Source organism: Bacteroidetes bacterium GWF2_43_63 (genome assembly GCA_001769275.1).
Lineage (GTDB): Bacteria > Bacteroidota > Bacteroidia > Bacteroidales > DTU049 > GWF2-43-63.
The window spans coordinates 1-57,671 of record MEOQ01000020.1 but is presented as its reverse complement, the minus strand read 5'-3'; the positions used below and the strand labels follow the sequence as shown (position 1 = coordinate 57,671).

The window sequence follows — 57,671 nt, the reverse complement described above, 5'->3', positions numbered from 1 at the left end:
AAAAAAACAACAGGAATTTTGTGTTCATATCAGGACTTACAAATATTGACAATCTGCGAGGCAACCCGCTCTGATGCGCCAGATCCGCCAAGTTTCGCGTATAGCAAATCGTATTCCGAAAGCATTTTTTCTCGCGCCGAATTTGGTGGAATGAGCTTTTTCATTTCTTCGACCATATTGTCTTTTGTCAGATCTCCCTGTATAAGCTCCCTGCAGACTTCTTTTCCTGCAATCAGATTTACCAGCGAAATAAAAAGTATGTTTTTCCCGACAAGTCTTTTCGCTATCATGTATGATATTGCATTGGCCTTATAGCAGACCACAAGCGGGACGCGGAACAATGCTGTTTCGAGTGTAGCGGTGCCGCTTGTCACAAATGCGCACTGTGCCTTCGATAGCAACGCATAGGTCTGATCGGTTACTATTTCAATGTCGCGACCACCGGTGTTGTATAGTTCTTTGGGAAGCAGACTGACAGCACCGATTATAATTTTATGCGAATCAGCAAAAGCATCCGATGCTTCGAGCATGACCGGAAACATTTTTTTCAATTCCTGCTTTCGGCTGCCCGGAAGTATCGCCAGTATTGGTTTTTCGTGATTCTGAAAATCGGATTGAGCGCCATTATTTTTAAAACCTTCGATGGCGTCAATGAGTGGATGTCCTTCGTATTTCACGGTCATTCCATGATTGGCGTAGAATTCTTTTTCGAAAGGAAGTATGGTAAACATCTCATCTACGTTGCGCCGGATTGTTTTCACACGCGATTTTTTCCAGGCCCAGACCTGCGGCGAAATGTAATAAACAACTCTGATATTTCTTTCATGCGCCCACCTGGCCATTCGCAGGTTGAATCCGGGATAATCGATTAATATTAGTACGTCGGGATTAAAATCTTCAACCTGCAATTTGCAAAGTTTAAAATTTCGCATGATTGTACGCAAATTCATCAGCACTTCTACAAAGCCCATGAACGCTAGCTCCCGGATGTGCTTTTTTACATAAGCGCCTTGTCGAATCATCCGATCGCCGCCCCAGGCCTGAATTTCAGCGGCTTCATCCTTTAGTTTGAGATGCCTGACCAGATTGGAGCCATGCAGATCGCCGGATGCTTCGCCGGCTATAATGAAATACTTCATGCAGCCCAGTTGAAATAAAAATACAACATCGCGAAAAGAAAAGTGACAAGCATGATTCCTTTTCCGGTTTTATCTGCTTTTAATTTTACGAGATAATATCTGAACGGTATCAGGTTGGAACAGATAGCCAGCAATTGTTCTGTACTTTGCTGAAACATATTACCATTACTTCCTGCAAAAATTTCAGTCAGTCCCTTAATGAGCAACCACGTGAGTACGGGCAAAATGATGGCTATGCCCATCCCAAGCCAGAAATTATCTCTTCTGAAAAATTCTTTCATAAACCCTGAAATTGATTTCTGGTGATATCGAGTACGGTATGAGCTGTGAGATCTATGGTGACAGGAACGATGCTTATAAAACCTTGCTGCAGCGCATTTTCATCGGTGTCTTCCTGCACTTCAGGAATAATGAAATCTCCTTTAAGCCAGTAATAGGGCTGGTGGTGCACATCGAGACGTGAATCAAATTCTTCATTCCAATAGCCAATGCTCTGGCGGCAGACTTTCACTCCAGCGGGTTTGTCGGTATTCGGAAAATTCACATTGATGCAGGTTCCCGCTGTAAGTCCGGTTTTCAGCAGTCGTGTACATATATTCTGGACGTACGATTCCATGAAGCTGAAATCAACTTTTGTACTTGGATTACACATCGAAAACCCAACTGACGGAATATTTTGCATGGCTCCTTCAATCGCCGCAGCCATGGTTCCGCTGTACAGCACATTGATGGAATGGTTGCTGCCGTGATTGATGCCGCTGACGATAAGATCAGGCTTGCATTTTAAAACCTGGTTGAGTCCAAGTTTTACGCAATCAGCCGGCGTGCCGCTGGTGGTGTATCTTTCTACATCGCCATCGTTTGGCAGATGTTGGATGCGCAGCGGGTTTTTAATGGTTACGGCATGCCCCATGCCCGACATTCCTGTTTCGGGAGCTACGACTACCAGCTTTCCCAGCGGTTTTAGAAATGAAATGAGAAATTTGATGCCAGGCGCATCAATACCATCGTCGTTTGTAATAAGAATTGTTTTTTCCATACGTATTAATCCACCTCACTGAGTTTCTTTTCAAGCTCCTTCAGAGCTTTGTTTTGATCTTCGAGATTCTGGTTGCCGGTAATAATGCTTGATTTATTGTCTTCAATATTTTTCTCGGCATCTTCAATTCTTTTTTTGTAATCTTCAATGTCTTTTGCGAGTTTTTCGTTGTCTTTAGTCAGACCTTCAACGGTTTTTGTTGTTTTACCAATCACATCTTTTTGCTCGTCAATTTTTTTCTGTACCGCAAGCTTGGCCTGTTCAACAGCGAAATCATAAATCATTTTTTCGGCTACTTTATAACCAGTAGCGTGTTCTTTTGAATTCAGATAGGCGCCGCCCAGATTGAATCCGACCATAAAGCGAACATCTCCGCCTTTCTCATCAATAACAGAGTAAATATCAATTGCGTTTGAAGAAATGGAGGGCAACGATGCATCATCAACAAACATTTCCTTCTTTCCGGAAACTTTTCCGCCGGTGTCTTTCATTTTATCTTTCCATGCCTTGGCAACATCATCTTCGCTGGCGCCGGTAATGGTCACTACCAGACAATTATTTTTTCCGTCACCGATTTTTTCGATGCTTTCTGACACTTTCGTTTTCTGTGCCTGTGCGGGCAACATGATAGCTGCCGCTGCTAATATCAATAGGAATCTTTTCATGATGATTATATTTTCCGTAAAAGTACAAATTTTGCCTGATTTGGTAAAATGCCCTGTGTGCTTTTATCATTATCCCTTTATCTTTTTAACTTTTTTCGTTACACGTTACAGTCGTTACGCGTTACAGTAACTGGCGCGGATTTGCAATCCGTGCCCAATGCCCCTCACTGGCGCGGATATGTTATCCGTGACAGTGAAGTTCATGAGCTCAGCGCCTTCTGTCGAAAGCCGCCATGCCCTTTGCTTCATGCCGCAAGCTTTGCGCCCCATGCCCCAAGCATTGCGCGTTGTGAGTTGAGCTCCGCATGCCCTATGCCGCATGCTTTTATATCTTTGCAAAAAACTACACCGATGGCACTGATCAAAAAAGTGAAAGGAATTTTGCCCGAATTTGGCTCTGAATGTGTGATTGCTGAAAATGCCACCATTACAGGCGATGTGGTCATGGGCAACAATTGCAGCGTGTGGTTCAATGCGGTTATTCGTGGCGATGTGCATTCCATCCGGATCGGAAATAATGTAAACATCCAGGATAATGTGGTCGTTCACTGCACTTATCAGAAAAGTCCGGTTACGATCGGAAACAACGTCTCCATCGCACATGGCGCTATTGTTCATGGATGTACGATTCACGATAATGTCTTGATTGGAATGGGCGCAATCGTAATGGATGATGTGGTGGTGGAAAGCAACTGTATCATTGCGGCCGGAGCGGTTGTCACCAAGGGAACCCGCATTGAAAGCGGTTCTGTGTATGGTGGCATGCCTGCAAAAAAGATTAAATCAATTGACCAATCGCTCCTCGAAGGAGAAGTGATGCGCATTTCGGAAAACTATATGATGTATGCCAGCTGGTACGACGAAGGGCTGTAGATTTTAGAAATTAGATTTGTGATTTTTGAATTGCGATTTGATTTGAGATTGTAATTTGCATCTTCTCCAGCCTCTCTGCGTCGCCATAGGCGACCTGAGTGCGCTGGAGAAGAAATGAACTAAGCATTGAAAAACCCTGTCCGGTAAATGCAAAAGGCAGTTTTTGCGCCTCCATGCTCTGAACTTGAAATCTCAAATTGTGATTTCAAGATTTACTTGAGTCCTTTATTAAGTTGAAATATCAGACCGAGATATCGAAACTAACAACAAAGATTTTGCAATGCACCCAACAGCTTGTCCGCCTGCCGGCGGAATTCCGTGTCCGTTCCCTTTCGCAAATTAATGTCATCCGGACGACAGAATGTTGTGTGTTTCCCGACATTCTACCGTCAGCAGCTGTGGCTTGAGTCGCTTTATCGCTGACGTGGAATCGTCGGGGATGTTTTTCAATATCTCCGTGGTCTTTGAAAATATCGGCATTCAGTTTATTTCGTGGAGTTGACCTGTAAGTATTGTTCTGTAAGTCTTCATACTGATGTCGTCGGGTATTGCTCTGGATTCTAAAATTCAAAGACAGCAAGTTTTGAGCAATCACTCCACCAACACTCTCATTCCACCTCTCAAATCCTCAATTTGCAAAGAATTTCCCCGGAGGTCATTTCCATTTTCGAAAACGCAAACCATTTTTTGCCAAGGTCTTTGAGCGAAGCACCGAAATGATAAACCACCTCATCAATAATCAGAAAGCGGTCGTGCGATTTTGAAAATTCCAGCAATTCAATGGGCGCATATTGTTGGTTGTGTTTCTGCAAATCGAGTTTCAGTTGTTTTGTAATTTGCGAAGAATAAATAATAGCGAAAACACTCTTTTTTCGCTTGGAAAGTAATGTCAGAACAGTTTCATCAACATAATTATCAATCAGAACAATACTCTGTTTTGCCGATTTTATCAGTTCAGACACAAAAGTGTATGCATCGAAAATTTGTCCGTCGAAAAAAAGACCTTGGCTTGGAGGCAATGCTGCTTTAATTTGCAAATCGATGCCTTTCACTTTTTTCGCCAGCGAATCAACATTTTCTTCGATGCGGTTCATTCGGTTATTGAGGGCATAACCTTTAAGCAGATAATCTTTCAGTATTTTATTTGCCCACATACGAAATTGAGTTCCCTGTTTTGAATTTACCCGATAACCCACCGAAAGAATGGCATCAAGATTATAAAATTCTATTTCTCTTTTCACTTCCCTTCCTGCTTCAATTTGAACTGTTGCATTTTTTGCAACAGTTGCTTCCATGGAAAGTTCTCCTTCTTTGTAAACATTTCGTAAGTGCCTTGATATGACTGATTTATCCCTTTCAAAAAGTTGCGCAATTTGATTAAGAGACAACCATACCGTATCCTCATCAACCCTCACTTCAATATGTGAAGCAAGCTCATTGGGCTGGTATATAATGATTTCGTTTTTCATGACTGAAAATTATTCTCTTTTCCTACTTTAAAGGCGTCAAAAAGAGAAATTAAAATTACTATTATTTTTGATAAGTACTTTTATTTCACCTTCCCCAAACACCGCAGCACCTCTGTCCGCTCGCCGTGCCACCAGTGCAGTCCGCTGCCTTCGCAGATTGAATAGTCTTTGCAATTGGCGCAGGTGCCGGTTTTTGTCCAGCTGCGGTTTCGCATGATGTCAAACTTGTTATTCCACACATCAAGAAACTCATCTTTATAAATGTTGCCTTGCGCAAGGCTTCGATCAACATTGGGGCAGGCTGATATGCTGCCATCGGCCAGAATAGAGGCGATGTGTATGCCCGCGCGGCAAAAGAAAAATCCGTCACGCACTTTTTCTTCGTATACACCAGTCCAGGCCTCGCAGCTGAAGGAGGTTTTCATGCGTTTGTCCTTTCGCTTTTCCACAATAAATTCCATCAGAAATTTCAATTGTTCATCGGTGAGCGAAAGGTCTCTGTCAGTGGCTGCACGCCCGATCGGTGTGATTGTGAACAGACGCCAGGATTTAATGCCTGTTTGTAAAAGCGTCTGATGTATTTCATCAAGTTCGCCGATATTTTTCTGATTCACACAAGTGACCACATCGGCGTTGAGTCGTGGATTGGAAGAAATCAGCTTAATGGCATTCAGCGCGGCATCGAAGCTGTGTTGTGAATTCCGCATCCATTCGTGGGTTTTGGCCATCCCGTCTAAACTGATTGTTACGGATCCCATGCCGGCATTCAGCAGTTTGTGGTGCATGTCTTTGTTATACAAAACACCGTTCGAAACAATTCCCCATCGGAATCCGTTTTGTCTGAGCTGCATGCCGCATTCAGCCAGGTCGCTTCGCAGCAGTGGTTCCCCGCCGGTCATTATTACAATGATGGAGTCCTTTTTATATTGTTTTTGCAGCGGTTTGATTGCATTCAGAAAATCGGCAAAAGGCATATCGGGCAACTGACTGCTGACCGAACAATCGCTTCCGCAATGACGGCAATTGAGATTGCAGCGCAGGGTGCATTCCCAGAACAGATACGAAAGTTCATGAATTGCCGCTTCGTTGTGCCGAAAGCGAACGTGATTTTTTTGTCTGAAGCGCTTGAACAATGGAATTATAGTTTACTTGGGATCAATTCTGATCGTAATTCCAGAGGTTGAAATATCGCTCAGCACGGTGTCCTTGTCAAGATAATGTCCGTCCGTCAATGTGTCTGCGTCAGTCAGAATCAAATGATATTGCGAAGCCGCAGGAACATAAAAACTGAAGGTTCCGGTTGAGTCTGTCAAAGCGTATTGGTCGCTGTTTACGTTGACTTTTATTCCGGGAACCGGAAAATCGGTTGAATCAGAAACAATGGTTCCATGAAACAGCACATCGGTGCTTTCATCCTGTGGCGCTCCATAACAGGCCTGGAACACAAATAATGCAGTTGAAAAACTTAGAAATCCGAATAATTTTCGACGCAGATTTTTTATTTGAAATTTCATAGCAAGCGGGGTTTAAAAGCGGAACGTTCCAATAGCAAATATAATATTTTGTTCCAACAATTGAAAGATTTGTAAATGCCTTTTTGAGTTTTGACAATTTTCAGCTCTCGTTTATCCGAATATTTACCGCATTCATAAAGGATTGACAGATGAGTAATATTTTTTTCAACAGATAATGCTGCTATGAAAATTTGTGTAAATTTGCCCTCTACATACATTGGATTATGGCTGAAACAACGACAGGAAAAATTGCCCAGATCATCGGACCGGTGATTGATGTGGTTTTTGAACGCGAAGAAGATCTTCCGAATATTTATAATGCACTTACAGTTGTTCGCGAAAATGGCGAAACACTCGTATTGGAATGTCAGCAGGACATTGGTGAAAACACTGTTCGTACCATTGCTATGGATGCCACCGACGGGTTATCGCGCGGTATGGATGTGGTAAACACCGGAAAGCCAATTGCTATGCCGGTTGGCGATCAGATCAACGGTCGTCTCTTCAACGTAATTGGCGATCCGATAGATGGCCTGCCGCCCGTGAACAGAGACAAAACCTATGAGATTCATCGCGAACCGCCGAAATTCGAAAATCTGAGTACAGCTTCCGAAGTTTTATATACCGGTATTAAAGTAATTGACCTTATTGAGCCCTATTCAAAAGGTGGAAAAATCGGACTTTTCGGCGGTGCCGGAGTAGGAAAGACGGTAATTATTCAGGAACTCATCAACAATATTGCAAAGCAATACAGCGGCTTTTCGATATTTGCCGGCGTGGGTGAACGCACCCGTGAAGGCAATGACCTGCTGCGCGAAATGATCGAAGCCGGTCTTGTAAATTACGGCGACGATTTCAAACACAGCATGGAACAAGGCGGTTGGGACCTCTCGAAAGTTGATATGGAAAAACTCAAAAGCAGTCTTCTCTCTATGGTGTTCGGGCAGATGAACGAGCCGCCTGGAGCACGTGCCCGTGTGGCTTTGAGCGGTCTGACCGTTGCTGAATATTTCCGCGATGGTGATGAAAAATCAGGGGGACGCGACATTCTGTTCTTTATTGATAATATTTTCCGTTTCACGCAAGCCGGTTCTGAAGTATCTGCGCTGTTGGGCCGTATGCCTTCTGCTGTAGGATATCAACCGACTCTGGCTTCTGAAATGGGGATTATGCAGGAACGCATCACTTCTACCAAACGTGGCTCTATTACTTCGGTTCAAGCCGTTTATGTGCCAGCTGATGACCTTACTGATCCGGCTCCCGCAACCACCTTTGCTCACCTTGATGCCACCACAGTATTAAACCGTAAAATTTCTGAGCTTGGAATTTATCCGGCTGTGGATCCACTCGATTCAACTTCACGTATTCTTGACCCGAACATTGTTGGCGAAGACCATTACAATACTGCTCAGCGTGTGAAGTTTATTTTGCAGCGCCTTAAGGAATTGCAGGACATCATTGCTATTTTGGGTATGGATGAACTTTCGGAAGAAGACAAACTCGTGGTACACCGCGCACGTCGTGTACAGCGCTTCCTGTCACAACCGTTCTATGTTGCCACGCAGTTCACCGGTATCCCGGGCGTTTTTGTAAGCATTGAAGACACCATCAAGGGATTCAAAATGATTCTCGACGGCGAAGTGGACGAATATCCCGAAGCTGCTTTCAACCTGGTAGGAACCATTGAAGAAGCCATTGAAAAAGGTCGCAAACTGCTTGAACAATCGAAATAATCTGCCCTATGCGCATCGAAATTGTCAGTCCTGAAAAACAGCTCTATGCGGGCGAAGTCAGTATGGCTCAGTTCCCCGGTACCGAGGGCTCGTTTCAGGTTTTGAACAACCATGCTCCTATGATTGCCACTATTGGCGCTGGTATAATCCGCGTAAGAACTGAAAGCGGAGCTGAAGAGTCAATTGAAGTAAAAGGCGGGATTGTCGAAGTTCAGAAAAACAGAATTCTGGTTCTTGCTGAGTAGTTCTTTTTTGCGCGATGATGAAATTTGCTGCATTATCCTATTGTGCAATTTTTGTATATTTGCCTGTGAAAAACACTGAAATATGATACGAAATTTCGTTTTTATCGTAATGCTTTTTGCTTCCTGTGCTGCATTTTCTCAGGAGCAAGTGGTCGATGACATTCAAATCAATTCTGATGGAAAGACACTGACCATTAAAATTGATGATCCTAAGGCCGTGAAGTATGATTTGCTGATTTACAAAACGTACGAGGATATCAAAATTAATGAATACGGAGTAACCAAAAATCCGTTCACAATTGATATTAGTACCTGGGAGCCTGCTATCTATCACATAAAAGTCGACTACGCGCTGATTACTCAATTCCGCCACTACGAAGTGCTGAAAGAGGAATAGTCACATTAAAAAATGATGAATATTTAAGCTCCGGAAACGGAGCTTTTTTGTTGGTGATACGATTTTTTGAGTGGTAAATTTTTCAATTTTAATAATGAAGTAGTTTGTATCATTATCAATCGCAAAATGATACACGAATTTGTTTTCACATCAGCAATCCCAGCCAAGACAACCACGTCCCCGGACTTCAGTTCCGGGGTCTCCTGAAATATTGATTCAGCAAGGGCTCCAATGGTTTTCGAGGAGATCCCGGCACCGAAGTAGATGCTTTATCTCATACTTTGACCGGGAACTTACTGCGCCTTTGTTTTAGTAGTTTTCCTGCAAACATTGCGAAGTATTCCACACAAAAACTCGTAGAACCTTTTTAATATCTGGAAATCACGAATTGAACCGTAACGGGTTGTCCGTCCAGACTGGTTTGCAGGAAGTACATACCGGCACTTAGTTGTCTTACGTCAACAACTCCATCTGTGGCTGATGTCGTCATTACTTCTTTTCCTTCAACCGATGTAATATGAATTTCTCCTTCCGGTGCGGGAGTTAGTTGCAGATAATCTGCGGCGGGATTGGGGTAAATTGCGAAATTCACTTTGGCTGACTCATCAATTTGCGTAATGGTATTCAACGAAATGTAGGCAGAAGGGTTGGACATAGAAAGTAGAACCGTTTCGGACATAGATGCGACTCCAAATTTTTCTGTAAAAACCCGATAAGTACCATAAGGTATACCGTTGAAATGAAAATTCCCGTTAGGGTCGCAATGACGAAATGAAACAGGAATCATATTTTCATTGTACAACAAAATATCAAATTCAGCCGGGTTGGCGTCATTGATATATCCGCTTATTTCGCAAATGCCTGCACCGAACTGCTGTTGAGCCAGTGTAATATTGGCATTAAAATTATCATCCGTCAGGTTTGCGAAAACTGCCGATTCCCAGCTGAGTTCTGAACCCAGATATGTTGGAATGGCCGTGCTCTGCATAATATTATCAGCTTCGATTATGCGAACCGAATAGTTGCAGCGGGGTACAGATGAAAAATAGAAATATCCGTATTGTGAGTAATAACAGGTATCAATGGCGAAATAGCTGGTGTTGCTGTGCCCTAAAAGCACTGCCTTTCCGGTGGTTGTTGGGACTGAGCCCGAGAAAACAGTACCTCCTAAAATATGGAAATCAGTCGCTGGAGTCGTTATAGATTTTGTGAATTGAATGGAGTCGAAAACAAAGCCGGTTAAAGAATCTGTAAATGTTTGAGTGACTTTGATGTTGCTGACAGATTCTGTAAGCAATGTTGAAATTGATTGATCTTGTCCCGCAAACTGGTTGTTGATTGTCCACTTGTAATCCTCAATCAGATATTTCCGCTTAAGACTGTCATTGACTTCAGCTCCGAAAAAAGCAGGGCAGGTGTTATCTGATGGAGAAATCTGCAATGGTTCTGAAGGCATATCAATCACCCCCATACAAATTGAAATATCCACATCGCTGGCCCACACATCATTCTGATTGAAAGTAATCAGATAACCCTTTCGTTGAAAATCGCAATCATACGTATACACCATTACTTTAAGGGGAATGATCGAAGTCGGGATACTGGGTGCGTGTAATGAAAAGGATCCGTCGGAAGCAGTTGTAATTAAATTATTCAGATTCTGAACATAAGGCTGAGCCGACGATTCGAAGACTACAAAGACTTTCTGATCGACCACCGGCATGTTATTGTCCGAAGCAAAGATGCGGCCTTCCAGCCCGATTCCTTTCTGCCCGCAAACTGCAAAAACAATGACAGTTGAAAATATGAGTGATAGAAATAATTTCATCAGTATGACAACTTATAAACGAGTCTGAGTTTTACTCCATAGCTCACCGGGGCTTTCCCAAGACGTTCATCGCCTGCATAGAACGGGCTCAGACAATAACGGTATGTTGGTTCAACGCCGAATGAAAGACGTGAATTTGTATTGTAAATCACTCCGGCTGCAAGTGTGAATGACCAGAAGTCTTTGTTGCGCGACAACGATTGTGTCTGCCACGATAATGGCTGATTTCCGGTTTCTTCGTAGAAGTCAGCTTGTGTTTTTTCGGATGCATTCAGCAAAAATGTATAGGTAAATCCACCCTGAGCGTAAACTGAAAAACGACGAATATCTTTCTGGAATCCCAGAGCCATTGGAATTTCAAGATAATGATAACGGTCTGAAGCTTTGGTTGAATGTGCTACAGCAACAGAATCATAAACAGGATGCGCACTGGTATAATACTGAGGAATAACCACCGGATTTCCGGCAGTATCAACGCCTTGAGTGAATGACATGCTATCTACCATTGTATATACGCCAACCTGCTGATATTCATTCATTGCATAATTGTACTGATTATGCTGGAAGAGGTTCAATGAATTAATACCGGTGCGAAGATAAAAATCGGAGAAATGAAACGAAAGATCTACTCCGTTGTTGATTGCAAGTGAAGTTATTCTGTTTTCATCCTGCGTGCCGAAATCAAAAATATCAGGACCAGTCTGATAACTCAGATCGAACCATGCCGGAATTATACTTTTGTCTGGCTGGAGCAAATCGGGCGAATTGAGCTTTTCAGGATTCCAGGTCAGTTGCGGAACGTTTAGTTGTGCTGCGTTCAGCGATGTCAGATAGTCCATGCTGTCGAAAACTACGGGCTTAATTTCATTTGAAATCGGCAGTAGTTCATTCTCAGCCAGGTCTGTTGAGGTTTCTTCAGCAGCAGGCAGAATGTTGACAGGCATTAAATCCGGAGTTTCTTGTCTGTAGATTGCCGGAATTTCTTCAGCGGCACTCAGCGGAGAAATTCTTTCAATTTCAATATCCAGAGCTGGTTCGTTGCCCGAGGCAATCGGAGATGCTGTAAACTCATTGTTTGAAGATGGATTGGTCACCGTCACTAAAACAATAGTTGCAATAGTAGATAGCGACCAAACAACGGGACGAATAAGATTCGATAAAACAGTGGTCGAAACAGTGGTTGTTATAGCAACTCCCGCGGCCACTTTTTTCCACGACCTTTCGGGTGGTTCAACCCGCAGATCATCAAGCTTTTCAGCGAAAAGCCGGTCCAGATCATTGTCATGCAATCTGTTCATAGCACACGGCGTTTATCGTTTTAAGCTTTTCCTGCAGAACTTTGCGGGCTCTTGATAATTGCGATTTGGAAGTGTTTTCGCTGATCCCGAGAGAGTTTGCAATTTCTTTGTGGCTGTACCCCTCAATAACATAAAGGTTAAAGACCATTCTATATCCTTCGGGCAATTTCTGAATGAGCGTCAGCAAAGTTTTCAGACTTATATTGTCAGTTGCTTCAACCGAAACATTTTCTCTGTTGGAGCAATCATCGATATCGAGTGTCTGAAGATATTTGAGATTGGATTTGTAATAGTTTATGGCAGTATTCACCATAATGCGGCGCACCCAGCCCTCGAGCGAGCCGTCGCATCTGAAATTTTTCAGATTTTGGAATACTTTAATAAAACCCTCCTGCATAATGTCTTCTGCCTCCATTTTATTCTTGGCATATCTCAAACAAACGCCAAACATCTTCGAGGCATAGCGCCTGTAAAGCAACTCCTGAGATTCGGCTCTGCCGGCAAGACAATTCTTTACCAGCTGGGCCTCCGCAAGGGAGCGTTCTTTGTTTGTTTGTTGAATATCAGACATTATTTGCAATCGATGGGTTGCATGAAACGATTTTAATCCCGTAATGTAAAGGTAAAGTAAAAATGAATATAAATACCTGCATATGTCAATACTGAATAAGTTAAAGGTTGAAATATATTTGTTAACGGATGAAAGAAAAAACTTGAAAATTACCTAATAACGGATGTAATAATCTGTTATTCAAATACTTCAATGGTATATCTGTACCCAATATCGTACTGCTTCCCTTTTCCGCCCAGTTTATTAATCCCCTGAATGATGAAATGAATACCAAAATAATCGAGCACAAGGCCTCCTGGTACATAATATAATGATTCGACTGACGGAGGCAACAATCCGGCTGCCAGACATGCAAAACCTCCAACGGTGAGAGCAGCTCCACCAAGGACCATTCCTGCACCAGCAAGCTTGAACATGGCCGATTTTGGTTTCCTGTCAACAATAATCTGCACCTTGCTGATTGGGATCGTTACTGAATCAACCACCAGATTTAATTTATCAATGGATTTGATATTGCCGCAAACTTCACTTGTATCGCCAAAATATACGATAATCCGGTCTCCGGTTCTGAACTCGGCCATTTTTTCGGGCTTGTCTATGTTGGTCAGTTTCAGAACACTTGATTGCTGGGCAAACAGCTGGAAACAAAATAGGGTAAAAACGACAGCAGCAATGTATCTCATCAGTAAGGTTTTTGCAAAGCTAATAAAATTCCGAAATCCGGGAAATGGTATTTAACCGCAAGTTTGAGAATACGATTTTGTAAATATTTTGCCTGATAAATATCAGCTTGGCGGTATGCGTGGATATATTTATCTTTGCTGAAAACTTCAACAATTGATTAAATTCAGAAGAAGCAGTGCTGAACGCTATGCAAATCCAACTCAATGGACGGATTTCAATAGCTTTATCCGACGCAACAGAAGCCGGTTCTTAAACCGACAGCGACCTTTGGTAATCTGGTTTACAGGTCTCTCCGGATCCGGTAAAACAACACTTTCGGATAGTCTTAACACTGCAATCCTGCAAAAGGGATATTTCACCAAGGTTTTTGATGGCGATGTGATCCGTACCGGACTTTGCTCCGACCTGGGTTTCACCGATGCTGACCGACACGAAAACATCCGCCGGACTGCGGAAGTGGCTAAAATGTTCAGCGATTCAGGTCTTATTGTCTTATGTAGCTTTATTAGCCCTACTCATGAAATCCGGGATCTGGCCCGAAAGATCATTGGTGAAGACCGCTTTGTTGAGGTCTTTGTCAATTGCCCGATTGAAATCTGCGAACTTCGCGATGTGAAGGGCTTGTACAAAAAATACCGGCTGGGTCTGGTAAAGAACATGACCGGATTTGATTCCCCTTATGAACCACCGACTCATCCAACCGTTGAGATCAGAACCGATCTCTGGGATATAAATAAAAGCACCCGATACCTGATTCGTCAGGTTTTAAAACAGGTTAAATACAGAAAGGAAAAATGAACTACAGTTTGAATCACCTTCAGGAACTGGAGGCAGAATCCATTTTTATCATGCGGGAAGTAGCAGCTCAGTTTGAAAATCCGGGCTTACTTTTCTCCGGTGGAAAAGATTCCATAGTCATGGTACATCTTGCCAGAAAAGCTTTTTGGCCTTCGAAAATTCCTTTTCCACTGGTCCACATCGACACCGGACATAATTTTGATGAAACGATTACTTTCCGCGACGATCTTGCGCAGGAACTTGGCGCCAGACTTATTGTCGGCAGTGTTCAGGAGTCAATTGACAAAGGTAAATCTGTGGAAGAAAAAGGGATTGGATCGAGTCGAAACATCTTGCAAACGATAACCCTGCTCGATACCATCGAGAAAAATAAATTTGACGCCATGCTTGGCGGAGGAAGACGTGACGAGGAAAAGGCACGTGCAAAGGAGCGATTCTTCAGCCACAGAGATGAATTCGGGCAGTGGGATCCAAAAAATCAGCGGCCAGAACTCTGGAATCTTTTTAATGGTAAAAAGAAAATGGGGGAACACTTTCGTGTTTTTCCGCTTTCGAACTGGACCGAACTCGATGTGTGGATGTATATCCGCCGCGATAATATCAAGATTCCGTCGTTGTATTACAGTCACGATCGAAAAGTGTTCAAACGCGATGGAATGTGGCTTGCATGGGCTCCTTTTATGGCCATGAAAGACGAAGAAATTCTTGAAACAAGGACCGTGCGCTGCCGTACCATTGGCGACATGACCTGCACAGGAGTGGTGCTTTCTGAAGCCCACAATCTGAACGAAATTGTGGCCGAAGTGGCCGCATCGCGCGAGACAGAACGCGGAAACAGGGCCGATGACAAACGCTCTGAAAGCGCAATGGAAGACAGGAAAAAAGAAGGCTATTTTTAATCAAATATCATGAACGAAGAATTTAATAGCGACGAATATTTCAACATGGAATTGCTGCGGTTTACAACCGCGGGTAGTGTCGATGATGGAAAAAGTACACTCATTGGACGTTTACTGTACGATTCGAAGGCGATTTTCGAAGATCAGTACGAAGCAGTGAAATCCGCCTCCGAAAAAAGAGGAGAGGAGTATGTCAATCTGGCCCTTCTCACCGACGGGCTGAGAGCTGAGCGCGAGCAGGGCATTACCATCGATGTAGCATATCGCTATTTCAGCACTCCGAAGCGTAAGTTTATTATTGCGGACACTCCGGGTCATATTCAGTACACACGCAACATGGTCACTGGCGCTTCTACGGCAAACCTGGCGCTTATTCTGGTTGACGCCCGCAAAGGCATTCTTGAGCAGACACGACGTCATGCTTTCATTGCTTCATTGTTGCGTATTCCGCACGTTATTTTTTGTATTAATAAAATGGATCTGGTTGATTATAGCAAGGACGTATACGACAAGATTCTTGAAGATTTCAAACACTTCAGTTCCAAACTCGAAATAAACGATATTCGTTTTGTTCCAATCTCTGCCTTAAAAGGAGACAACATTGTCGATCGGTCAGAAAACATGAACTGGTATCAGGGCCCTACGTTGTTGTATATGCTTGAAACTATTCATATTGCATCGGACTATGATCTCATTAATTGTCGTTTTCCGGTTCAGTATGTTATCCGTCCTTTTTCAGATGAATACCATGATTATCGTGGCTATGCCGGTCGGATTTCCGGTGGAGTTTTCAAGCCCGGTGACAAAATTATGGCACTACCATCAGGCTTTACAACTACAATAAAAAGAATTGATACGTTTGAAGGCCCGGTTGAAGAAGCTTTTCCTCCACAATCGGTTACGCTGATACTGGAAGATGAAATTGATATTAGCCGCGGCGATATGATTGTTCGCGAAAACAATGTGCCGCAGGTAGGTCAGGACCTCGATGTTATGATGGTTTGGATGAATGAGAAAGCATTGAAAATCGGTGGCAAATATGGACTTAAGCACACTTCAAAAGACTTGCGATGCCTTGTGAAGGAAGTGAAGTATAAAGTTGATATCAATACGCTTCACCGTAATATTGAAGACAAGAATATCGGCCTGAACGAAATCGCTCGTGTAAGTCTGCGTACGACTCAGCCTGTCTTTTATGACAAATACCGTCTGAACAGAATTACCGGCAGCGTCATCCTTATTGACGAAGGAACCAATGAAACCGTTGGTGCGGGGATGATTATTTAGGTGGCCAGTTGCCAGTTGTCAGCTCTGAGAGGGAGTTGGGATTATTTTTTTATTGTTGTCAGGTCGCTTCACGGGGCGTTTTATTGAGCTTCCGGAACGCTGTACCGGGTTAACAGTTGTTGTGCTCTAAGTGCTATTGGAGCTTTTCTATAGGTTTTTCACTCGGGGTAATTGATTTTGAACTGCGGAGTTTATTCCCTCTGGGGCGGAGCAGTTCCTTCAAAGGAGTTTTTTTAATTGTTTTTGAGCTTCGCTCCTTAACCTCAACCTTGGTCTTAACCTTTTTCTTGATCTTGACCTCAGTTTCTTAAAACAAAAAAAGCCGGCTAATGCCGGCTTTTTTTGTAATAGGATCTTCTATGACTTAGAAGTGGAAATACATCATCAGAGCTGCAGAAGGCATCAGGGTCTGGCCAACGCCATTGTCAACCTGGAAGCCCATTGCGCTGCCACCGTTTGCACCTTCGTTTGTTTCTTCTTCAGGAGCAACTGCTGCTGCATCCCAGTTTTCAACTGTAACTGAGCCGCGTGGGTTGGTAGTCATACCAAAGCCCCAACCGAATTCAGCTGCAATAGAAATTTTCGGAGCGAAGAAATACTCAATACCGGCGAAACCACGGAGACCAAAAGTAATGGCCATGCCGCTGCTTTGATCAAGAGTACGGCCAGCAAGAGCTGAACCGTCACCGTTGGTGTAACCATTGGTGATTGATTCGTTGTTCATTTCAACACCCCAGGTGTTATGAGTTGAGTTGCTCATGAATCCAAGGAGGAGTTCACCACCATAGAATCCCTGAACGCGGTTGTGACCACGACGGAATTCCAAACCGCCACCAAGAATGATGTTTGTAGCTCCTACTTTGTTGACGTCTTCCAGTTCGCCCCACTGTGTCGGATCGAGCGGGTTTGCAGTGATGTCGAAAGGATCGTCATAATAGGTTTTTGTTGTAGCAGAGCCACTGTTGATGGCCAGTTTTCCACGAATTGCTTTTGTGTCGTCCAGGAAATACTTACCAACGAGAACCTGATTGTAACCTGTAACATAACCAGGATGCTGAGCAGTTGTGCCGGCGTTGGTCATGATGTCAGCTGCGTTCAGGAAAAAGTCAACAACGGGAACAGCATTGAAACCAATTACATAGTCACCGGTTTCAGGAAGAATGGTAAAACCTTTCTTGCTTACAAGTTCCTGTCCGTTAACCATGACAATGATTCCGAAAACCATTGTTAAAGAGATGAGGATTTTTTTCATAACAGTCGTTTTTAGTTTAGACTTTGTTCGTTCTTAATGTTGCAAATTTACAATATTATTCCCAAATTTTCATCGTTAAGATGTGAATTATTTATCAACCAACGATTCTTGATATCTCAGGGAATATTCGTGAATCAGGTAATGTTTTGTAAATCAGCAACGGTTTTGATTCGAGTCGGTTGTACGCATGATACATATCACAGTGTTTCGTTTTCTTGTATATTTGTGACTAATTTTGCAATTACAAATCGAATTTAATGAAAAAATACATATTTACTATCCTGATAGTCCTCGCACATATTTCTTTTGCCCAAAATGGCGTTGTTCGCGGTGTTGTGCGTGATGAAAAAACAAATCAGCCGGTTCCTTTTGCCAATGTCGTTATTCAAAATACTACCGTGGGTTCCGTGACCGATTTTGATGGGAACTTTGTTATTACCGGAATATCAACAGGTTTTGTGAAGCTGCAAGTGTCCTCGGTCGGTTATTCTTCAAAAATAACCCCTGAACTGATGGTGACAAACTCCAATGAATCTTATATTGAAATTTTCATTTCGGAGAATATTACCACCCTAAGCGGAGTCACTGTGACTGCCAAAACCTTCGAAAGAAACATCGAAAGTCCAGTGGCTTTGCAAACAATCGGCATCAGCGAAATTGAGAAAAACCCGGGCGGAAACCGCGATATTTCGAAAATTGTTCAGTCTTTTCCGGGAGTTGGTCAAACGCCTGCTCAGCGTAATGATTTGATAGTTAGGGGCGGAGGCGCCAACGAAAATCGTTTTTTCATCGACGGTATCGAATTTCCCAACTTGAATCATTTTGCCACGCAGGGCGCTTCGGGCGGGCCGGCAAGTATCATCAATGCCGACTTTATTCGCGAAGCAAAGTTTTATACCGGTTCTTTTCAGACCAATACAGGAAATGCCATGAGCTCTGTTCTTGATATGAGTTTAATTACTCCCAGCAAGGATAAAGCGGTACATCGCTTTGCTGTTGGTGCTTCAGATCTTGCTTTGTCATACAACGGGCCGCTGACCGAAAATACCGGATTGCTCATAAGCTACCGACGCTCTTATTTGCAGTTTCTGTTTTCGGCCATTGGGTTGCCTTTTCTGCCGACATACAACGATTATTTGATAAAAACCAAAACAACACTCAAAAACTCCGACGAAATAACGTTCATCAGTCTTGGTGCATACGATGTGAATCGGTTGAATCTAAAGCAAAATGAAACTGAAGAACAACGGTACATTTTGTCGTATCTGCCCGAAACCAATCAATGGAATTACACTATTGGTGCGACTTACCGCCATTTCAAGAAAAACGGTTATATCAATTACATCTTGTCGCGCAATATGTTCCGGAATTCCTCCTACAAATATCAGGATAATGTTGAGACCGATTCATTGAAAATCCAGGATTATACTTCGGATGAAATTGAGAACAAATTCCGTTTTGAAAATGTATTTTTTACCAAAGGTTGGCGCTGGCTCACCGGGGCTTCGGCCGAATACGACAAGTATTCAAATACTACTTTTCAGAAGTTCTTTACTGCAGGAAATCCCCTGACCCTTAACTACAGCTCGGAGCTCACTTTTTTCAGATTCGCTGCATTTGGCCAGGTGAGCGGTAAACTGATGAACAGCCGCCTTGGAGTAAATATTGGCTTGAGAACGGATGCCAACACGTACGATTCAGAGATGCTGAATCCGTTGAACCAGCTTTCTCCCCGACTGAGTCTCAATTACAGTCTGACTGAGCGCTGGTATGCCACTTTGTCGGCGGCTCGTTATACTCAATTGCCGGCCTATACCACACTTGGCTATCGCGATGGAGGCGTGTTGGTTAACAAAGAAAATAATCTTTCGGCCATCGGCGTTACACATTATATCGCCGGCGTTGAGTTTAATCCGGATGCGGATAGCAAATTCACGATGGAAGCTTTTTATAAAGGATACAACAAGTATCCGGTCTCTCTGCGCGATTCTATAAGTCTTGCGAATAAAGGCGGCGACTTTGGTGTAGTGGGTGACGAACCGGTTCAATCGTCGGGAAAGGGACGTGCATTTGGCTTTGAGGTTCAGTATCGGCGCAAAGTTGTAGATAAATTAAACATGCTGTTTACATACACTTTTGTGCGCAGCGAATTTTCCGGCCTGGACGGTAACTTTATCCCTTCGGCCTGGGATGCGCGCCACATAATAAACGTGCTTGGCAGCAAAAATTTCAAACGACACTGGACTCTTGGAATAAAATGGAAATTTTCTGGAGGTGCTCCTTACACTCCTTATGATGAATACACGTCATCGCTGGTGCAGGCCTGGGAAGCACAAGGACGGCCCTATCTCGATTTCGATGCTTACAACACGCTTCGGTTCAAACCATTTCATCAGCTCGATGTGCGCGTGGACAAAGAATACTTTTTTGATAAATGGAGTCTGACTATATATATGGATATTCAAAATGCATATAGTTTCAAAGCGCAGTCGCAGGATATTTTTCTCCCTGCTTCCGATGCGTCCGGGAATTATATAATTACCAACCCGTCAGATCCGGTTGCATTGCAGCGCTATGAAATGAAGAGAATTGAAAATGCTTCGGGAACACTTTTGCCAACGGTCGGTATTATTGTTGAATTTTAAACTGAAAAACCCATGAAAAAGATCATATTTTTATCCGTGATTTCAGTCTTAGTATTCACTTCTTGTCGTCATTCCGACAGGCGAGATACTGAACCGGTGCAGATGGTCACCAACGTAAAAGGCGTTGGACAGACATTCGAAATTTCTTTTCAGAAAGGCAGGGAATTCAGTCATCCTGTAATTGCTTTGTGGCTCGAAACATCAGAAGGAGATTACATTCAGACTTTGTATATAAGCAAATCGGTGGCAACCGGATATTTTCAGCATGGCGATACGAAAAGCGGGAAATGGTCTCCAGGCCCTCGCCGCAGGCCTGCCACGGTGCCTTACTGGTCGCACAAGCGCAATGTAATTGAGTCCGATGGACTTTATGTTCCCACCGCAGCAACATCCATTGCCGATGCCTACACAGGGCCAACACCACTTAACAATTTTGTATTGAAATCGAAAAGTGATTCAACGCTGAAACAATCAGTTCGGGTATTTCTTGAAATCAATCAGGCGTTCGACTTCAACAGAAGCTGGACTACAACCCGTTTTCCGGATGATGCTTATTATGCAACCTCTGGTCAGCCTTCGCTGGTATATGCTTCTGAGGCCATTGATCTGAAATCTCCGGCTGAAAAATACGAATTGAAACTCATCGGACATGGCCATCATTCAGGTGCCTCCGGTGAACTTTTTTCAGATGTATCCGGACATTCAACTGCGCTGGAGATTGTAAAAGAGGTGGTGGTGAAGGTGAAGTGAACTCTTTCTGCAGCGGGTGCAGCGAGCGGTGATTAGTGAGCTATGCTGGATATGATAAGAAGCTTTTTTTGCATTCATCCCTGACATCAAAAATCACATATCTCAAATCCTTGTTCTTAAATCATTTCTTCCTAACTTTGCATCTCAATCTGAATCATGCGAATATTTCGAGGCCTGTTTGTTCTTTTGTTTTTCCCGGTGCTGCTCTCAGCACAGGAACACAAGCACGATTCTCTGACCCGCGATACGCTTCTGGTCCATTTCACAACGCTGTCGCCCGATTTTTTTCTAACTGAAGATTCTGTTGAGTTCACTGCAGATCTGAAATCCTTTACCGGCTTAAATCCCTTGAATGCATTAACGTGGACTGCCAGCAACGGTAGTATGGGCGCGCCTTATCAGCTACTGTGGTTCCCGGAACATGTCGATGAACTTCACCCTGATTTTTTTGCTTTTTTTCACCGGCCCGATGAATATCTTTTTTTCAGAGAAAATATTCCGATTTTTTTAGACACTCTGCCATTTTCAGTTGCGTCCTATTCCAACGGTTATAAACGTGAGCAGTATTTCGATTTCTTACACTCACAGCCACTGACTGATTCATGGCGGCTGACGCTCAATTACCGGCTTATCAATTCGCCCGGAGCATATAAGAATCAGAAGAACAGTCTGAGCAATTTTTTTGCTGTCACCTCATTTACGACGAAATCGAAAGTGTATCATCTCAATGCTGGTTTCATTCTTAACCGTATTTACCAGCAGGAAAACGGCGGCGTAAAGTATAACTACGAATTTATCGATACTACGGTCTATGACCGGGCTCTGACCGAAATAAATCTGTTGTCGGCTCAAAACCGTTTTCGCCAGAACGATTATTTTGTGACCAACGAAATTCGCTTTGGCGGAAAGAAGGACGGCGACCATCGTTTATTTCTTCAGCATACTTTCAATCTGCGCCGCGAGCGGCATATCTATTCCGACAGCTTCGATCCCGACAGCAGTTATTATACTGCATGGACAGCGGCTGCAACCGCCGACAGCGTTAACCATTATGCATTCGAAAACACGTTGATGGTTGGAAATCGGCATTCTAAGCTGCTTCGCTGGCATGCTGGCGTTTTTATTTCGGATGACCATCTGTATAACGCCGGCTCTGATACTGTACTTTCTCAGAAAATCCTGAAAAGTGGACTGTCGGTGAATTTGATAAAAGGGCACTTACTGGTGGCAAACGCGTCGGTTGAATTTGAGTCTGAGGGAATCAGCGATCACGATCTGCATATTGAATTTGTTAGTAACGATTCCCTGAAATGGCGGCCATACCTTCGTTTCAGCTATTGTTTGATTAGCCCTCAGATTTACTATTTCAAATATCACGGTAATCACATTAGCTGGAATCATAACTGGAATCAGACAAAAACATTGATGGGCGTTGGTGGTCTTGATTTTGGCGGACTCAGCATTTCCGGATATTTCGCACAGTTTTCCGATTACATGTATTTCAACGGAACATCGTTTGCTCAAGGGGGCGAAGGATCTGCTGCCGGGCTGAAATTGGCTGCTGATGTGGAGTTTGGAAGATTTCGATTAACTGGCATTGCAGGTGTTCAGGATGTTGGTCATGCGAATTATATTAATCTTCCGCCATGGTTTGCCAAAGCTGAAATTGCGATGCGAAACAGTGTTTTCAAAAAGGCGCTTACCCTGCAGACCGGTCTCAGCGCGTGGATCAATGGTGCTTATTTTGCCGACGCATACAATCCTGCTCTTCAGATTTTTTATATGCAGCGCGATATTAAAACAGGCGGCTTCGTTTATCCGACTGTGTTTGTTCGGGCTCAGATTAAGCGGGCGGTTGTTTTTGCAGAGCTTGCAAATTTTACGGCCGGATTCACTAAGGTGAATTACTGGCAAATACCCGGATATCCGCTCCAAGACAGGGCTTTCCGGTTTGGCGTTACATGGAGTTTTTTAAATTAAACAATTGATATGGCATTGAAAGTAGGAATCGTAGGATTGACCAATTGCGGCAAAACAACAATATTCAATTGCATTTCGGATGCAAAAGCCGAAGTTAGCACATTTGCATTCAGCACCACCAAGAGCAATCTGGGAACGGCTCACGTTCACGATCCGCGCTTGTATGAACTGGATAAACTCATCAAAGCCGACAAAGTTATTCCGGCAACAATCGAACTGGTCGATATCCCGGGATTGGCCAAGGGAGCAGGGCAGGGCGAAGGCATCGGTAATTCATTTCTGAACGATGTGCGTAATGTCGATGCACTGATTCATGTGGTGCGTTGCTTCGACGATCCCTTGTTGCCTCATATGGACGGCAGTATTGATCCCGTTCGCGATAAAGAAAATCTTGATTTCGAATTGCAGGTTAAAGACCTTGAACAGATCGATCGCAAATTGCAGAAAGTGGAAAAAGCTTTCAAAACCGGCGACAAATCAGTAAAGCCGGCGTTCGACAGTCTTGTGAAATTTAAAACCCAGATTGAAAATCTTGGCAACATCCGTTCGCTTGATCTTACCGATGATGATATGAAAGTGATTCGCGAACTTTTTCTGCTGACCGCAAAACCTGTGATGTATGTCTGTAATGTCGATGATGCATCGGCTTCGGCTGGCAATGCCTATTCTGCGAAATTTACAGAAGCAGTAAAAGACGAAAACACCGAAGTGATCATTGTTGCAGGCCGCGCCGAAGCTGAGATTGCGGAGTTGGACGAGACCGACCGCGTTGATTTTTTGAAGGATCTTAATCTTACCGAACCTGGTGTTCGCCGCATTACGCGCGCTGCCTATTCGTTGCTGAATCTGATTTCGTTTTTCACCGTAGGTGGTATTGAAAACCGCGCATGGAGCGTGCCGCGCAATACTCCTGCACCTCAGGCTGCGGGCGCAATTCACAGCGATCTCGAACGTGGTTTTATCCGCGCCGAAGTGATAGCCTACAACGACATGATTCAGTATAAAACCGAGGTTGCCTGCAAAGACGCCGGCAAAATGCGCGTTGAAGGAAAAACCTACATCGTCCAGGACGGCGATATTCTGCACATTCGTTTCAATGTTTAACTTTAATGCTAATTGCTGTCATCCTGAGTCCCACCGCTGTCACACTGAGCCCCGCCGCTGTCATGCTGAGCGGAGTCGAAGTATGAACAGCGGGGTAAACTCCATCGAAGAGTCGACAGAAGGACATACTCAATCGAAACAGCGGGGTAAACTTCATTGAAGATTTGAAAGCAATTATTGAAATCACAATCAATCCCATGCAATCAACCACATTCAGTATATTCGAAGTCCTCATGCTCCTCTGCTTTGCATGCAGCTGGCCAATTTCAATCATGAAAGGTCTTCGTACCAAAATAGTCATCGGCAAAAGCCCCATTTTTCTTATTCTGCTCATCATCGGCTATGCCATGGGCATCACCCACAAGGTGCTTTACCACTACGATATCGTTACTTACCTGTATGCTTTTAATATGTGCCTTGTTGCAATCGACCTTGTAATTTATTTCCGCTACATCGGCGACAACAAGCGCCAGCTGGAGTTGAAGAAGGCGGAGATTGAATAGTTGTGACGTTTATTTTACTTGACCATATAATGTCATCAAATATTCGCGTAATTCGTAAATGCCTTTGATCGTTTTTTCATCGGCGGCATTGGCCACAACGATGATGGCCAGGTCTTTTTCTCTCATAATCCACGTGTGGCAATAAAACGTTCCGGCAGACCCGTCGTGAGTAGAAATGTGCTGTCCGTCTTTCTCCCCCCATCCCCAACCCATGGCATATTCCGGAGACCCGTAATGAATGAATTCCAGTGTACTTTGCGAAAGAAAACTTTCTTTGCCTCGCAGACCCCTCAGGTTTTGCTGAATGAACAAGGCATAATCGTGCACGGTCATATTTATATCGCCTGCTGATGCAATCATCGGATCCAGTTTATATGGATTTTCCGGCGGTGTGGCTGTCTGAATTCCGCTGCTCTTCTCATGTCCCCAGGGTTGATTTGTGTTCACCAGATTGGGCCACGAAAAAGCAGGATCAATATTAAGCTTTGTTTTGAGTGTTTCGGTTACGAGTGTTTCCCAGCTTTTCCCGGATACTTTTTCCAACATGGCTGTAGCAATTGCATAACCTGCGTTTGAATATATATAGCGTTTGCCTTTTAATTTGACCGGCTTTTGCTGCAGCAACCACTGACTGAAAGCCAATCTTCGTTCACCCGTCGATCCTTCGAAAACAGGTAGTTTGGTAAACTCGTTTCCGTTGGTAAATGGCTGAATGCGGGCCCGGTGCGACAATAAATCCTGTAAGGTGATTTTTGAATATTCTTTTCTGCTTTGCTTTTCCCATTCCGGAAACAGATCAAACACTCTTGTTGTCCATTGTATTTTTCTTTCTTCAACAAGCGTCCCTGCTATGAAGCTGGTAATGGCTTTGGTATTCGATCCTAAATGAAAGCGGTCATCAGGCCCTGCCGAATCGGTTGTATTGACTTTTCGCACACCCATTGTTTTTTCCAGCAAAATGCTGTCGCAGCGGATTACCGCAAATCCAATTGCAGGAATATTGTTTGCTTGTCTGATAGAATCGGCTGTTCCTGCAATGTCCTGCGAATACGCAACGCAAGATAAAACGAAACAGAATATTAGAAGTAGTGATGATCTCATTTTTTTGTTGATTTTTGAATAAGACTCAATCATATGGCTTTTTGTTACATCACCATCAGCCTTAATGGCCTGATATTTACAAACTGTTCACGCACCACTATGTTGGCGCGCGTCTGCCCGCTTGCAACGATTTACATGAGCGTCACATTTGTTCGTATTTCACAACTTGCCTTTCGTATCTCGTCCGCCGCGGCCGATTCGTATTTTGCTCGCCGCTCACCGATTTATCACGTTTCACGTGAAGGTGCTCAACCTCAACCTTAGTCTTAACCTCAGCTTTAACCTTAACTGGCTACTGACTACTGATAAGCATCTTATCAACTCTCTTCCCGTCCATATCCATGATCTCAAAACGGAAGCCGGCTGCGTGAAACACGTCTCCTGCTGATGGAATTTTATTAAGTTTCACCATCGCATACCCGCCAAGGGTGTTGATTCCACTAAGCAATTCTTCTTCGCCGGATGGAACTTTTACATTGAGCTTTTCAGCAAGCTCGCTCCACAACATTGCTCCATCAGCAAGCCAGGAGCCATCTTCGCGCTGAATGAGTTCGGGTTCATACACATCATCCAGCAACGGGAGATCACCCATAATATTTTCAATCAGGTCATGCAAAGTCACAATCCCCGACATGGTTCCATATTCATCTACAACAACACCAAAGTGATTTTTCAAACGCTGAAAAAGATCAATGACTCGTATCGCCAGCATTTGTTCAGGAATAAAAACCGGGTCTGTAATCAAATCATTGAGCAGCACGATTTTTTTTGAAATATACTGCGTGTGAATATCGCGCACCGAAACTACACCGGCGATGTTGTCGATGGTTTTATCGATGACGAGCAATCTTGAAAACACTGTTTTCTCAGCTGCTTCAAGGATCTCTTCCACAGACGCTTTCAGATCGATATAATCAATATCACGTCGTTGCGTCATTACCTGCGAAGCTTTTTTATCGCCGAACCGTAATACCTCATTCATGAGTACGGATTCTTCCTTATTAAAAACGCCGCTCTCAGAACCAATTTTCAGCATAAACCGCAACTCTTCATCGGTAACGGGAGGCTCATTTCGGTTTTTTACTCCGGCTAGTTTGAGTATAAGTTTTGTGGAAACTGAAAGCAGCATCACAACTGGATACATCACGCGCCGCAGCAGATTCATGGGAGGCGAAAGAAATATTGCAATTGGTTCGGCATTGTTCATAGCCAGCGACTTCGGCACCAGCTCTCCGATAATCAACGACAAATAGGTGATTAGGCCAATAACAATCAACATGGAAAGTGTCGGCGCATAGTTCTCCAATCCATGAATGGATGCAATATGCGGAGCCAGATCATCGGCAAAGGAAATACCGCTGAGTGCCCCATTGACAATTCCAATGAGCGTGATTCCAACTTGAATGGCAGAGAACATTTTGTCGGGGTCGTTCAGCAATTTTAGTGCGGTTTTTGCACCGTTGCTTCCTCTCGAAGCCCGCTCCTGCAAACGTGCACGCCGCGACGACACCATGGCGATTTCAAACATGGCAAACACGCCGTTAAGCAGCAACAACAATAAAATGATAAAGGCCATTCAGATGTTTTATACCACAAAAATACGAATTCTGCGCGATTGAATCCGTTCGGAGTAGTCTAAACAGAATAAACTATTGAGGATGTCTCAAAACAACCTGATTTTTTTGAAACATCCTAAGTCATATATTAATAAAGGCTCCGCCGATCGATGTCCATGCCGCATGCCATTTGCGCCTACCGCCCTGCAACCATATTATTCAGCGGACTCTTATACAATCGCTTGTATTCATCGCCGCTGTAGTCCTTGTAAATAAAGTACAAAACTCCGTTCGAAACACAAAGCTTTTCGATGTGCGGATATCCTTTGAATGAAAAATACTGGATCATTTTACCGGTATTGATATCTATCTCAATCAGGCTATTGAGGCCATTTCTGATTTCGCGCCCGTAATATCTCCCCGTTTCAGCATCAAAATAAATTTCTTTCCGGAGCTTGTTTTTATCACCGTATTGCATGTCGGTTTCACTCAGCAAATTCCCCTGCAAATCGAAATACTGGATTTTCCATGAAATGAAATTGAATGCAACAATGTCGTTTTCTTTGAAGAAAATAGGAATCTGAACCGGTTTGTAAACAATCATTTCTTCGAATCGCTGATCGAATTCATTGCCGTCAAAATACGGCCCCATAGCCATCCTATCATAGGAAGCTTCATCTATGAATTCGAGAAATAATCGGGCGCTGTCGTCGGGAAGCTGTTTTATAAAGTAGCCTACGCCCTGATTTCTGAAATAATAATACTGCAGCACAAGGCTGTCTCCAACCGAATGTGTCCAGTGTTCCCGTGCTGCGTACACATGTTTTGATTCAAACGATTCAGAAAAACTGATGCGGTTATTGTCCGTGAATAATTGATAAGCATAGTTTTTCTGCGCTATATAAATAGCTCCTTCAGGATCGCGGTATAAATCGCCGGTTTCGGAAAGCGACTCTGAATCTATGATGCGGCCGTTCAGATCGGTGTAAAGAAGTACAGACTGATTTAGTTTTCGCTGAAAAAATGCGCACATGAAAATTTTGCCATCGCAAATTTCATAATCATGAACAAACAATGGTGTATCGGGAAGCAGCGCTATGATTGGCTTTGAATAAATATCGATGCCGTTCTTCAGAAACGCAAAATCATTCAGAAAGATATTGGGATTTTTTTGCAACTCAGTTGCAGAAATTATTTTCTGCTCGTAGCTGATATGCCTGATTACAATTTGTGAGCAGCCGTTGACATCGAAACTGTATTGTCCTTTCGCATCCGAAACTTCACCAACATTTTCGCCCTCACAAAAAATATGAACGCCTGAAACCGGCATTCCGTCAGCATCTTTAATGGTTCCACTGATTGTCTGTGCGGTGGCCATCAGCCCGAAGCTGAGCAGAAATCCGGTGATAAGCCATTTAATCATCAAACTCTTTTTGCAACAACTCCTGTGCTTCTTCGGTATAATCTCCGTGCGATCTTTCTATTTTTCTCAACAGCGTTTTTGCTTTGCTTCGTTCTCCGGTAAGCAGGTATATGCGCGCTGTGTACCAGTCTGCATCGGATGCAAAAGCCATGAAGGTTGTGTTTTTTGTCTTATCAAAATAGCTCAGGGCTTGCGTGTAATTGCCTTGCTGATAGGAGCAATATCCGAGATAGAAAAGTGCGTTTTCGTCTGCCGGCCTTTGAATAAGCAGTTTTTTGAATTGATACTCCGCCACTGGAAAATTCCCTTCTTTGACTTTTACTACTGCATCACTAACAAAAGTTTTATAGGGAATCGTATCCATTGCTACGGATGCGGCCATTTCCTTTTTCTCTTCATGATTGCTGAATCGGGTGTCCAGGCTTCCGGTGGTTGATGTAACAGTGGTTTGAGGAATGTCAGCATTTAGCGCATCGTAATCCAAAAATCGGTATTGATTTATCCAGATATATGGCAATGCATCGGTGAATTCATCAACAGCATCTGCTTTCACTTTCTTAGCCTGCAACGGATTCATGCGGTTTGTCGACTCCATATCTTTGTCGCCGGCCATCATCTGATCTGCTTCAAGATCGTTGTCTTCGATAGAATAGAACCCCAGATTTTCGCTTCTGTCATATACTACAGGCATTTGATTTTCCGATTCGCCAGAAATAGTCTGTTCAGGCGTGGTTTTTCCAGTCGATTCTTCGGCCAAAGCCGGTTCCTGTAATAAGTCTTCACTGTTGTTAACTTCTTCTGCGGGAGCTACTGTTTGAGTTGTTTTTTCTTGTTGAGCCAGTTCTTGTTTGTCGTTGTTGAAATTGAATGGTATGGTTACAGCTGCCACAGTAATTATGGCAACCGAAGAGAGCGTTCCTATGGCAAGTTTGCCTGCGGCAGGCAGCACACTCCACGATTTTCCGAAGAGGAACAGATTGAACTGTAGTTTTTTCTTCCACCACCGCGACTGTGCGCCGGGGAACTGGGCCCAGCCCTCCTGAGCATCTCTCAGGAAAGGATCGTCCTCTTGTTCCGGGGGCGATGTGTAAGTCTTGTTATTCATTTCCGGTGCTGATTAATATGTTTCGTAAATTTCTTTTACCGTTCTGTATATGGCTCTTGATCTCTTTCCAGCTATATCCCGTTTTATCGCTGATTTCATTGTACGAAAGATTATCAAGATAGAACATTTGTATGCACATCTGCTGATCGTTTTTCAAAGCCGCGATGGCACTCTGCAGTTGCTCGATCGGAAGCTCAATTCTTTCTTCATCCTCTTCTTCTCCGGCCAGACCAAATGCCACTTTGTCGATGGAGCATACTATTGGTTTCACTTTGCGGAGCTTCATCAGACATTCGTTTTTCGCGTAGGTATAAAGCCAGGGTTTGAATGTCCGTATCTCGTAATTGCCCAGAGTTTCGAGCAGGTTTTTAAAAATGGTCATGGTGGTATCGGCTGCTTCATCTTCGTCTTTCAGATATTTCAGACATACCCCCATGACCAGTCTTGCGTATCTGTCGAACAGAACACCAATGACGGAGGGATTGCCATTTTCGGCAAAGCTTGCAACCAGTTCCTCGTCCGGCATGTTTTTATTTGTTCTGTTTAACAGAAATTGCATATTTCAGTTTTTAATAACCACCATTTCTTAGTCTTTCCGATTCCTGAGCAGCCAGCCATTCAAAATAACTTTGTGTTTCAATAACAACTACACCACCCGTGAAATCACCGTATTTGGCCGGTACACCACCAGTATAAACCTGCATTTTGCCAATAGCGATAGAAGGACATAATGCAGAGGGATTAAGCATCCGCATACCATCGATAATGTAAAGTGCATCACCAGAGCGGGAGCCTCGAAAATAAATTTCGTCACCGTTGTCACTCACCTGTATGTCACTTGTTGTGGCAGCCAATAATAAATTGATGTTGTCATTATTGGCCATCACCATAATTTCTTCGGCGCCGAGCGATTTCATTCCGGTTTTTTCAGGATCAATAATCTGATCTGGGAAAATATCAACACCTCCGATAATAATACCGGGCATGAGTTCAATATTGTTGACGAAAGTAATTTTATCCTGCTCTACTTTGACATTTGCCAATTGTTTTTCGCCGTAACCTAACATTGTAAAAGTAACAACATATGTTCCAGGTGGCACAGGTTTAATTGTGAAGTTGCCGTCGAAATCAGTGACTCCGCCAATCATATTTTCCCCATACTTTACGTATGCATTGGCTACTGGGATAGGAGCTTTTGTTTCGGCGTCAATCAGCGTCCCTTTAATGGTGCCGCCGGCCTGTGAAAAAACAGGGCTTATGGTGGCGATGCTCAGCACGAGCATAATGGCTAAAGATAGAATTTGTGTTTTCATGACTCGGTTAATTTGTCATTCAAGATGCTGTGCTGAGGTTTTTCCACACTTCTGAAGTGTAAAAATAGCAATTTTTTGACGAAAGGTCGGTTTTGGTCAGTTTACGGTCGGAATAGTGCAGCCAACGGCGCGGGCGCAGGGCATAATGCACAGCTCTCATAGCGCGGATTTGTAATCCGTGCTATGGGTTCACAGTCACGGATTACAAATCCGCGCCAGTGAAAGTATTGTCACGATTGTCACGTGCAACGAAAAAATCAGTTTTTAAGCGGTATCGCATATTCGATGCCGAAGCGGAAAACCGGATTGGCGTAAGGAGAATAAATGGTGTAATTCAAATCGTACAGCAGCATGATAACCGAACTTAAGCGTTCTGAAAAATATTCGCGGTAGCCCACTCCTACTAATAGACCTTCGCTGACAATCTGCTGATTCTGATAAGTTGGTGCGTTATAAATATTGGTATTATATGTTAGAACCTGATATTCCGCATGCACGAAAACCGGCTTCAGCGGCTGTATGCGCAAGAATGCACGACCTCCGAAGACATCAAGACTCGAATTGTAATATCTGGAATGTTGATACTGATAAGTCCCGCCAATGCCAACACTCACTATGTTCGACAAGTGGTATCCAAAAAGCGGAGAAACTTCAATATTGGTTTCATTTCCAAATGCCAGCCCCAGCGAGCCTCCGGTGAATAAATGATTTTTCAGTCCGCTGCCGATTTCATCGTTCTGTGCAGTTGTATTAAGCGCTGCGAGCGTGATTAGAAGGGCAAAGATGTATTTAAGGTTTGTACTCATAGTTTTGTGATGTGAATTTTGTTTCTCCGCAGGTCACCTCGCAGCTGATAGTTACAGGCTTTTTAAAAACGGCCGGGTCAATAAAAAATTGTACCAAATTAGCTCCGGCAATCGTTTTATCATCGGCTTTCCATTGAATTTTTGCGTCAGGGCAGGGAAGTGTTGCAGTAAGAAAAACGCCTTTAGTGCTTGAAGGATTGCTCCTGTAAATGTGTGTAGTATTTCCCAACAACATTTTCACTGCAATTGCAATTTCCGAATTCGTTAGAAAAGGGCCGCGTACACTGTCGTTCTCATCGGCAAGCGAATAAAATATTTCCGAGGATGGACCTTTGGCAAAGAATGGTACAAGCGTGTTTGAGTGATTGGTGCTGTAATATTTATATTCTGGCAGCTTGCCTTTGCCATTGTTCGCCGGCAGTACAAATGTTGCTCCGCCGCTTCCATGGCCCCAGAGGTAGCCGCATTCGTGATCGTTGGTTACAATAATTAAAGTCTCATCAAGAATTCCTTTTGCACCAAGCCATTGCTGCACTGAGTCAACGGTGTTGTAAAACCAGCTGTATTCTTCGATCATACGCGGAAGATCGTTGTCGTGATTGGCCCAGTCGATGGCGCCACCTTCAATCATCAGGATAAAACCGTCAGGATCTGAACTGAGTGTGTTCAGCGCTGCAAGCGACATTTCGGCAAGTGTAGGTATGGTTTGTTTTACCGGAATATCATACGGAACAATGGATTTGCCTTCCCGGGCTTCGGCCAGATTGCCTGAAACGGGCGCCAGCATGAAAAGTTTTTCAGGTGCATTTTTTTCAGAGGCCAGCAAACGGATTTCATTGCGGCTTTCAGTGTATTTCCAGATGTTTTCGGACTTTACTTTGTTCCATGAAACGGTGTCGATGTATTTTGTAAACGGCACCGATACTGCATTTCCGTCGTTGTCGAACCATGGATGTCCGGATCCGCCAACCACATCAAGTGTCCCTGAAAACAGCATCTGGTCGGTTATTTCAGAGAACCCGTGTCTCGATTTTGAATGCGTCGAAAAACCTGCGGGAGTAGCGTGACAAAATGGAACTGAAGTGACAACGCCGGTTTTCTTGCCTTTAGCTTTACCAATTTCCATTATGTTGGTCATCGGATTTCCATCGAGGTTCATGCCGATCATGCTGTTGTGTGTCTTGAAACCCGTTCCCATGGCCGTTGCCGAAGCAGCCGATTCTGTGAAGCCGGCCATGCCGTAGCTGAAGTCCGTCCAGAATTTTTTACTGTTGTAGCAGGTCGCCCCGGTAGATTGCAACGAACCGTTGTAAGTGCTCATGGCCAGCTGCACAGGAAATGAAGCCATGGGGGATTTACCTGAGTCACCATAGAGATAATAATCGGTGCACATTATCTGGTTGTATCCGCCGCCATCGGCAATGAAAATGATGATGTTTTTCGGGGTCTGTTGCTGAGCTGAAGTTGTCAGAAACAGAAAGGAGATCAGTATAAATGTGAGAAAACGCATAAGTGGAAATTTGCAGTAAATGTACTTATTTTCAGAAAAATTCAGACTAAGCAGTATTATGATTTGGTTATTTATTTGCCCATTCATAATAATGTCCTTCACCAATGCAGACGTGAGTGTTGTCTGATAAATCAAAAACTGTTATCAATTCAGATTCTGTGTAGTTGTATTCATAATATTCTTTTTTACTGCCACAAGCAATAAAATCCCCTTCTGCCGAAAGTTTCGGCGAATTGTATTCCAGACCGGCAATTCGTTTTTGCTTTCCGGTTCTTTTGTTACAAATAAAAATACCATTATCTGGATATTCTTTTGAATGAAAAATGTCTAAAATGATGTGAGATTTGTAATACCATGCACACAAAAACCCGTTGCCAGAAATATCAGGGGTGTAATATCCAATCATTCCTGCTTTCTGACTGAATGTTCCGTCATAATGATGAATTCCTGCAATACGATTTTCATGTATAAGAATGAGATTCCCCCGGAAAGTCACCAGCTTTACGCCATTGATTGTTTTTGATTCGGAATACATGAATTCATAATTATCAAAAAACTCTTTTGTTAGTATATATCTCTCACAAGAGTCATCATTCACGTAATATCTGCCATGATCAGTAATTGTATCAGAGACGCAAAAGGTCAAAATTCCCGGAAAACCATAAGTTGAAAATTTCTGCGATTGAAACTCGTGGACATAATATTCATTCACTTGAGGAATGTAATGCCGGCCGTCGGAAAGGCTTATCAGGTGCACTTTTTCAGTGACAACATAGTAATTTGTGGTTGATAAATATGACTGCACCACATTGTTTGAGTCGGTATATTTTCGCTCCTTCAAAACAGAGTCAAGCAGCATGTTTTCCAGGGTAGTAAAAGTCAGCAGCGAATCATTGATTAGTCGGAACGTTTCCGGAACAATTTCTTTATTCAATGCCAGAATCTGTTTGCTTTCCCCGTTTTCAGGATCATAAGTGAAAATGCTTGCACTGTCAGATGAATAGACAAGTATTTCTTTCTTACTATCAGGTCTTGAATCTTCTTTAAAATCTTTACTCGCGCAGCCTATCAAACTGCTAATTTGCAGCAATATAAGTATGGCAATGGTGATTCTCACTGTTAATTAAATTTGTTGTAAAGTTACAAAACCTGACAAACCATATTTGTTTTTAAAAATCGTTAACAGCGCTAGCAAGCCTTGAAATTGTTAATAATTGATTTATACGTAAACGAATGAAAAGGGGGGCAAATACATCAGGCAGGGTTCAACAGAAATATTGATTTGAAAGATAAGTACAGATTCATGCCTACAAATGCTTTCACTTAGCTTGTTTTAAGAGTGATTTGAAGAACAGAAATCGGGTTTTTATTATTAAATTGAGAAAACATCGATAAAACAAAAGATTTAAAAAACATATAAAGAAAATTAGATGTAATATTTTGAATTATCTTTGTAAACCAATGAAAAGGTTTGAAAATTAACAATTTAGTTGGATTATTACCTCAAAAAAAGTATTCAAATGAAAGCGAAAGAGAGTCCAAAGAAAAAAACTGACAAACTGAACAAACTTGAGCGCGCTTACGCAGAGAAACAAATTTCGCACAGCGAATATGAAATGTGGAAAAGGGTTTACATGAACGAAAAGGATGTGGTAGAGGAACCACTGCCAGTTTCACGTAAAAAAAGAAGAAGGCGCGTATAGTTTTCTTAAACAATACTGACCGGAGTCTATGTCTTTACATGGACTCTGGTTTTTTATTTTCTGTCAGTTATCTCGTATATTTTTTGAAATAAATCAGATTATTTATACTTTCGCAAAAACCTTTTCAAATGAAAACCTGTTTTACTTTTCTGCTTGCAGTGTTATTATTGTTTTCACTTTCGGCACAGAACATCACTCCGGAAGTGTTGAAAAAAATTCAGGAAAGCTATAAGGCGTCTGGCCCCGACAAGGCCATGATCAATGCTTTGATGAATAACGACCTTAAGTCACTGACACTCGATTATTCGAATTCGGTGAAACCAGATGGATATTTCAAATATCGTGTGAAAACGGCCGGAATAACGGATCAGAAAAATTCTGGCCGCTGCTGGTTATTTGCCAGCCTGAATGTGTACAGACCTCAGGTTATTGAGAAATACAATCTTTCTGATTTCGAGTTTTCACAGAATTACTTGTTTTTCTATGATCAGCTTGAAAAAGCAAATCTGTTTTTGGAAGGAATTCTTGAAACCGCTGACAAGCCGCTAGACGACAGGCGTGTTGAATGGCTTATGAAAAATGCGATGGGTGATGGTGGCGTCTGGGGCGGATTTGCAAATCTTGTGGACAAATATGGTCTTGTTCCCGCTGAAATTATGCCGGAAACCAAAAGCAGTACTGACACCCGCTACATGTCGTCGGTGCTTACTACATTGCTTCGTCAAAATGCACTGGCATTGCGCGAAGCTTTCAACGCCAAAAAACCGATGGCTGAATTGCAGCAGATGAAAATAAAAATGTTATCGAATATTTACAAAGTGCTTGTTTATAATCTCGGCGAACCCCCGACAGCATTCAAATACCGTTTCATTGACAAGAACAAAACCGCGGGTGAATACAAGGATTACACACCTCTTTCATTCTACAAAGAAACGGTCACTTTTAATGCGACAGATTACATTATGTTTATGGATGATCCCTCCCGTGAATATTACAAGTTGTATGAAATTCAGTACGACCGCAATGTTCAGGAAGGTATAAACTGGAAATACATTAATATCCCTGCTTCGGAAATCAAGCTAATGGCTATTGAGAGTATCAAGAGCAATGAGCCCATGTATTTTTCATGCGATGTAGGCAAGCAGTATGACAAGACTTCGAGCACGCTTGATATAAAGAACTATGATTATGAAAGTGTGTATGGGATTGATTTCTCAATGAACAAGAAGCAGCGGATTCAGACTTTCGAAAGTGGCAGCACGCATGGAATGACTTTGGTCGGCGTTGATGTCGATGCGTCGGAAAAGCCGGTGAAATGGCTGATAGAGAATTCATGGGGCAACATTGGATTCGATGGTGGTCATCTGATTATGACCGATGAGTGGTTTGATGAATACATGTTCCGACTGGTGATAAATAAAAAATATGTTCCGGCCAAAGTGCTGGATGTTCTGAAGCAGAAAGCCATTATGCTGCCGCCATGGGATCCAATGTTTATGGAGGATAAATAATGAAAGACTTCACCGCCTTCGCCGATTTGTTTGTCTGGGCATCACAGAAGATGGCCTCGATAGATATTGACTGGCTGCCGATTGGGGCATTGACAACGATTGTGCTATTGCTGGTTCTATGCGTACTCGCATTGGTGTTTTATTTTATCGGAAAGTTTATTTTGTTCAGAATCATCAGGTCTGTTGTTAAGCGCACCCCTGGCTACTATGACGATGTTTTTGTAAATAGAAAATTTCTCCGGCGTATCAGCTATGTTATTCCGATGATAATTATCTATCAGCTTATCCCTTTTGCGATTCCGCATTATCCCGGATGGATTATTACAGTCAGAAAATTGTCAGAGGTCATTCTGATTCTTTTTATTGTAACGGGCGGTTTTGCCTTGCTGGACAGCTTTTACGAAAAATATCTCAATACTGAAAAGTCGCGTTTCAAGCCGGTTAAAGGCTATTTGCAGGTTGTGAAAATTGTTGCAGGTTTTATCGCTGCCATTCTCATGCTTTCTATTTTGCTTAGCGAAACACCAGGAAATCTTCTTGTCGGTCTTGGTGCTGTTTCTGCTGTACTGCTGTTGGTTTTCAAGGATACCATTCTTGGATTTGTAGCTTCAGTTCAGTTGTCTTCCAACGAAATGATTATGCTTGGCGACTGGATCACTGTTGATAAATTTAAAGCGGACGGCGATGTGGTTGAAATTACCCTTTCCAGTGTGAAGGTGCGCAATTTCGATAACTCCTACACATACGTTCCTACCTATGGAATGTTGACTGATTCTTTCCAAAACTGGCGCGGGATGCAGGAAAGCCCTGGCAGACGAATTAAGCGCGCAGTGAATATTCATGTCAGCAGTGTGCATTTTGTAACAGAAGAAGAATTGCAGAAATACCGGAAGATTGCGTTGATCAGTAATTATATTGGCTCGAAACAGCTGGAGCTCGATGAATACAACAGCATGCAGACCAATGTACCGGATTCTCTGATCAATATTCAGCAGCAGACTAATATTGGAATTTATCGCGTCTACCTGCTCGAATACTTGAAAAGTATACCGACCATTAATCACGAAGAAATTACAATGGTTCGCCAGTTGTCTCCGGCCGACAACGGTATTCCAATTGAGATTTATGCATTCTCGGTTGAAAAGGACTGGGAAAAATATGAAGTTGTCATTGCAGATATTTTCGATCACATTCTGGCTGCCACGCGCTATTTCGACCTTGATATTTTCCAGACAGCTTCAGGTTCCGATATCCGCAACCTGAACAGGTAATTGAGTTCTTTGTTGTAGCAATTTCGCAATGAAGGTCTTGTGTCTTTATTTCGTGATTTTCCTGTGAGAAAAATTCATTTAACAGGTCGCAAAGTTGTGTAACCTGACACGTTTAAGACAGTTCCCATCCCGATTTTGAACATTTAACTACTCTGCTGCGAAAAAAATCGTACCTTTGCGCCCTTATTTGAAAACAGGATGCACGACAAAGTAAAAATCAGGAATATTGCCATCATTGCGCACGTTGATCACGGGAAAACCACACTGGTAGACCGTTTGCTACATCAGGTAAAATTGTTCCGTGACAATCAGGACATGGGCGATTTGATTCTCGACAGCAATGATCTCGAACGCGAGCGCGGAATTACCATTCTCGCAAAGAACGTATCTGTACGGTACAAGGGTTTTAAAATTAATATCATCGACACTCCGGGTCACTCCGATTTTGGCGGCGAAGTTGAGCGGGTTCTCAATATGGCCGATGGAGTTTTGCTTGTGGTTGATGCCTTTGAAGGCCCGATGCCGCAAACACGCTTTGTGCTTGAGAAAGCCTTGGAATTGAATCTGAAACCAATTGTGGTTATCAATAAAGTTGATAAGCCCAATTGTAATCCGGATCACGCTATGGAAGCCGTGTTCGACCTTATGTTTTCGATGGGCGCCAACAGCGACCAGCTTGACTTTCCGGTTGTGTACGGTTCAGCTAAGAATGGATGGATGGGGCCTGACTGGAAAAACCAAACCGAAGATGTAAGTTACCTTCTTGACTTGATTATTGAGCGTATTCCCGAACCAATAATTCCACCAGGTAATCTGCAAATGATGATCACATCGCTCGATTATTCTACCTATACGGGTCGAATAGCTGTAGGTCGCGTACTGCGCGGAACGCTGAGGTTTACCGACGAAATTGCCATCTGCAAAAAAGACGGAAGTATTGTCAAATCGAGAATTAAGGAATTATATATTTTTGAAGGCTTGGGCAAAGAGCGCATTAAGACTGAAGTTCCGGCCGGAGAAATCTGTGCTGTTTTTGGTCCGCAGGAATTTGAAATCGGCGACACCATTGCCGATGCTGAAAATCCTGAGCCGCTCAAACCAATTCATGTGGATGAACCAACAATTTCAATGTTGTTCACCATCAACAACTCGCCGTTTTATGGAAAGGATGGAAAGTTTGTAACCTCGCGTCATGTGAGAGACCGGCTGTACAAAGAAACAGAAAAGAACCTGGCTCTTCGTGTTGAAGACACTCCTTCAGCCGATTCATGGCTGGTGTTTGGACGTGGTGTTCTTCACCTCAGTATTCTTATCGAGACTATGCGCCGCGAAGGATATGAGCTGCAAGTCGGACAGCCGAAGGTCATTCTTAAAGAAGTAGACGGAGTAAAATGCGAGCCGATTGAATGGATGACTGTGAATGTGAAATCCGATTTCAGCGGAAAGGTGATTGATATTGTCACGCAGCGCAAAGGTGATATTGTGGATATTGAAAATCGTGGAGACCGCACCAAGCTTGAATTTTCGATTCCTGCCCGTGGATTGTTCGGTCTGAGAAATGTTGTACTTACCGCCACTGAAGGTGAAGCAGTTATTTCCCATCGTTTTAAAGGATTTGAACCATGGAAGGGCGACTTTCCGGTGACCCGCAACGGTGCCCTGATTGCAATGGAGACCGGGCAGGCAATTGCATATTCACTCAATCGTTTGCAGGACCGTGGCAGCTTCTTTGTCGAGCCGTTTGACAATATATATGCCGGTCAGGTAATCGGTGAGCAAATCCGTCAGGACGACCTGGTGGTGAATGTGGTTGTTACCAAAAAGCTCAGTAATATGCGTGCGTCCGGTAGCGATGACAAAGTGACTCTTGCTCCGTCCCGTAAATTTTCGCTCGAAGAAGCCATGGAATATCTGGCCGAAGATGAATATCTCGAAATTACACCGTTGGCGTTACGTTTGAGGAAAATTATTCTCGATCATACAGAGCGCAAACGTGCAGATAAATAATTTGCTTTGCAAAAAAAAATGGCTGAATCAAAAAATTCAGCCATTTTTTTTTGCATATTATTCCTGATTCATAGATTTTACATATTATTTTTCTTCAATCCATTTAATGATTTCTTCGCTCATTGGACTTTGTTTTGGAGGAATCATGTCAACCAGATTTCCGTTTTCGTCAATCAGATATTTCTGAAAATTCCATTGCACATCTGACTCCAGAACTCCGTTGAGTTCTTTGGTCGTAAGCCACTTGTAGAGCGGATGTGTGCCATTGCCTTTCACGCTGATTTTCTCCATCATCGGAAACGATACCCCATAATTCCGGCTGCAGAATTCCCTGATTTCTTCGGCCGTTCCTGGCTCCTGACTTAAAAAATTGTTGGCCGGAAAACCAATGATGACGAAGTTTTTGTCTTTAAACTGATCGTATAATTTTTGTAATTCTTCATATTGTGGAGTAAGTCCGCATTTGCTGGCCACATTTACGATCATCACTTTTTTGCCTTTCAGTGATGCCAAATCAAAATCCGCTCCTTCCAGGGTTTTGACTTTGAATTGATGAATTGTTCCTGTTTGTGCCGAAGCTATATTGCTTAACAAAACCGATAGAATTATTATTGAAGTTTTCATGTAGTTTGATTTTTTGATGTACAAAGATAGTCCTGCATGAGGTTTTATTGAAGGCAAAATGACAATTATCACCAGTATAGCTTAGGAGAAATGGTTCGGAAAAATGCAAAAAAATGACTATTTTTGCGCAAAATTGAATAGCTATGTTTGAAGGTCTGAGCGACAGGTTAGATCGCGCGTTTAAGATGCTCAAAGGGCAGGGCAGGATTACTGAAATCAACGTTGCTGAAACGGTGAAGGAAATCCGCAAAGCATTGCTGGATGCCGACGTTAATTATGCCACTGCCAAACAATTCACCGACACGGTGAAAGAAAAGGCGCTGGGGCAGGATGTTTTGTCGTCGGTTTCTCCAGGTCAAATGATGGTGAAGATTGTTCACGATGAACTTGTAGCCCTCATGGGCGGCGACAAAGTCGAGATTAATCTGAAACCCAGTCCGGCTGTAATCCTGATGTCGGGTTTACAGGGTTCAGGTAAAACCACTTTCTCAGCAAAGCTGGCAGCCTATCTGAAAAGCAAAAAAGGACGCCAGATTTTACTGGTTGCCTGCGACGTTTATCGACCAGCTGCGGTTAATCAGATTAAAGTTTTAGGCGAGCAGATCGGCGTTCAGGTTTACACCGAAGAAGGCGTGACTGATCCGGTTCGAATTGCAAAAAATGCTGTTGCGTACGCAAAGCAGTATGGAATAAATACGGTCATCATCGATACTGCTGGTCGTCTGGCCGTGGATGAGGAGATGATGAAGGAAATCCGCAATATCCATGACGCTGTAAATCCGGCTGAGACCTTGTTTGTGGTTGATGCCATGACCGGTCAGGATGCAGTGAATACGGCCAAAGCCTTCAATGATGTTTTGAATTTTGACGGTGTTATTCTTACAAAACTTGATGGTGACACCCGCGGTGGTGCGGCCATTTCCATAAAAGCTGTTGTCAATAAGCCGATCAAATTTGTTGGTATTGGCGAAAAAATGGATGCCATTGATGTGTTCTATCCACAACGAATGGCTGACCGGATCCTGGGCATGGGCGACATTGTGTCGTTGGTTGAAAAAGCGCAGGAACAGTTTGATGAGGATGAAGCGCGCAAGCTGCAGAAGAAACTTGCCAAAGACCAGTTCACATTTGATGATTTTCTGAAACAGATTCATCAGGTGAAGAAAATGGGAAACATGAAGGATTTGATCGGAATGATTCCAGGTATGGGCAAAGCGATGAAGGACGTTGAGATTGATGACAATGCTTTTAAAAGTATCGAAGCAATCATATATTCGATGACGCAGGACGAAAGGACTAATCCTGCTTTATTGAACGGATCGCGCCGTCAGCGAATTGCAAATGGCTCCGGAACTACAGTTGCTGATGTAAACAAGCTTGTCAAACAATTCGAGGATACAAGAAAAATGATGAAGATGGTTACCACTGGCGGGGCACGCAATGCGATGAAGCAAATGAAACAGATGAAGAGAAGATAATTTGTTGATGCGATAATGCGATGATGCGATGGGGCGATGATGAGCAGATTTGAAAATGAATTTCGTTAACTTGTCACCTTGTCACCTTGTCACCTTGTCACCTTGTCACGATTGTAACGGTTTCCTGATGTGAAAATGTGGATATGTGAAAATGTGTGAAGACATATTTGTGAAGAAAATTTGTAACGTGTAACGGCTGTCACGATTGTAACGAAAAAGGTTTTAGAAAAAATATAAATATGAATCTGATTGATGGAAAACTGATCAGCGAAAAGATCAAAGAAGAAATAAGAAAAGAAGTTGCAGCGATGATCGACCGCGGTGAACGCGCGCCACATCTGGCTGCTGTTTTGGTTGGCGAAGATCCGGCCAGTCAGACTTACGTCGCAAGCAAAGAAAAAAACTGTACTTCGGTTGGAATCATTTCGACTATTTACAGATTGGAATCCAATGCTACTGAAAAGCAGCTTATGGATGTGGTTGAGTTTCTGAACAGAGATCCTGAAGTTGACGGATTTATTGTCCAGTTGCCGCTTCCGGAGCATCTTGATGAAAATAAAGTTATCGCAGCTATAAATCCTGAGAAAGATGTTGATGGATTTCATCCGGAGAATCTTGGTAAAATGGTGCTTGGTCAGGATACTTTCATTTCCGCAACACCTTATGGCATTATGGAAATGCTGCGCAGATGCCAGATTGAGACCATTGGGAAACACTGTGTGGTGATAGGCCGAAGCAATATCGTCGGCACTCCGATGTCCATTCTCATGTCGCGCACTACCAATCCCGGCAATTCCACGGTAACTCTCTGTCACAGCAAGACGGTGAACCTTAAAGAAATTGCGGCTTCGGCGGATATTCTGATCGTTGCCATCGGCAAACCAAATTTCGTTACGGCAGATATGGTCAAAGAAGGCGCAGTCGTTATTGATGTTGGAATGCACCGCATTGAAGACGCGAAGAAGGAAAGCGGTTTCCGACTGACGGGTGATGTTGATTTTCCGGAAGTATCCAAAAAAGCTTCGTGGATTACACCGGTACCGGGCGGCGTTGGTTTGACAACCATTGCTGCATTACTTATGAATACGATGAAAGCCAGACGCAAAGCCGGAAAACAGCTTGCAAATCTTGAAGAGTAAGCAGTTGAAACGAGTTGCTTTGGTTCATATGAAATCTGTAAAAGATGAATGAAATAGAACACGATGGGGTGGTAGATGAAGTGACTGGAAGTACACTTAAAGTGCGCATTGTAACTGTTGCTGCATGTGTTTCCTGTCAGATGAAAAAGGTGTGTAACCCGTCGGATATGAAAGAAAAAGTATTTGAAGTTCTTGTACAGGATCCACAGAACTACAAACCCGGCGAACTTGTCAAGTTGTCTATTTCGGAAGGAATGGGTTTGCTTGCAGCGGTTCTTGGATATATAGTTCCGGTTATTTTGCTGCTGGCGGGAGTTCTGGGTGGAATTTCTGCAGGTTTGAATGAGTTGCAGGCTTCGGGTTTGGGACTGGGTTTGGCTTTTGTTTATTATTTGTTCCTGTTTCTAACACGCAAACAATTTAGAAAACCATTTTCGTTTAAAGTGACCCACGTATGAGAATCTCGTACGATATTTCGCTAAAACAATACAATACTTTTGGCATTGATGTGAAGGCCGTATGCATGGCTGAAATTGAGAATGCTGATGATTTGATCGCGCTTTCCGAATCCTCATTGCCGGAGCCGTTATTCTGCATAGGTCAGGGCAGCAATCTGCTTTTCACGAGGGACTTTAATGGTACGCTGATCCGCATGAATAATACAGGCTGGGGAGTAATTTCGTCGCAGGGAGATGAGGTGACTATTCGCGCAAACGCTGGCTGCATCTGGGATGAACTGGTTGAGCAGACATTGATTAAGGGATATTTCGGATTTGAAAATTTATCGCATATCCCCGGAACGGTTGGCAGCACGCCGGTTCAGAACATTGGTGCCTATGGCGCTGAAGCTTCGCAGTTTATTGTAAGCGTACATGCATTCGATCGCGAATCGCAGAAATTCTTTGATATCGAAAACAAGGATTGCGACTTTGGCTATCGGCACAGCATCTTTAAATCAAAACCCGCCTGGATTGTGGTGTCGGTTGATTATCGCCTGAAATCTGTTGCCGCAACCAGCACGCATTATAAAGCGGTAGAAACATTTCTGCAAGAAAATAATCTGGATGGAAGCGATCCAATGGTGGTGCGCAAAGCTGTCATTGCCATTCGCGAAAGCAAATTGCCAGATTATAAGCAGATTGGTAATGCCGGAAGTTTTTTCCGGAATCCGGTGGTTGAGAAAAAGGTGTTTGACCAATTACATAAAAAGTTTCCCGAAATGCCTTTTTATGCTGAAGCAGATGAAAAGTTTAAGATTCCAGCTGCATGGCTGATTGAAAAGAGCGGCTGGAAAGGGTTTCAGGGGTTTCATGCCGGTGTGCACGATAAGCAGCCTTTAATATTGATCAACCTGGGTGGAGCGAGTGGACAGGAAATAAAAATGCTGGCCGAAGAGATTCAGACCAGCATAAAAAATAACTTCGGAATACAATTGCATCCCGAAGTCATTTATTTGTAAAGACAATATTTTTTTTACTTCTTGAAGAAAGACTGTGCTTCGTCAGCAGGCAGAATTCTTTGTTTGAAGCAATAGGCGCCGGTTTTTTCCGATTTCACCATTTTGATGGCCTTGGTGTATCCACGTGTCTGGCCGGTTTTGAGGGTTGCAACTACTTTCTTTGCCATGACTCAGCTTATTTAATTTCTTTGTGAACAGTAACTTTCTTGAGAATAGAGTTGTATTTCTTCAGCTCCATACGCTCAGGCGTATTCTTCTTGTTTTTAACGGTAACGTAGCGCGAAGTACCGGGAACACCGCTATTTTTGTGCTCGGTGCACTCAAGGATAACCTGAACGCGCGCTTCTTTTGATTTCTTTGCCATTTCCGTGAATTTTGGGTTGCAAAAGTAGAAAATTTATTTGAACTGACCAAATGATTGGGGAAATTTATTTTTGTAAAGAATAAACACCTCGTATGCAGGGACTTGAAACATCTGACTTTCTGAGCTATTACGTGAACTCATTGATCCTGCCACAAATGCTTTATGTTGATTCTTCGAAAACGGTAAGGTCTTCCAGACTAACCATTTTTATTTTTTGCGAATCAGGATTTTTTGGGTTGTCATACCATCAAAACCGGAAACAATTATCAGCATTGGTCCCTCGCCCAGAAATTCAGTATCAGGAAGCCAAAAATCCATATCCGGACTGTTCACTTCAAACATTTTGCTGTATCTGCAACGCCCCTGCATATCCGTGATTTCTATCAGGACAGGGCCATCACTGAAATTGTTTAAGCGGATATTCAATTCGCCGGCAGTGGCAGGAATAGGGTAAACCATAACACTGGTCTGATTGGCCGGGTCAAAATTCACCGCTGCAAACTGGCTGTATTCTGTTTGGCCGGAGAAATCGGTCTGCTGAAGCCTGTAATAGCTAACTCCTGAAAATGGCTGATAATCTGTTACTGAATAATTAATAAGCATATTGGAGTTTCCAGCTGCATCAATTTGAGTCACTTCGTTGTAGTGAACGAAATCGGAGGTTTTTTCAATCACAAAGTAATCATTGTTTGTTTCAGTGGCAGTAGCCCATGACACAAGCACGGTCTCGTCGTTTTTTTCGGCAGTGAATGTAAGCAGTTCTACGGGCAGTGGATTGTCGGATGAGGCCAATGCCCATGTCGAGAATGAACTAACGTCGGGTACGGTCACAGAGGTCGCAGTTGCAGTCTGTTCCGGAAGGGGTGCGTCCCATCCCTGGACTGACTCGTTCCAACGTTGCGCAATCATGGTGCTGACGCCTGCTGCTTCGGTCGTAGAAATGGTGAAAGTGAGTGTCGCAACGCCACCTGCGCCGCTTTTTGTCAAATGCCAGAAGCGATCCGCAACATTGCTGCTATTATCAATGTAATTATAATCGAACAAATGTGTCACTGTCACCGGACTCACTGGCAGTGGCATATTGTCGCTGGCTGTAGGGTACGTCGAAAGAGTGAACAGTCCAACATCGCCAGATGTGACATTGACGGTAAACGGAATGTATTCGCCAGTTGAAGTTGCCAGCGGTATGATATGACTTCCAACTGTTGAGCTGATTTGCCACGCCACAATACTACTGTTGTCTGTTTTCTCACACTCAATATATCCATTGGTACGGCTTATGGCCGTTGTCTGATCATTGAGAATGGTGAGCGTATTTGAGTTTATTTCCAGTGGGCCATTTTCCAGAACCAGTGTCTTTGTAACGAAAACATTTCGTTGGAGTTGTGCGCCCGAAGCATTTATAAGCGTTAGATTATTGAAGCCTGTAGCAGCACTGCCACTAATGCTCTGAACCGTATTGCCGTTCATAATTACCGTCTGGCTGGAGTCGGCAAAGACCCCATTGTTTACAAAATCGCCCTTGATTGCAACAGTGGTTTCATCGTGAAACTGCAGGTTGCCATTGTTGGTTAATTGTGCCTGCAGAAGGGGAACAATTAATAGAGTTGATAATATAAAGATGAGAGTTTTCATAGTGTATTTTCCAATCTGCATTTTATTGTGTGTTCATATACCATTGCACATCCTGAAAGGTGACATTCAGCCCGCTGCTGTTAACGGAGCAATACAATTCGAAATAGTCTGCTTTTGAAATGTCTTCGAGATAAATGACGGTTGAAAACTGGAAGGGTTGTGCAGCAGTGGTTATTCTGAGATTTGTTTCGCCAAAGAGTACAGATGGATTTCCGTTTTTTACCAGACCAATTGTCACAACTCTGTTGCTTGAACTACTCGTCAGATTGCCGGTGATGATCACATATGCATCGCGTTTATTCGTTGGCAGGTAAGTGGCTTTATTGTTTTCAACTTTCCATTTGCAGGAAATGCTTGAAGTATTTGTCCATACACATTTGTACCATGTGGACGCATTTGTAATCGGAGTTGTTGTTCCATTATTCACAACGTTGATTTTCGCATGCGGCGTTTTATCCTCTATCCCTAAATTGTTGGCAATTTCAGCATCTGCATCACGTCCATCGGTACGTGAAAAATCAAACCCTTCAATATAATATCCAAGATGGTTCCACGCAGTGTTTTTGATAATAATGGTTGAGAACGTGAACCCGGCCGGGTGATAGACAAGGGCGGTGTCTGTTGCATTGACGCATTCAAATACAATTGAACCAGCATGAAAGGCAGCTGCCGAACCTTTATCCAAATTAATTCCACGTGTACAATTCATGAAATCGGTTTCCGAAATGCGGATCTTCACACCCGGAACATTTCCATGAATGAGCAATCCATTATTTGTAGCATCATAGAAATCGCATTCGAAAATCCAGAGCTCGGCATTGGTGGAATCTAGGATAGTGTTGTAAAATCCATCGAAAACGCAGTCTTTTATCTCATTATAAGTATCAGGTCCCACAAAGCGGATGGCATCTTCGCCCACATTGGTTCCATAACCAGCCAGCGCCGGATTTCCGACAAAGTCGAGCATTTTGAAATACGTCTCCGATACGCAGCGAAACATGGGTTTTCCGCTGAGTGAAGCAGCCGGAATAATTGCAGCAGAGCCATACGAAGCCCCCTGTATTGTTACCGGATACGGCAGGTCAATGGTGATGGTGTTGCTAACTTCATAGTCGCTTCCACTCAGTCTGACAATGGTAGGAACCGACATGTGTTCTTCCAGGTATTCAAAGACTTCGTTTAAGCTTTGCCAGCTATCATCCGGCGATACATCCAGGATGTCTTCGAGGTGCGGTTCGCGTCCCTGAACAATCCAGTTGCCATTGTAAGCTACATAGGTTCGAGAGATGAAGCGATTCATATTGCAGCTGTCCAAACCATCAATCAGAGCACCACTGTTGCCTTTCACAACAACAAGGTCCATATGGCTGCCTATATTCTTAATGGTGATTTTTATTCCATCGTCGGTTGCCGTCACTGCAGGTAATGTCACTGTTATGTCATTGCTGGCCACTACAAAGGTCTCCGATTTGGTTAGTGTGCTGGATGTGGTTTTTGAATAGATCTGTGGCTTGTCAGCGCCGGTAATTAGTTTCACCCATTGACTGCCGTCCCAATAGTAGAAACCATCAGCTACTGCGCCTCCGTCGGAATACACCAGCATGCCTTCGGGAACGGGTGCACTTAGAGGTGACGCATTTGTTATATCATTGATTGCGACTCTTGGCCCCAGAAACCCCTTGCTACCGCTCTCAATTTCGAGCATAGAGTTGGAATTGATGGAGCCAGGATTGTCACCAATTTTGACCTGAGCCCGGGTCAATAATGTCAGAAAAAAGAAGAAGAAAAAAACAGAAATAAATTTCATAAAAGTCGTTTAATTAAAGTTTGGGTTGAAAAGCATGTAGAATTGTTGTTGAACTCGCGTTGGTGAGCAAACATGTACTTTAATCATGAAAAAAGTAACCCGGAATTTTTATTTTTGCAGTTCCTGAGAAATTCTATTCTAAACAGGTTGCACGAAAAAATATTTCGACCTTGAGCATTTTATTTGTCGCTCGGTCCGTATTGCAAAATTACGCCTTATTTATTCTAATTCTAAAAATAAATATTTGACAATTAACAAGTAAGAACAATTGACTCCGTATTAACCAATGCATGCACCATGTATATATATGTGGATACTCATACTCTATGAGGTTGGTGTTAATATTTTATTTTTCAAGCAATTGACTCTTTAATATCAGCATGGCATTAGATTTCATTTTCCGATAGACTTACCTTGGGGTTCTGTCTAATTATCAGCAATATGAAGTTGTTGATATTCAATTTGATAACAAATCACGAGGTTCTTTACATGTTTAATCCGGCAAATGGGAAAATTCGTCCGAAGCGCGGCGGAATATTCGCTTAGATGCCCGTTATTGATGGTATTACATTTCTTCGATTTCACGATTTTTTACCTTTGCAAAAAAATCCAATGACACGCACCACCGCACTCGAATTACTTGACCAGCACATTAAGAATCCTCGTATGAAAGCACATTGTCTAGCCTCGGAAGTAGTGATGCGCGCAGTGGCGGACCATTTTGGCGAAGATGAAGAATTGTGGGGACTGGCCGGACTACTGCACGACATTGATGTCGAAATCACCAACGCCGATGCGATGACGCACGGACAAGTCTGTGTGCCCATTTTGCGCGAAGCAGGCCTTCACGAAGATGCCATTGAGGCCATCAGCCTGCACAACGAAATGTCGGCTCCGAAGCCTCGCAGCACGCGGTTTCATCATGCATTGGCAGCAGCTGAAACCATCACAGGTCTGATTATGGCCACAGCATTGGTCTATCCGGATAAAAAAATCAGCAGTGTGAAGCCGAAGTCGGTTGTGAAGCGCATGAAGGAAGTGAATTTTGCTGCTTCCGTGAAGCGCGAAAACATTCTTGAATGCGAAAAAATCGACTTGCCGATTGAGGCTTTTGCCACGATGGCTTTGCAGGCTATGAGCGAGATTGAGGCGGAGCTTATGTAGAAATGCGAATGAATGTGAAAATGTGACGCTGCGCGTATGTGGGAAAAAGAGAGACGATAAAATCGTGTAGCGATGATGCCGTTATGATGTGAAGATGTGCGCTTCACGTGAAACGTGACACGGTCGCGAATGTGGAGATGTGAAAACACAAGATGCGATTGTTCGATAATGCGAAATGCGATGGGGCAATGGTGCGATGATGCGATAATTCGAGGGGGCGATGATGCGACAATGCGATATGAAATCAGGTGTGAATTACTCGCTTTTTGCGGCAAAAACACTGTCCCGGAAATCTTATACGCGCCAGTTGGCTGGGGCTGAAACCAAGTAGCAGGCAGCGAGCTAAGTTCACTGATTTAGAGCCTTTTTGCCTTGTGGCAACTTAAAATATTCGAATTTATATGCCCGGATTAGTGTCTTCCTCGTCAATTCCAGGCAGCTTTTCGCTGGCAAGACTTTGCTTTTTTAAATATCCGGCCAGGAAAACCATCAGTAAAATGACGGCTGATGTACTGTTGAAAAAAATTCTTGAACCCAGATACATTGACACTCCCAAAACATATGCGTTGTTGATTAAAACCAACAGAAAGGTGAAAAGAACAAGTATAATGGCAATTGTTCCTGCATCGTGATGAGCATGCAGCGATACTGGACTTTTTTTATCGTAGTTTCTGAATTTCAAAACCAAATAAATATTGTATAAAACCAGTTGAGCGTTGAAGAGAACGTAGATGGAAGTCAGACGAAGTGTGTCGGTATTTCTAACAATCATATTATCAAAATTGTCTGGCAATGCACCGGACAGATATTCAACCTGAAGTGCAGGCGTGAGAAACCAGAAAGGGATGAAGCAGATAAAGACAAACAGGGCCGGCAACAAATGAATGAACACTTTTCTGAAAGGAACCGATGCTCCCAGAAATAAGGCAAAGCCGAAGCATGAGCTGAACGGGATCAGCAACAAGCTGACCGGCTGCCTGAGCGGAAACAGAATTGTAGCAACACTGTTCAGTTTTATACAAAATATAAAGAAATATAAATAGGTAAACGTCAACAATCCGAAAACGATGAACAGACACAAGTGATGCAGCTGTTTAAGTTGAAAATACCTTTTTAGCAGCAGTATAAAAGCTGAAAAAGAAATCGCCAGTGGCAGAACTGAAAGAGCCAGATCGAAATAATTCATATTTCATGATTTACCTTGAATGCAAATATATGTCATTCTTTGGCAATTTGTTAGTACTTGTCTAAAAATATTTGATTTCACAAGGGTATGTTTCCTCGATTTGTTTTCGTTTTGATCTCAACTGCTGCAGCCATGCCACATTACTTATTTTATGAAGTCTCTTTGACAGATGTTTAGAGGCTATATAAAAACTACTCATTGTCACGAATTATTTCCCGATCGCTGTAGTGACGGTGTCAGTGCCATTAATAAAGCTGGCTAATGAAAGTCGCTACAATTCTATCGTTGCTTTTCTGTAGGCGTTTTAGCATTCAACATTGTTTCTATTGTTTCGAACGAAATACATTCTTTTCGCAAATACCCATAAATGAATATCAGCAATAATATGACAGTAGAAAGCAGGCTGAACATTATTCTTGAATTCTGCATTTGTGAGATACCAAGGAAATAGGCGTTGTCGACCAGCACCAGCAATAAAGTAAGAAACACCAAAGTGACAGTAAATGTGCTGGTTCCCTTAATCAGAAAAAGTGAATGGGCGTGTGTTTTTTTATAATGGTTGAATTCACGGATGGCCAGAAGTGAATAAACAAGGAGCATTGCATTGAATATAATGAATACTGACACTAATCGGAGAATCTGCACATTTGTAATGACAAAATTGTTTGTGGTGTTCGTGTAATCCTGTGACAGGTACCCAAGTTGAATTTCCTGCGGCACGAACCAGAATGGAATGAAGCCAACAAATACAAAAATGGCAGGAAGGATATGAAGCATTGCGATACCGGCTTGCATTTTATTACCCAGAAAGGTCGAAATCATAAAAAAATAACAGGCTGGAATAAGCAGCATCTTCACTGGCTGTCGTAATGGGAATAGCCATGCGATGATCTCATATTCTGCCTGGCAGAAAAGCCAGATGTAGAGATAACTGAATGCAAGAAGTACAAAAACCAGTAACAGGAATAAATGATGAATTTTTCGAAGCAGCAGATATCTTAAGAGCAGCATCACAATGGCAACCACTGATATCAGCAAAGGCATTATTGATATTATCTGATCAAACTGTTGCATAAAATGGCTTTTTACAGAGGTAAAAATAGTAAATATATTGATTAAAAATCTGATCATTTATTTTGACTGATTTTTATTGGCCAGGTAAAACCTGATAAATCGATTAGTTGGATTTTCAGATAACGTTAAAATGCAAACATAACCCGCCAGGTTGCTGAAGTTTTTATTTTAACAATTGTGTTAAAGTGATAGGTCATTCATCAGCCCTTATTTAACAATTGTGTATCTTGGAGGCCTAATTGAGTTCGAATTCCAACACCATGAGAAAGTATTTGTTTTTTATAGCCTTTTTAGTGTCCCTGTTTCCGTTGCAGGCGCAGATTCAGGTAGTCCACGACCTCACCTGCTTTGGTGATACCGACGGTGCTGTCATTGCCGTGCCTGGCTTTGGTACTGCTCCGCATACCTATTTGTGGAACACAACTGAGACCACCCAGGCCATTCACAATCTGAGTGCCGGAACCTACAGTGTCACTGTTACCGACGCGCTTGCGGCTACTGCAGTTTATTCCTACGATCTCACGCAGCCAGCACAAATAGCCATTTCCACAGTGACAATCACCCCCAGCACCTGTGACGGCTTCAACAATGGTGCTATCGATATCGGCGTCAGTGGCGGTGTTGCGGCATATAGCTATTTCTGGCGTGATGTAAATTTCGATTCCACCTTTTATACTGAAGATATTTCCGGAGTGCGCGGAGGAACCTATCGAATTGAAGTAACAGACAGCTGGAACTGCATGGTGTTCGACACTATTGTAATTCCGAATGTGGATACGATTCCGTACACATCAAACCTGGTTGGTTATGTTTGCAACGGGCTCAAAGGAAATGCAAGTGTTACAGCTCTGTTGGCTGATACCGGGTATTATTACTCCTACACATGGGACACAGAATTTGTTGATGGTTCCTTTACAACCAACGATACTATTTATCAGGGTGGGGTAGCGCTTCTTGCAGGAACTTATACCATTACAATCACCGACAACCAGACTGCCTGCCAGGGATATTATGATTTTGTCATTAATCAATCGGCAACGCCCATGGTGGTGTCTGAAACTGTTGTTCACAACATTTGTGACAACGACACTTATGGTTCCATTTCACTTTTTATCACAGGAGGTGATCCGAAGCCGGACTACGATATCACATGGGCAGGACCGAACGGATTTACTGCTACGGGAGGAACGATGATTTCGGGCCTTGTATCTGGTGTGTATAATTATACCGCTACTGACGACAGCGCGTGTACAAATACAACGACCGTTGTTATTCACAGCGAACTGGGCGATTGCTTCACGTTGCCGAATCTTGTTTCGCCCAATGGGGACGGATTCAACGATACCTACTATGTAGAAGGCGCTTGTAATTACGTGAGTTTCTTCATGCAGATTTACGATTCGTGGGGCAAGCTGGTGTTTGAAACCACCGATTGTGCAGGCGCGTGGAATCCGCTCGACAATGATGCTCCTGCGAACAGCGTCTATTATTATGTTGTGCGTCTGAACGACGGCATCATCGAAAAGGAATACAAGAACAGTATTGACGTAAAATACTAAGCCATGAAAAGAATTATAATCTTCAGCATATCGCTGCTAATCTGCACAGCTCTTTTTGCACAGTTTCAGGTAGGCCAGAGCCTGAGCCCTTTTCAGAATGTTGCGCCTGAAACACAGAATCAGGCCTTGTCGGCGTGGTACGGTGTTCCGCAACTCAGTTTCTCGACCGGATCGCGCATCGACGGATTCGGCAACAGACCTGTCTATCAAACACTCGCACTCTCGGCGCCGACTGGTAACAACACCGGTGCTGCATTTGTTATAAACCGCGAAAAAGCAGGACTTACAACGATGCTGTCCGCCGATTTCTCTTTTTTATATTCATTGAATCTGGCTCCTGAAAAGGCCATGAAGCTGGTGTTTCACGGGACCGGCTCCTTCAATCAGATGACATTCAATATAGATGATGCGGTAGTCAATCAGTACGATGATCCCATACTTGCAGGCGGAACTATGCATCAGCCGGCAGGAAATGCATCTGCGGGCATAGCGCTGGTGAGCCAGAATAAATTTTATATTGGACTTAATGCTTCGCAGCTGATCCCTGTCCGTTACGGATTCATGAATAATGTTGTAGACAACCAGATGAAACCGGTCATCGGATTGCAGGGGGCCTATGTATATTCGCTCAATGAAAATGCTTCGCTGCAGGGCTGGGCTGCTGCAGGAATGAGCAATAAAATTTTCGGATTTCAGCTTGGCGCCGATTTCAAATACCGCAAGATATTTTGGGTGGGCGCAGGGTACAGAAATAATTCATCAATTATTTTCAACGCCGGAATCACTGCACAGAGCTTCAGTTTCGGTTATGCCTTTGCCTATGGTATGTCCGATGCAGTGAAGAACAATGCCACTTATGCCGGTGTGAGTAATGCGATTTTTATTCGTAAGATTTTCAACGAACAAAAAGCAGCACGCTAATGAAACGTTCGCTGTTTTTTATATTGACGTTTCTGATATACGCAGCTGATGCGGGTTTTGCACAACAAGCGTTGTTGCGGATCGATAGTCTGTATGCAGCCGGCAAGCTGATAATAAAACCGGTCAGCGAGCTTAATTGTCCTCAGGGCGATTATGCACCTGTATTGCTGAATTCGGGAAAACTGATTTTTACTTCGGAGCGGGTGAATCCCGAAACGCGCGAAATGTCGCTGGCAGGCAATCAGAACGTGTATGAATACAATCCGAAAAATGGTAAAACAAAATACAGCTATTTCTACAACACCGATGATCATACAGCGGTGTCCGGCATCAGCGCTGATAAGAAGGCGGTCTTTCTATTCCGTGCCTGGAATGGAGGCGACATTTATTCAACCGCCGGATTATCCGGAAAAGAAAAATACAATCATTTCAAACGCATTCCGTTTCCGCTGAATACGGACGAAAGTCAGGAACAGTCAGCGTCTTCATTTAACAATTGGATGATTTTTTCATCGGATCGAAGTGGCGGACAAGGTGGATTTGATCTGTATTTCGGCTTGGCGGATGAGAAAATGAAATTATCAGATGTTTTGTCGATCGATAGTGTTAATGCCGTTTCCGATGAGACGGATGTTCGTGTAATGGACGACGGCACTTTGCTTTTCAGCAGCAACCGCAACGGAAAATTCAAACCGTATTATTCTACATTTGACGGCTCAAAATGGTCTGCACCCAAAGCGGTATCATTCATCCCGGACAGCTTTATTGCAAGCGATGTGCGCGATCTGGTGGTGTATGACACCGTGTTTTATTTTAGCAGCAACCTCAGTGGAAATTATGATATTTATTCCTGCGAAATAATTAAAGACACCATTCCGGTTATCAAACCGGATACCGTTGTAGTAGAAGTAATAGACACCGTGCCGGTTGTAACTGAATTCGAGCAGAAACTGATTGAACTCGAAGAGAGACTCGATACCATTGCGTTCAAGCCTTACCGGGCGTTTGTACAGGTTGGCGCCTATCGTTATGTGAAAACCATTGATGAATTCAAACATCGCTTTCCGGCCTTTGATACCACTGCGTTACGCATGGAATATGAGGTTCTGAATGCTTCGTCACGCGACACCGTCTGGAAATACATGATTGATCAAACTTATATGACACTACGTGAAGCCGCATTACGACAGCAAGTGGCACTAAAGCAGCAATCTAATAAAATCAATTTGTACGAATCTCCCGTCGATGCCTTCATTGCTGTGTACGACGCGCGCAATGTGCGGATTGTCATCTTTTTCAATCTTGAAAAGAAAAAATACAAGATTCTGGTGGGGGATGAGGTGGTGTATTTTTAATGGGGAGTTTTATTGAAAACGCTGAATCAGCATACATCGCAGATGAATGTTGATTCGCATTTGCGTCAATAAGACCTGCTGAGGGGGTGCAAAATCTTTCGCGTTCATTTGCGTAATTCGCAGAAGAAAGGAGTCTGGCGGTTTTCGGGGAGATCCCGATTGAGTCAGTATAGCTAAAACTCAGTAAGGGACCGGGAACTAAGCATTCGGATTTTGTGTTTTTGCAACGACTAATTAACCCACGCCAATGCAAGCGTTTTAATGTATGTGCAATAAAAAAACAGGCACGAATTTCATTTCCGCGCCTGTTAGTTTTTACCAGGCCGTGCCAGTAAGAGAGGATGACTTTAATTAATCATTCCTGTCAACAGCAGTGGCAGAGATGGTGTTGTTTTCGTTGATAATGATGTCGTAATCGAAGCATTCGCTCATAAATACGGTATCAACAAACAGCACGGAGTCAACCGTTGCAGTGAATACAACTTCGCCCGGTGCATAGGACACATAAGCCGAAGACGTGCCCGGCTCAATGTTGTTTATGTTTTCGGTATTTCCACCCGATGTCTTTATCTGAACACTGGCTTTTTCGCTGCCCTCGTTAACGATGCGTGCTGCCGGATCTTCGCCGTTGCATTTTTTGCAGCTACTGAATCCAAGAATGATTGTTGCAGCTAAAAAAAGCGCTGCTGTTAATTTGAATGTTTTCATTTTATTAAAAAATTTTTTGTATCTCCGCAATAATGCCAGATTAAAAAATTCCTGTACCTTATAGGGAAATTATTTGACGTGAAAATAATCAAATTCATTGAAAACTTTCCTGATGAACAAAGCTGCAGAGATCATTTCAGGCATGTTCGTGAAAAAGAAGGCATAGTTTGTAAGCGCTGTGGATGCGAAAAACACTATTGGTTAAAAGCAAAAGACATGTGGCAATGTTCTGAATGTGAGTTCAGGACTACGTTGCGAAGTGGAACCATGATGGAAAATTCGAATCTGCCAATTCGTACATGGTATTTGGCTATGGCATTTATGACTCATAGCAAGAAAGGAATATCCGCAACCGAGTTACAGCGGCAGTTGGGACATAAACGATATGAGCCGGTTTGGGCAATGATGCATAAGATTCGTGCGGCAATGGGTCAGAGAGAAGAACTGTATCAGCTTGAGGGCATGATAGAAATTGATGAAGGATACTTTGTAACCGAAACAAGCAAAGAGGATAAAGAAAATCAAAAGCGTGGCCGTGGCAGCAAAAAGAAAAAGAATGTTGGAGTAATGGCAGAGTCAACACCGCTTGAAGACTTGAATACAGGCAAGAAAAGCAATCAGTGCCGCTTTTTCAAGATGAAAGTTTTGGAAAATCACAAGGCCGAAAATATAGATCAGATGGTTGAACAAAGCATTGATGAAAAAAGCATTGTGTTCTCAGATAAGAGTACAAGCTATGTCAACATTTCAGAATATGTTGAAGTACATATCGTGGAAAAATCCTCAGAAGAAGTCACAACAAGCACTCTTAAATGGGTACATGTGGCAATTAGTAATGCAAAACGTACGCTGCTGGGTATCTATCATAAAATCAAAGGCAAATATCTCCAGGCATATCTTGATGAGTTCTGCTACAAACTAAACCGCAGGTATTTCGGAGATCGGCTATTCGACAGGCTTGCAATTGCAATCGCAGTAGGTGACTGGCATAAAAAGGGATGATCAAAAAAAATTTTTAGACGGGGCGCATTGCGATAACCATGCCGCTAATTATTTTTGTGCGTCGCAAAATCATTATGCCCCATTACTGGAGAAAGGAACAATTGCTTCGTCTGTTTTTTCAGGAGTATCCATGTAATAAAAAAGGTCTTTGAAGAAGTTGCAACAAGTAGTCAAATTATATTTGCTACAAATTTTTAAATGTTCAACTTAAACAAAG

The 57,671-nt window shown here is 43.1% G+C and carries 58 protein-coding genes (1 of these 58 running past the window's edge); 26 read left to right on the top strand and 32 right to left on the bottom strand.

Annotated elements, in window-relative coordinates:
- The 6 genes from A2W93_13720 to A2W93_13695 all read right to left on the bottom strand — a co-directional run.
- A protein-coding gene (locus A2W93_13720; protein OFY55047.1) for a hypothetical protein crosses the window boundary here: on the bottom strand, positions 1 to 28 show its 5' end (the start). Its footprint begins 1,124 nt before the window's first position; 28 of the gene's 1,152 nt are visible here — the first part of the coding sequence; it begins with the start codon at positions 26 to 28; the stop codon falls past the left edge of the window.
- A gap of 1 nt (position 29) precedes the next feature.
- Entirely contained in the window at positions 30 to 1,139 is a 1,110-nt protein-coding gene (locus A2W93_13715; GenBank protein ID OFY55046.1) for a lipid-A-disaccharide synthase, read from the bottom strand.
- Positions 1,136 to 1,420 (bottom strand): hypothetical protein, encoded by a 285-nt coding sequence (locus A2W93_13710; GenBank protein ID OFY55045.1) that lies wholly within the window; start codon positions 1,418 to 1,420, stop codon positions 1,136 to 1,138. The genes A2W93_13715 and A2W93_13710 overlap by 4 nt, the downstream gene beginning before the upstream one ends.
- Positions 1,417 to 2,178, bottom strand: a complete 762-nt coding sequence (locus A2W93_13705) for a 5'/3'-nucleotidase SurE (protein OFY55044.1) — start codon at positions 2,176 to 2,178, stop codon at positions 1,417 to 1,419. The genes A2W93_13710 and A2W93_13705 overlap by 4 nt, the downstream gene beginning before the upstream one ends.
- 5 nt (positions 2,179 to 2,183) lie before the next feature.
- The gene (locus A2W93_13700; protein OFY55043.1) at positions 2,184 to 2,843 is read right to left on the bottom strand and encodes a hypothetical protein; all 660 of its coding nucleotides are present in this window, start codon (positions 2,841 to 2,843) and stop codon (positions 2,184 to 2,186) included.
- A 114-nt stretch (positions 2,844 to 2,957) separates the two neighbouring features.
- Positions 2,958 to 3,164: a hypothetical protein gene (locus A2W93_13695; protein OFY55042.1), complete on the bottom strand. Its 207-nt coding sequence runs from the start codon at positions 3,162 to 3,164 to the stop codon at positions 2,958 to 2,960.
- A gap of 30 nt (positions 3,165 to 3,194) precedes the next feature.
- Between A2W93_13695 and A2W93_13690 the strand changes: the two genes are divergently transcribed.
- Complete coding sequence (locus tag A2W93_13690; protein OFY55041.1) at positions 3,195 to 3,716, top strand: gamma carbonic anhydrase family protein; 522 nt, start codon at positions 3,195 to 3,197, stop codon at positions 3,714 to 3,716.
- 620 nt (positions 3,717 to 4,336) lie between these two features.
- Here A2W93_13690 and A2W93_13685 read toward each other — a convergent pair.
- From A2W93_13685 to A2W93_13670, 4 genes are all read right to left on the bottom strand, one after another.
- Positions 4,337 to 5,185 (bottom strand): DNA-binding protein, encoded by an 849-nt coding sequence (locus tag A2W93_13685; GenBank protein OFY55040.1) that lies wholly within the window; start codon positions 5,183 to 5,185, stop codon positions 4,337 to 4,339.
- Positions 5,186 to 5,265: 80 nt separating this feature from the next.
- Entirely contained in the window at positions 5,266 to 6,318 is a 1,053-nt protein-coding gene (locus tag A2W93_13680; protein ID OFY55039.1) for a hypothetical protein, read from the bottom strand.
- A 12-nt stretch (positions 6,319 to 6,330) separates the two neighbouring features.
- Positions 6,331 to 6,699: a hypothetical protein gene (locus tag A2W93_13675; protein ID OFY55038.1), complete on the bottom strand. Its 369-nt coding sequence runs from the start codon at positions 6,697 to 6,699 to the stop codon at positions 6,331 to 6,333.
- Positions 6,696 to 6,917, bottom strand: coding sequence for a hypothetical protein (locus A2W93_13670; GenBank protein ID OFY55037.1), 222 nt, complete (start codon positions 6,915 to 6,917; stop codon positions 6,696 to 6,698). The genes A2W93_13675 and A2W93_13670 overlap by 4 nt, the downstream gene beginning before the upstream one ends.
- A gap of 6 nt (positions 6,918 to 6,923) precedes the next feature.
- Here A2W93_13670 and A2W93_13665 point away from each other — a divergent pair, with 6 nt between their 5' ends.
- From A2W93_13665 to A2W93_13655, 3 genes are all read left to right on the top strand, one after another.
- The gene (locus A2W93_13665; protein ID OFY55036.1) at positions 6,924 to 8,432 is read left to right on the top strand and encodes a F0F1 ATP synthase subunit beta; all 1,509 of its coding nucleotides are present in this window, start codon (positions 6,924 to 6,926) and stop codon (positions 8,430 to 8,432) included.
- 8 nt (positions 8,433 to 8,440) lie between these two features.
- Complete coding sequence (locus A2W93_13660) at positions 8,441 to 8,677, top strand: ATP synthase F1 subunit epsilon (protein OFY55035.1); 237 nt, start codon at positions 8,441 to 8,443, stop codon at positions 8,675 to 8,677.
- Positions 8,678 to 8,759: 82 nt separating this feature from the next.
- The gene (locus A2W93_13655) at positions 8,760 to 9,074 is read left to right on the top strand and encodes a hypothetical protein (GenBank protein OFY55034.1); all 315 of its coding nucleotides are present in this window, start codon (positions 8,760 to 8,762) and stop codon (positions 9,072 to 9,074) included.
- Between the two features lie 367 nt (positions 9,075 to 9,441).
- Here the strand turns inward: A2W93_13655 and A2W93_13650 are convergent, their stop codons facing one another.
- From A2W93_13650 to A2W93_13635, 4 genes are all read right to left on the bottom strand, one after another.
- A complete protein-coding gene (locus tag A2W93_13650; GenBank protein OFY55033.1) occupies positions 9,442 to 10,902 on the bottom strand; it encodes a hypothetical protein in 1,461 nt (486 codons plus the stop codon).
- Positions 10,902 to 12,200 (bottom strand): hypothetical protein, encoded by a 1,299-nt coding sequence (locus A2W93_13645; protein ID OFY55032.1) that lies wholly within the window; start codon positions 12,198 to 12,200, stop codon positions 10,902 to 10,904. Before A2W93_13645 ends, A2W93_13650 begins: the two co-directional genes overlap by 1 nt.
- Positions 12,184 to 12,771 carry an RNA polymerase subunit sigma-70 gene (locus A2W93_13640; protein OFY55031.1) on the bottom strand — a complete coding sequence of 196 codons (588 nt, stop codon included), beginning with the start codon at positions 12,769 to 12,771 and terminating at the stop codon, positions 12,184 to 12,186. Before A2W93_13640 ends, A2W93_13645 begins: the two co-directional genes overlap by 17 nt.
- Before the next feature lie 176 nt (positions 12,772 to 12,947).
- Entirely contained in the window at positions 12,948 to 13,454 is a 507-nt protein-coding gene (locus A2W93_13635; GenBank protein ID OFY55030.1) for a hypothetical protein, read from the bottom strand.
- Between the two features lie 226 nt (positions 13,455 to 13,680).
- Between A2W93_13635 and A2W93_13630 the strand changes: the two genes are divergently transcribed.
- Genes A2W93_13630 through A2W93_13620 form a run of 3 tightly spaced genes read left to right on the top strand, consistent with a single transcriptional unit; the run spans position 13,681 to position 16,439 of the window.
- Entirely contained in the window at positions 13,681 to 14,253 is a 573-nt protein-coding gene (locus A2W93_13630) for an adenylyl-sulfate kinase (GenBank protein ID OFY55086.1), read from the top strand.
- Positions 14,250 to 15,152: a sulfate adenylyltransferase small subunit gene (locus tag A2W93_13625; GenBank protein OFY55029.1), complete on the top strand. Its 903-nt coding sequence runs from the start codon at positions 14,250 to 14,252 to the stop codon at positions 15,150 to 15,152. The genes A2W93_13630 and A2W93_13625 overlap by 4 nt, the downstream gene beginning before the upstream one ends.
- 9 nt (positions 15,153 to 15,161) lie before the next feature.
- Positions 15,162 to 16,439 (top strand): sulfate adenylyltransferase, encoded by a 1,278-nt coding sequence (locus A2W93_13620; protein OFY55028.1) that lies wholly within the window; start codon positions 15,162 to 15,164, stop codon positions 16,437 to 16,439.
- 364 nt (positions 16,440 to 16,803) lie between these two features.
- On the opposite strand, the gene A2W93_13615 is transcribed toward A2W93_13620, so the two are convergent.
- Positions 16,804 to 17,664: a hypothetical protein gene (locus tag A2W93_13615; protein ID OFY55027.1), complete on the bottom strand. Its 861-nt coding sequence runs from the start codon at positions 17,662 to 17,664 to the stop codon at positions 16,804 to 16,806.
- Positions 17,665 to 17,948: 284 nt separating this feature from the next.
- On the opposite strand from A2W93_13615, the gene A2W93_13610 reads away from it, so the two are divergent.
- The 4 genes from A2W93_13610 to A2W93_13595 all read left to right on the top strand — a co-directional run bounded on the left by A2W93_13610 (position 17,949) and on the right by A2W93_13595 (position 24,170).
- The gene (locus tag A2W93_13610) at positions 17,949 to 20,336 is read left to right on the top strand and encodes a hypothetical protein (protein OFY55026.1); all 2,388 of its coding nucleotides are present in this window, start codon (positions 17,949 to 17,951) and stop codon (positions 20,334 to 20,336) included.
- Between the two features lie 12 nt (positions 20,337 to 20,348).
- Entirely contained in the window at positions 20,349 to 21,086 is a 738-nt protein-coding gene (locus A2W93_13605; GenBank protein ID OFY55025.1) for a hypothetical protein, read from the top strand.
- 156 nt (positions 21,087 to 21,242) lie between these two features.
- Positions 21,243 to 23,066, top strand: a complete 1,824-nt coding sequence (locus A2W93_13600) for a hypothetical protein (protein OFY55024.1) — start codon at positions 21,243 to 21,245, stop codon at positions 23,064 to 23,066.
- Positions 23,067 to 23,075: 9 nt separating this feature from the next.
- Complete coding sequence (locus A2W93_13595; GenBank protein OFY55023.1) at positions 23,076 to 24,170, top strand: redox-regulated ATPase YchF; 1,095 nt, start codon at positions 23,076 to 23,078, stop codon at positions 24,168 to 24,170.
- Here the strand turns inward: A2W93_13595 and A2W93_13590 are convergent.
- Positions 24,160 to 24,369 (bottom strand): hypothetical protein, encoded by a 210-nt coding sequence (locus A2W93_13590; protein OFY55022.1) that lies wholly within the window; start codon positions 24,367 to 24,369, stop codon positions 24,160 to 24,162. The genes A2W93_13595 and A2W93_13590 overlap by 11 nt on opposite strands.
- On the opposite strand from A2W93_13590, the gene A2W93_13585 reads away from it, so the two are divergent.
- Positions 24,368 to 24,673 (top strand): hypothetical protein, encoded by a 306-nt coding sequence (locus A2W93_13585; GenBank protein OFY55021.1) that lies wholly within the window; start codon positions 24,368 to 24,370, stop codon positions 24,671 to 24,673. The genes A2W93_13590 and A2W93_13585 overlap by 2 nt on opposite strands.
- A gap of 9 nt (positions 24,674 to 24,682) precedes the next feature.
- On the opposite strand, the gene A2W93_13580 is transcribed toward A2W93_13585, so the two are convergent.
- Positions 24,683 to 25,774, bottom strand: coding sequence for a hypothetical protein (locus A2W93_13580; GenBank protein ID OFY55085.1), 1,092 nt, complete (start codon positions 25,772 to 25,774; stop codon positions 24,683 to 24,685).
- A 33-nt stretch (positions 25,775 to 25,807) separates the two neighbouring features.
- Here A2W93_13580 and A2W93_13575 point away from each other — a divergent pair, with 33 nt between their 5' ends.
- Complete coding sequence (locus A2W93_13575) at positions 25,808 to 26,038, top strand: hypothetical protein (protein OFY55020.1); 231 nt, start codon at positions 25,808 to 25,810, stop codon at positions 26,036 to 26,038.
- Positions 26,039 to 26,066: 28 nt separating this feature from the next.
- Here the strand turns inward: A2W93_13575 and A2W93_13570 are convergent, their stop codons facing one another.
- The 8 genes from A2W93_13570 to A2W93_13535 all read right to left on the bottom strand — a co-directional run bounded on the left by A2W93_13570 (position 26,067) and on the right by A2W93_13535 (position 34,604).
- Positions 26,067 to 27,350, bottom strand: coding sequence for a hypothetical protein (locus tag A2W93_13570; GenBank protein ID OFY55019.1), 1,284 nt, complete (start codon positions 27,348 to 27,350; stop codon positions 26,067 to 26,069).
- Positions 27,351 to 27,526: 176 nt separating this feature from the next.
- Positions 27,527 to 28,753 carry a hypothetical protein gene (locus A2W93_13565; GenBank protein OFY55018.1) on the bottom strand — a complete coding sequence of 409 codons (1,227 nt, stop codon included), beginning with the start codon at positions 28,751 to 28,753 and terminating at the stop codon, positions 27,527 to 27,529.
- Positions 28,746 to 29,858: a hypothetical protein gene (locus tag A2W93_13560; protein OFY55017.1), complete on the bottom strand. Its 1,113-nt coding sequence runs from the start codon at positions 29,856 to 29,858 to the stop codon at positions 28,746 to 28,748. The genes A2W93_13565 and A2W93_13560 overlap by 8 nt, the downstream gene beginning before the upstream one ends.
- The gene (locus A2W93_13555) at positions 29,851 to 30,417 is read right to left on the bottom strand and encodes a hypothetical protein (protein OFY55016.1); all 567 of its coding nucleotides are present in this window, start codon (positions 30,415 to 30,417) and stop codon (positions 29,851 to 29,853) included. Before A2W93_13555 ends, A2W93_13560 begins: the two co-directional genes overlap by 8 nt.
- Positions 30,418 to 30,427: 10 nt before the next feature.
- Positions 30,428 to 31,141, bottom strand: coding sequence for a hypothetical protein (locus A2W93_13550; GenBank protein ID OFY55015.1), 714 nt, complete (start codon positions 31,139 to 31,141; stop codon positions 30,428 to 30,430).
- A 287-nt stretch (positions 31,142 to 31,428) separates the two neighbouring features.
- The gene (locus A2W93_13545; protein ID OFY55014.1) at positions 31,429 to 31,977 is read right to left on the bottom strand and encodes a hypothetical protein; all 549 of its coding nucleotides are present in this window, start codon (positions 31,975 to 31,977) and stop codon (positions 31,429 to 31,431) included.
- Entirely contained in the window at positions 31,961 to 33,574 is a 1,614-nt protein-coding gene (locus tag A2W93_13540; GenBank protein ID OFY55013.1) for a hypothetical protein, read from the bottom strand. The genes A2W93_13545 and A2W93_13540 overlap by 17 nt, the downstream gene beginning before the upstream one ends.
- A complete protein-coding gene (locus tag A2W93_13535; GenBank protein OFY55012.1) occupies positions 33,555 to 34,604 on the bottom strand; it encodes a hypothetical protein in 1,050 nt (349 codons plus the stop codon). The genes A2W93_13540 and A2W93_13535 overlap by 20 nt, the downstream gene beginning before the upstream one ends.
- 373 nt (positions 34,605 to 34,977) lie before the next feature.
- On the opposite strand from A2W93_13535, the gene A2W93_13530 reads away from it, so the two are divergent.
- The 4 genes from A2W93_13530 (at position 34,978) to A2W93_13515 (ending at position 39,979) form a co-directional block, all read left to right on the top strand.
- A complete protein-coding gene (locus A2W93_13530) occupies positions 34,978 to 35,190 on the top strand; it encodes a hypothetical protein (GenBank protein ID OFY55011.1) in 213 nt (70 codons plus the stop codon).
- Between the two features lie 128 nt (positions 35,191 to 35,318).
- Positions 35,319 to 36,701: an aminopeptidase gene (locus tag A2W93_13525; GenBank protein ID OFY55010.1), complete on the top strand. Its 1,383-nt coding sequence runs from the start codon at positions 35,319 to 35,321 to the stop codon at positions 36,699 to 36,701.
- Positions 36,701 to 37,972, top strand: a complete 1,272-nt coding sequence (locus tag A2W93_13520; GenBank protein ID OFY55009.1) for a hypothetical protein — start codon at positions 36,701 to 36,703, stop codon at positions 37,970 to 37,972. The genes A2W93_13525 and A2W93_13520 overlap by 1 nt, the downstream gene beginning before the upstream one ends.
- Positions 37,973 to 38,170: 198 nt before the next feature.
- Positions 38,171 to 39,979 (top strand): GTP-binding protein TypA, encoded by a 1,809-nt coding sequence (locus A2W93_13515; GenBank protein ID OFY55008.1) that lies wholly within the window; start codon positions 38,171 to 38,173, stop codon positions 39,977 to 39,979.
- A gap of 84 nt (positions 39,980 to 40,063) precedes the next feature.
- Here A2W93_13515 and A2W93_13510 read toward each other — a convergent pair whose 3' ends face one another.
- The gene (locus A2W93_13510; protein OFY55007.1) at positions 40,064 to 40,603 is read right to left on the bottom strand and encodes a glutathione peroxidase; all 540 of its coding nucleotides are present in this window, start codon (positions 40,601 to 40,603) and stop codon (positions 40,064 to 40,066) included.
- Positions 40,604 to 40,746: 143 nt separating this feature from the next.
- On the opposite strand from A2W93_13510, the gene A2W93_13505 reads away from it, so the two are divergent.
- The 4 genes from A2W93_13505 to A2W93_13490 all read left to right on the top strand — a co-directional run bounded on the left by A2W93_13505 (position 40,747) and on the right by A2W93_13490 (position 44,679).
- Complete coding sequence (locus tag A2W93_13505; GenBank protein OFY55006.1) at positions 40,747 to 42,081, top strand: signal recognition particle protein; 1,335 nt, start codon at positions 40,747 to 40,749, stop codon at positions 42,079 to 42,081.
- Positions 42,082 to 42,320: 239 nt separating this feature from the next.
- Positions 42,321 to 43,220: a bifunctional 5,10-methylene-tetrahydrofolate dehydrogenase/5,10-methylene-tetrahydrofolate cyclohydrolase gene (locus A2W93_13500; protein ID OFY55005.1), complete on the top strand. Its 900-nt coding sequence runs from the start codon at positions 42,321 to 42,323 to the stop codon at positions 43,218 to 43,220.
- Between the two features lie 44 nt (positions 43,221 to 43,264).
- Positions 43,265 to 43,678 (top strand): hypothetical protein, encoded by a 414-nt coding sequence (locus A2W93_13495; protein ID OFY55004.1) that lies wholly within the window; start codon positions 43,265 to 43,267, stop codon positions 43,676 to 43,678.
- Positions 43,675 to 44,679: a UDP-N-acetylenolpyruvoylglucosamine reductase gene (locus A2W93_13490; protein OFY55003.1), complete on the top strand. Its 1,005-nt coding sequence runs from the start codon at positions 43,675 to 43,677 to the stop codon at positions 44,677 to 44,679. The genes A2W93_13495 and A2W93_13490 overlap by 4 nt, the downstream gene beginning before the upstream one ends.
- A gap of 175 nt (positions 44,680 to 44,854) precedes the next feature.
- Here A2W93_13490 and A2W93_13485 read toward each other — a convergent pair whose 3' ends face one another.
- The 3 genes from A2W93_13485 to A2W93_13475 all read right to left on the bottom strand — a co-directional run bounded on the left by A2W93_13485 (position 44,855) and on the right by A2W93_13475 (position 48,485).
- The gene (locus A2W93_13485; protein OFY55002.1) at positions 44,855 to 45,043 is read right to left on the bottom strand and encodes a 50S ribosomal protein L33; all 189 of its coding nucleotides are present in this window, start codon (positions 45,041 to 45,043) and stop codon (positions 44,855 to 44,857) included.
- A 207-nt stretch (positions 45,044 to 45,250) separates the two neighbouring features.
- Positions 45,251 to 46,699, bottom strand: a complete 1,449-nt coding sequence (locus A2W93_13480) for a hypothetical protein (protein ID OFY55001.1) — start codon at positions 46,697 to 46,699, stop codon at positions 45,251 to 45,253.
- Position 46,700: 1 nt separating this feature from the next.
- A complete protein-coding gene (locus tag A2W93_13475; protein ID OFY55000.1) occupies positions 46,701 to 48,485 on the bottom strand; it encodes a hypothetical protein in 1,785 nt (594 codons plus the stop codon).
- A 612-nt stretch (positions 48,486 to 49,097) separates the two neighbouring features.
- Here A2W93_13475 and A2W93_13470 point away from each other — a divergent pair.
- On the top strand, positions 49,098 to 49,649 hold the full coding sequence (locus tag A2W93_13470; protein OFY55084.1) for a hydrolase: 552 nt from the start codon (positions 49,098 to 49,100) through the stop codon (positions 49,647 to 49,649).
- 397 nt (positions 49,650 to 50,046) lie between these two features.
- On the opposite strand, the gene A2W93_13465 is transcribed toward A2W93_13470, so the two are convergent.
- On the bottom strand, positions 50,047 to 50,835 hold the full coding sequence (locus A2W93_13465) for a hypothetical protein (protein ID OFY54999.1): 789 nt from the start codon (positions 50,833 to 50,835) through the stop codon (positions 50,047 to 50,049).
- A gap of 279 nt (positions 50,836 to 51,114) precedes the next feature.
- Positions 51,115 to 51,909, bottom strand: coding sequence for a hypothetical protein (locus tag A2W93_13460; protein OFY54998.1), 795 nt, complete (start codon positions 51,907 to 51,909; stop codon positions 51,115 to 51,117).
- A 293-nt stretch (positions 51,910 to 52,202) separates the two neighbouring features.
- Here A2W93_13460 and A2W93_13455 point away from each other — a divergent pair, with 293 nt between their 5' ends.
- Genes A2W93_13455 through A2W93_13445 form a run of 3 tightly spaced genes read left to right on the top strand, consistent with a single transcriptional unit; the run spans position 52,203 to position 55,744 of the window.
- The gene (locus A2W93_13455) at positions 52,203 to 53,468 is read left to right on the top strand and encodes a hypothetical protein (GenBank protein OFY54997.1); all 1,266 of its coding nucleotides are present in this window, start codon (positions 52,203 to 52,205) and stop codon (positions 53,466 to 53,468) included.
- Positions 53,469 to 53,471: 3 nt separating this feature from the next.
- Complete coding sequence (locus tag A2W93_13450; protein ID OFY54996.1) at positions 53,472 to 54,389, top strand: hypothetical protein; 918 nt, start codon at positions 53,472 to 53,474, stop codon at positions 54,387 to 54,389.
- On the top strand, positions 54,389 to 55,744 hold the full coding sequence (locus A2W93_13445; GenBank protein ID OFY54995.1) for a hypothetical protein: 1,356 nt from the start codon (positions 54,389 to 54,391) through the stop codon (positions 55,742 to 55,744). The genes A2W93_13450 and A2W93_13445 overlap by 1 nt, the downstream gene beginning before the upstream one ends.
- Before the next feature lie 351 nt (positions 55,745 to 56,095).
- Here A2W93_13445 and A2W93_13440 read toward each other — a convergent pair whose 3' ends face one another.
- A complete protein-coding gene (locus A2W93_13440; protein OFY54994.1) occupies positions 56,096 to 56,452 on the bottom strand; it encodes a hypothetical protein in 357 nt (118 codons plus the stop codon).
- Positions 56,453 to 56,530: 78 nt separating this feature from the next.
- Between A2W93_13440 and A2W93_13435 the strand changes: the two genes are divergently transcribed.
- Positions 56,531 to 57,454 (top strand): transposase, encoded by a 924-nt coding sequence (locus A2W93_13435; protein OFY54993.1) that lies wholly within the window; start codon positions 56,531 to 56,533, stop codon positions 57,452 to 57,454.
- Positions 57,455 to 57,671 lie beyond the last annotated feature (217 nt).

Coding starts and splice junctions, on each gene's coding strand:
- A2W93_13665 (OFY55036.1), top strand. CDS start 6,924: ATGGCTGAAACAACGACAGGAAAAATTGCCCAGATCATCGGACCGGTG.
- A2W93_13605 (OFY55025.1), top strand. CDS start 20,349: ATGAAAAAGATCATATTTTTATCCGTGATTTCAGTCTTAGTATTCACT.
- A2W93_13620 (OFY55028.1), top strand. CDS start 15,162: ATGAACGAAGAATTTAATAGCGACGAATATTTCAACATGGAATTGCTG.
- A2W93_13515 (OFY55008.1), top strand. CDS start 38,171: ATGCACGACAAAGTAAAAATCAGGAATATTGCCATCATTGCGCACGTT.
- A2W93_13525 (OFY55010.1), top strand. CDS start 35,319: ATGAAAACCTGTTTTACTTTTCTGCTTGCAGTGTTATTATTGTTTTCA.
- A2W93_13710 (OFY55045.1), bottom strand. CDS start 1,420: ATGAAAGAATTTTTCAGAAGAGATAATTTCTGGCTTGGGATGGGCATA.
- A2W93_13560 (OFY55017.1), bottom strand. CDS start 29,858: ATGAATAACAAGACTTACACATCGCCCCCGGAACAAGAGGACGATCCT.
- A2W93_13520 (OFY55009.1), top strand. CDS start 36,701: ATGAAAGACTTCACCGCCTTCGCCGATTTGTTTGTCTGGGCATCACAG.
- A2W93_13595 (OFY55023.1), top strand. CDS start 23,076: ATGGCATTGAAAGTAGGAATCGTAGGATTGACCAATTGCGGCAAAACA.
- A2W93_13675 (OFY55038.1), bottom strand. CDS start 6,699: ATGAAATTTCAAATAAAAAATCTGCGTCGAAAATTATTCGGATTTCTA.
- A2W93_13625 (OFY55029.1), top strand. CDS start 14,250: ATGAACTACAGTTTGAATCACCTTCAGGAACTGGAGGCAGAATCCATT.
- A2W93_13495 (OFY55004.1), top strand. CDS start 43,265: ATGAATGAAATAGAACACGATGGGGTGGTAGATGAAGTGACTGGAAGT.
- A2W93_13565 (OFY55018.1), bottom strand. CDS start 28,753: ATGATTAAATGGCTTATCACCGGATTTCTGCTCAGCTTCGGGCTGATG.
- A2W93_13445 (OFY54995.1), top strand. CDS start 54,389: ATGAAACGTTCGCTGTTTTTTATATTGACGTTTCTGATATACGCAGCT.
- A2W93_13580 (OFY55085.1), bottom strand. CDS start 25,774: ATGAGATCATCACTACTTCTAATATTCTGTTTCGTTTTATCTTGCGTT.
- A2W93_13500 (OFY55005.1), top strand. CDS start 42,321: ATGAATCTGATTGATGGAAAACTGATCAGCGAAAAGATCAAAGAAGAA.
- A2W93_13550 (OFY55015.1), bottom strand. CDS start 31,141: ATGCTCGTGCTGAGCATCGCCACCATAAGCCCTGTTTTTTCACAGGCC.
- A2W93_13700 (OFY55043.1), bottom strand. CDS start 2,843: ATGAAAAGATTCCTATTGATATTAGCAGCGGCAGCTATCATGTTGCCC.
- A2W93_13460 (OFY54998.1), bottom strand. CDS start 51,909: ATGCAACAGTTTGATCAGATAATATCAATAATGCCTTTGCTGATATCA.
- A2W93_13660 (OFY55035.1), top strand. CDS start 8,441: ATGCGCATCGAAATTGTCAGTCCTGAAAAACAGCTCTATGCGGGCGAA.
- A2W93_13590 (OFY55022.1), bottom strand. CDS start 24,369: ATGGGATTGATTGTGATTTCAATAATTGCTTTCAAATCTTCAATGAAG.
- A2W93_13575 (OFY55020.1), top strand. CDS start 25,808: ATGGCTTTTTGTTACATCACCATCAGCCTTAATGGCCTGATATTTACA.
- A2W93_13465 (OFY54999.1), bottom strand. CDS start 50,835: ATGAATTATTTCGATCTGGCTCTTTCAGTTCTGCCACTGGCGATTTCT.
- A2W93_13475 (OFY55000.1), bottom strand. CDS start 48,485: ATGAAATTTATTTCTGTTTTTTTCTTCTTCTTTTTTCTGACATTATTG.
- A2W93_13485 (OFY55002.1), bottom strand. CDS start 45,043: ATGGCAAAGAAATCAAAAGAAGCGCGCGTTCAGGTTATCCTTGAGTGC.
- A2W93_13645 (OFY55032.1), bottom strand. CDS start 12,200: ATGAACAGATTGCATGACAATGATCTGGACCGGCTTTTCGCTGAAAAG.
- A2W93_13670 (OFY55037.1), bottom strand. CDS start 6,917: ATGTATGTAGAGGGCAAATTTACACAAATTTTCATAGCAGCATTATCT.
- A2W93_13610 (OFY55026.1), top strand. CDS start 17,949: ATGAAAAAATACATATTTACTATCCTGATAGTCCTCGCACATATTTCT.
- A2W93_13715 (OFY55046.1), bottom strand. CDS start 1,139: ATGAAGTATTTCATTATAGCCGGCGAAGCATCCGGCGATCTGCATGGC.
- A2W93_13690 (OFY55041.1), top strand. CDS start 3,195: ATGGCACTGATCAAAAAAGTGAAAGGAATTTTGCCCGAATTTGGCTCT.
- A2W93_13545 (OFY55014.1), bottom strand. CDS start 31,977: ATGAGTACAAACCTTAAATACATCTTTGCCCTTCTAATCACGCTCGCA.
- A2W93_13705 (OFY55044.1), bottom strand. CDS start 2,178: ATGGAAAAAACAATTCTTATTACAAACGACGATGGTATTGATGCGCCT.
- A2W93_13685 (OFY55040.1), bottom strand. CDS start 5,185: ATGAAAAACGAAATCATTATATACCAGCCCAATGAGCTTGCTTCACAT.
- A2W93_13570 (OFY55019.1), bottom strand. CDS start 27,350: ATGGCCTTTATCATTTTATTGTTGTTGCTGCTTAACGGCGTGTTTGCC.
- A2W93_13540 (OFY55013.1), bottom strand. CDS start 33,574: ATGAATGGGCAAATAAATAACCAAATCATAATACTGCTTAGTCTGAAT.
- A2W93_13510 (OFY55007.1), bottom strand. CDS start 40,603: ATGAAAACTTCAATAATAATTCTATCGGTTTTGTTAAGCAATATAGCT.
- A2W93_13600 (OFY55024.1), top strand. CDS start 21,243: ATGCGAATATTTCGAGGCCTGTTTGTTCTTTTGTTTTTCCCGGTGCTG.
- A2W93_13615 (OFY55027.1), bottom strand. CDS start 17,664: ATGGTTTTCGGAATCATTGTCATGGTTAACGGACAGGAACTTGTAAGC.
- A2W93_13505 (OFY55006.1), top strand. CDS start 40,747: ATGTTTGAAGGTCTGAGCGACAGGTTAGATCGCGCGTTTAAGATGCTC.
- A2W93_13555 (OFY55016.1), bottom strand. CDS start 30,417: ATGCAATTTCTGTTAAACAGAACAAATAAAAACATGCCGGACGAGGAA.
- A2W93_13695 (OFY55042.1), bottom strand. CDS start 3,164: ATGCGGCATAGGGCATGCGGAGCTCAACTCACAACGCGCAATGCTTGG.
- A2W93_13650 (OFY55033.1), bottom strand. CDS start 10,902: ATGAAATTATTTCTATCACTCATATTTTCAACTGTCATTGTTTTTGCA.
- A2W93_13440 (OFY54994.1), bottom strand. CDS start 56,452: ATGAAAACATTCAAATTAACAGCAGCGCTTTTTTTAGCTGCAACAATC.
- A2W93_13585 (OFY55021.1), top strand. CDS start 24,368: ATGCAATCAACCACATTCAGTATATTCGAAGTCCTCATGCTCCTCTGC.
- A2W93_13470 (OFY55084.1), top strand. CDS start 49,098: ATGACACGCACCACCGCACTCGAATTACTTGACCAGCACATTAAGAAT.
- A2W93_13450 (OFY54996.1), top strand. CDS start 53,472: ATGAAAAGAATTATAATCTTCAGCATATCGCTGCTAATCTGCACAGCT.
- A2W93_13490 (OFY55003.1), top strand. CDS start 43,675: ATGAGAATCTCGTACGATATTTCGCTAAAACAATACAATACTTTTGGC.
- A2W93_13655 (OFY55034.1), top strand. CDS start 8,760: ATGATACGAAATTTCGTTTTTATCGTAATGCTTTTTGCTTCCTGTGCT.
- A2W93_13635 (OFY55030.1), bottom strand. CDS start 13,454: ATGAGATACATTGCTGCTGTCGTTTTTACCCTATTTTGTTTCCAGCTG.
- A2W93_13640 (OFY55031.1), bottom strand. CDS start 12,771: ATGTCTGATATTCAACAAACAAACAAAGAACGCTCCCTTGCGGAGGCC.
- A2W93_13480 (OFY55001.1), bottom strand. CDS start 46,699: ATGCAGATTGGAAAATACACTATGAAAACTCTCATCTTTATATTATCA.